The organism is Actinotalea endophytica (genome assembly GCF_025717005.1).
Lineage (GTDB): Bacteria > Actinomycetota > Actinomycetes > Actinomycetales > Cellulomonadaceae > Actinotalea.
In genome coordinates this window covers 1-57,215 of record NZ_JAOVZU010000009.1, presented here as the reverse complement: position 1 = coordinate 57,215, position 57,215 = coordinate 1, and the positions used below count along the sequence as shown (strand labels likewise).

At 71.9% G+C, this 57,215-nt stretch carries 51 protein-coding genes (1 of these 51 running past the window's edge); 14 read left to right on the top strand and 37 right to left on the bottom strand.

The genetic code is table 11. The features are described 5' to 3' along the window. On the bottom strand, nt 1–1,402 hold the 5' portion of the coding sequence (locus tag OEB99_RS15335) for a glycosyl hydrolase family 18 protein (RefSeq protein ID WP_263578160.1). It extends 254 nt beyond the left edge of the window; only the first 1,402 of its 1,656 coding nucleotides appear in the window; it begins with the start codon at nt 1,400–1,402; its stop codon lies beyond the left edge, outside the window. A gap of 476 nt (nt 1,403–1,878) precedes the next feature. Between OEB99_RS15335 and OEB99_RS15330 the strand changes: the two genes are divergently transcribed. After that, nucleotides 1,879–3,225: a ricin-type beta-trefoil lectin domain protein gene (locus tag OEB99_RS15330; RefSeq protein ID WP_263578159.1), complete on the top strand. Its 1,347-nt coding sequence runs from the start codon at nt 1,879–1,881 to the stop codon at nt 3,223–3,225. 92 nt (nt 3,226–3,317) lie between these two features. Here the strand turns inward: OEB99_RS15330 and OEB99_RS15325 are convergent, their stop codons facing one another. The 7 genes from OEB99_RS15325 to OEB99_RS15295 form a co-directional block, all read right to left on the bottom strand. After that, entirely contained in the window at nt 3,318–4,940 is a 1,623-nt protein-coding gene (locus OEB99_RS15325) for a beta-1,3-glucanase family protein (protein ID WP_263578158.1), read from the bottom strand. 207 nt (nt 4,941–5,147) lie between these two features. Further along, a complete protein-coding gene (locus OEB99_RS15320; protein ID WP_263578157.1) occupies nt 5,148–7,289 on the bottom strand; it encodes an alpha-galactosidase in 2,142 nt (713 codons plus the stop codon). Nucleotides 7,290–7,296: 7 nt separating this feature from the next. After that, nucleotides 7,297–8,856, bottom strand: coding sequence for a glycoside hydrolase family 31 protein (locus OEB99_RS15315; protein ID WP_263578156.1), 1,560 nt, complete (start codon nt 8,854–8,856; stop codon nt 7,297–7,299). A 115-nt stretch (nt 8,857–8,971) separates the two neighbouring features. After that, on the bottom strand, nt 8,972–10,327 hold the full coding sequence (locus OEB99_RS15310) for an ABC transporter substrate-binding protein (protein ID WP_263578155.1): 1,356 nt from the start codon (nt 10,325–10,327) through the stop codon (nt 8,972–8,974). 113 nt (nt 10,328–10,440) lie between these two features. Then, the gene (locus OEB99_RS15305) at nt 10,441–11,355 is read right to left on the bottom strand and encodes a carbohydrate ABC transporter permease (RefSeq protein ID WP_411910700.1); all 915 of its coding nucleotides are present in this window, start codon (nt 11,353–11,355) and stop codon (nt 10,441–10,443) included. 12 nt (nt 11,356–11,367) lie between these two features. Further along, nucleotides 11,368–12,303 (bottom strand): carbohydrate ABC transporter permease, encoded by a 936-nt coding sequence (locus tag OEB99_RS15300; protein WP_263578154.1) that lies wholly within the window; start codon nt 12,301–12,303, stop codon nt 11,368–11,370. Nucleotides 12,304–12,525: 222 nt separating this feature from the next. Next, the gene (locus OEB99_RS15295) at nt 12,526–13,539 is read right to left on the bottom strand and encodes a LacI family DNA-binding transcriptional regulator (RefSeq protein WP_263578153.1); all 1,014 of its coding nucleotides are present in this window, start codon (nt 13,537–13,539) and stop codon (nt 12,526–12,528) included. A gap of 308 nt (nt 13,540–13,847) precedes the next feature. Here OEB99_RS15295 and OEB99_RS15290 point away from each other — a divergent pair, with 308 nt between their 5' ends. Next, nucleotides 13,848–14,639, top strand: a complete 792-nt coding sequence (locus OEB99_RS15290; RefSeq protein WP_263578152.1) for an IclR family transcriptional regulator — start codon at nt 13,848–13,850, stop codon at nt 14,637–14,639. 163 nt (nt 14,640–14,802) lie between these two features. Continuing rightward, nucleotides 14,803–15,216 carry a hypothetical protein gene (locus OEB99_RS15285; protein WP_263578151.1) on the top strand — a complete coding sequence of 138 codons (414 nt, stop codon included), beginning with the start codon at nt 14,803–14,805 and terminating at the stop codon, nt 15,214–15,216. Between the two features lie 117 nt (nt 15,217–15,333). Here OEB99_RS15285 and menC read toward each other — a convergent pair whose 3' ends face one another. From menC to OEB99_RS15250, 7 genes are all read right to left on the bottom strand, one after another. Then, nucleotides 15,334–16,440 (bottom strand): o-succinylbenzoate synthase, encoded by a 1,107-nt coding sequence (gene menC / locus OEB99_RS15280; protein ID WP_263578150.1) that lies wholly within the window; start codon nt 16,438–16,440, stop codon nt 15,334–15,336. Then, complete coding sequence (locus tag OEB99_RS15275) at nt 16,437–17,261, bottom strand: GNAT family N-acetyltransferase (RefSeq protein ID WP_263578149.1); 825 nt, start codon at nt 17,259–17,261, stop codon at nt 16,437–16,439. Before OEB99_RS15275 ends, menC begins: the two co-directional genes overlap by 4 nt. Further along, the gene (locus OEB99_RS15270) at nt 17,258–18,352 is read right to left on the bottom strand and encodes a M20/M25/M40 family metallo-hydrolase (RefSeq protein WP_263578148.1); all 1,095 of its coding nucleotides are present in this window, start codon (nt 18,350–18,352) and stop codon (nt 17,258–17,260) included. Before OEB99_RS15270 ends, OEB99_RS15275 begins: the two co-directional genes overlap by 4 nt. A gap of 92 nt (nt 18,353–18,444) precedes the next feature. Then, nucleotides 18,445–19,572 (bottom strand): SLAC1 family transporter, encoded by a 1,128-nt coding sequence (locus OEB99_RS15265; RefSeq protein WP_263578147.1) that lies wholly within the window; start codon nt 19,570–19,572, stop codon nt 18,445–18,447. Nucleotides 19,573–19,594: 22 nt separating this feature from the next. Further along, nucleotides 19,595–19,837, bottom strand: coding sequence for a thioredoxin family protein (locus tag OEB99_RS15260; protein ID WP_263578146.1), 243 nt, complete (start codon nt 19,835–19,837; stop codon nt 19,595–19,597). A 33-nt stretch (nt 19,838–19,870) separates the two neighbouring features. Then, nucleotides 19,871–20,923, bottom strand: a complete 1,053-nt coding sequence (locus OEB99_RS15255; RefSeq protein WP_263578145.1) for a permease — start codon at nt 20,921–20,923, stop codon at nt 19,871–19,873. Then, a complete protein-coding gene (locus OEB99_RS15250) occupies nt 20,920–21,255 on the bottom strand; it encodes an ArsR/SmtB family transcription factor (protein ID WP_263578144.1) in 336 nt (111 codons plus the stop codon). The genes OEB99_RS15255 and OEB99_RS15250 overlap by 4 nt, the downstream gene beginning before the upstream one ends. A 111-nt stretch (nt 21,256–21,366) precedes the next feature. Here OEB99_RS15250 and OEB99_RS15245 point away from each other — a divergent pair, with 111 nt between their 5' ends. Continuing rightward, entirely contained in the window at nt 21,367–23,049 is a 1,683-nt protein-coding gene (locus tag OEB99_RS15245) for a GGDEF domain-containing protein (protein WP_263578143.1), read from the top strand. Nucleotides 23,050–23,182: 133 nt separating this feature from the next. Continuing rightward, complete coding sequence (locus OEB99_RS15240) at nt 23,183–23,818, top strand: hypothetical protein (RefSeq protein ID WP_263578142.1); 636 nt, start codon at nt 23,183–23,185, stop codon at nt 23,816–23,818. Nucleotides 23,819–23,849: 31 nt separating this feature from the next. Here the strand turns inward: OEB99_RS15240 and OEB99_RS15235 are convergent, their stop codons facing one another. Together OEB99_RS15235 and OEB99_RS15230 are read right to left on the bottom strand one after the other, a co-directional pair. Further along, entirely contained in the window at nt 23,850–24,782 is a 933-nt protein-coding gene (locus OEB99_RS15235; RefSeq protein WP_263578141.1) for an aldo/keto reductase, read from the bottom strand. Nucleotides 24,783–24,818: 36 nt separating this feature from the next. Further along, nucleotides 24,819–25,679 (bottom strand): aldo/keto reductase, encoded by an 861-nt coding sequence (locus OEB99_RS15230; RefSeq protein WP_263578140.1) that lies wholly within the window; start codon nt 25,677–25,679, stop codon nt 24,819–24,821. 116 nt (nt 25,680–25,795) lie between these two features. On the opposite strand from OEB99_RS15230, the gene OEB99_RS15225 reads away from it, so the two are divergent. The 3 genes from OEB99_RS15225 to OEB99_RS15215 all read left to right on the top strand — a co-directional run bounded on the left by OEB99_RS15225 (nt 25,796) and on the right by OEB99_RS15215 (nt 28,809). Further along, nucleotides 25,796–26,734, top strand: a complete 939-nt coding sequence (locus tag OEB99_RS15225; RefSeq protein WP_263578139.1) for a LysR family transcriptional regulator — start codon at nt 25,796–25,798, stop codon at nt 26,732–26,734. Nucleotides 26,735–26,822: 88 nt separating this feature from the next. Then, on the top strand, nt 26,823–28,118 hold the full coding sequence (locus OEB99_RS15220) for a sugar phosphate isomerase/epimerase (RefSeq protein ID WP_263578138.1): 1,296 nt from the start codon (nt 26,823–26,825) through the stop codon (nt 28,116–28,118). A 49-nt stretch (nt 28,119–28,167) separates the two neighbouring features. Next, nucleotides 28,168–28,809 (top strand): DUF308 domain-containing protein, encoded by a 642-nt coding sequence (locus OEB99_RS15215; RefSeq protein WP_263578137.1) that lies wholly within the window; start codon nt 28,168–28,170, stop codon nt 28,807–28,809. Between the two features lie 73 nt (nt 28,810–28,882). On the opposite strand, the gene OEB99_RS15210 is transcribed toward OEB99_RS15215, so the two are convergent. Then, entirely contained in the window at nt 28,883–30,244 is a 1,362-nt protein-coding gene (locus OEB99_RS15210; RefSeq protein WP_263578136.1) for a hypothetical protein, read from the bottom strand. A gap of 327 nt (nt 30,245–30,571) precedes the next feature. On the opposite strand from OEB99_RS15210, the gene OEB99_RS15205 reads away from it, so the two are divergent. The 3 genes from OEB99_RS15205 to OEB99_RS15195 all read left to right on the top strand — a co-directional run bounded on the left by OEB99_RS15205 (nt 30,572) and on the right by OEB99_RS15195 (nt 35,400). Next, nucleotides 30,572–33,775, top strand: coding sequence for a DUF3892 domain-containing protein (locus OEB99_RS15205; protein WP_263578135.1), 3,204 nt, complete (start codon nt 30,572–30,574; stop codon nt 33,773–33,775). Nucleotides 33,776–33,833: 58 nt separating this feature from the next. Next, nucleotides 33,834–34,085, top strand: a complete 252-nt coding sequence (locus tag OEB99_RS15200) for a hypothetical protein (protein WP_263578134.1) — start codon at nt 33,834–33,836, stop codon at nt 34,083–34,085. A 100-nt stretch (nt 34,086–34,185) separates the two neighbouring features. Next, nucleotides 34,186–35,400, top strand: a complete 1,215-nt coding sequence (locus OEB99_RS15195) for a serine hydrolase domain-containing protein (protein ID WP_263578133.1) — start codon at nt 34,186–34,188, stop codon at nt 35,398–35,400. Between the two features lie 15 nt (nt 35,401–35,415). Here OEB99_RS15195 and OEB99_RS15190 read toward each other — a convergent pair whose 3' ends face one another. The 13 genes from OEB99_RS15190 to OEB99_RS15130 all read right to left on the bottom strand — a co-directional run bounded on the left by OEB99_RS15190 (nt 35,416) and on the right by OEB99_RS15130 (nt 47,064). After that, nucleotides 35,416–36,354, bottom strand: coding sequence for a transketolase family protein (locus tag OEB99_RS15190; protein WP_263578132.1), 939 nt, complete (start codon nt 36,352–36,354; stop codon nt 35,416–35,418). Then, nucleotides 36,351–37,217 carry a transketolase gene (locus OEB99_RS15185; protein WP_263578131.1) on the bottom strand — a complete coding sequence of 289 codons (867 nt, stop codon included), beginning with the start codon at nt 37,215–37,217 and terminating at the stop codon, nt 36,351–36,353. Before OEB99_RS15185 ends, OEB99_RS15190 begins: the two co-directional genes overlap by 4 nt. Next, a complete protein-coding gene (locus OEB99_RS15180) occupies nt 37,214–37,657 on the bottom strand; it encodes an RpiB/LacA/LacB family sugar-phosphate isomerase (RefSeq protein WP_263578130.1) in 444 nt (147 codons plus the stop codon). The genes OEB99_RS15185 and OEB99_RS15180 overlap by 4 nt, the downstream gene beginning before the upstream one ends. A gap of 10 nt (nt 37,658–37,667) precedes the next feature. Beyond that, a complete protein-coding gene (locus tag OEB99_RS15175; RefSeq protein WP_263578129.1) occupies nt 37,668–39,017 on the bottom strand; it encodes a beta/alpha barrel domain-containing protein in 1,350 nt (449 codons plus the stop codon). 98 nt (nt 39,018–39,115) lie between these two features. After that, on the bottom strand, nt 39,116–39,889 hold the full coding sequence (locus tag OEB99_RS15170; protein ID WP_263578128.1) for an HAD-IA family hydrolase: 774 nt from the start codon (nt 39,887–39,889) through the stop codon (nt 39,116–39,118). Beyond that, nucleotides 39,886–40,755, bottom strand: a complete 870-nt coding sequence (locus OEB99_RS15165; RefSeq protein WP_263578127.1) for a class II fructose-bisphosphate aldolase — start codon at nt 40,753–40,755, stop codon at nt 39,886–39,888. The genes OEB99_RS15170 and OEB99_RS15165 overlap by 4 nt, the downstream gene beginning before the upstream one ends. Nucleotides 40,756–40,802: 47 nt before the next feature. Further along, entirely contained in the window at nt 40,803–42,329 is a 1,527-nt protein-coding gene (locus tag OEB99_RS15160; RefSeq protein ID WP_263578126.1) for a xylulokinase, read from the bottom strand. Between the two features lie 20 nt (nt 42,330–42,349). Further along, the gene (deoC, locus tag OEB99_RS15155; protein WP_263578125.1) at nt 42,350–43,057 is read right to left on the bottom strand and encodes a deoxyribose-phosphate aldolase; all 708 of its coding nucleotides are present in this window, start codon (nt 43,055–43,057) and stop codon (nt 42,350–42,352) included. A 57-nt stretch (nt 43,058–43,114) separates the two neighbouring features. Further along, nucleotides 43,115–43,837 (bottom strand): deoxyribose-phosphate aldolase, encoded by a 723-nt coding sequence (gene deoC, locus OEB99_RS15150; protein ID WP_263578124.1) that lies wholly within the window; start codon nt 43,835–43,837, stop codon nt 43,115–43,117. Nucleotides 43,838–43,980: 143 nt separating this feature from the next. Beyond that, entirely contained in the window at nt 43,981–44,739 is a 759-nt protein-coding gene (locus tag OEB99_RS15145) for a GntR family transcriptional regulator (protein WP_263578123.1), read from the bottom strand. Between the two features lie 108 nt (nt 44,740–44,847). Next, nucleotides 44,848–45,321, bottom strand: coding sequence for a DUF1097 domain-containing protein (locus tag OEB99_RS15140; RefSeq protein ID WP_263578122.1), 474 nt, complete (start codon nt 45,319–45,321; stop codon nt 44,848–44,850). A 228-nt stretch (nt 45,322–45,549) separates the two neighbouring features. Next, nucleotides 45,550–46,455, bottom strand: a complete 906-nt coding sequence (locus OEB99_RS15135) for an alpha/beta fold hydrolase (RefSeq protein ID WP_263578121.1) — start codon at nt 46,453–46,455, stop codon at nt 45,550–45,552. A gap of 165 nt (nt 46,456–46,620) precedes the next feature. After that, nucleotides 46,621–47,064 carry a DUF2809 domain-containing protein gene (locus OEB99_RS15130; protein ID WP_263578120.1) on the bottom strand — a complete coding sequence of 148 codons (444 nt, stop codon included), beginning with the start codon at nt 47,062–47,064 and terminating at the stop codon, nt 46,621–46,623. Nucleotides 47,065–47,291: 227 nt separating this feature from the next. Between OEB99_RS15130 and OEB99_RS15125 the strand changes: the two genes are divergently transcribed. After that, the gene (locus OEB99_RS15125) at nt 47,292–48,419 is read left to right on the top strand and encodes a serine hydrolase domain-containing protein (RefSeq protein ID WP_263578119.1); all 1,128 of its coding nucleotides are present in this window, start codon (nt 47,292–47,294) and stop codon (nt 48,417–48,419) included. Here the strand turns inward: OEB99_RS15125 and OEB99_RS15120 are convergent. The 5 genes from OEB99_RS15120 to OEB99_RS15100 all read right to left on the bottom strand — a co-directional run bounded on the left by OEB99_RS15120 (nt 48,394) and on the right by OEB99_RS15100 (nt 55,552). After that, nucleotides 48,394–50,142, bottom strand: a complete 1,749-nt coding sequence (locus tag OEB99_RS15120; protein WP_263578118.1) for a glycoside hydrolase family 2 protein — start codon at nt 50,140–50,142, stop codon at nt 48,394–48,396. The genes OEB99_RS15125 and OEB99_RS15120 overlap by 26 nt on opposite strands. Continuing rightward, on the bottom strand, nt 50,142–52,232 hold the full coding sequence (locus tag OEB99_RS15115; RefSeq protein ID WP_263578117.1) for a glycoside hydrolase family 2 protein: 2,091 nt from the start codon (nt 52,230–52,232) through the stop codon (nt 50,142–50,144). The genes OEB99_RS15120 and OEB99_RS15115 overlap by 1 nt, the downstream gene beginning before the upstream one ends. A 50-nt stretch (nt 52,233–52,282) precedes the next feature. Further along, nucleotides 52,283–53,203, bottom strand: coding sequence for a carbohydrate ABC transporter permease (locus OEB99_RS15110; protein WP_263578116.1), 921 nt, complete (start codon nt 53,201–53,203; stop codon nt 52,283–52,285). A 2-nt stretch (nt 53,204–53,205) separates the two neighbouring features. Continuing rightward, nucleotides 53,206–54,036 carry a carbohydrate ABC transporter permease gene (locus OEB99_RS15105; RefSeq protein ID WP_263578115.1) on the bottom strand — a complete coding sequence of 277 codons (831 nt, stop codon included), beginning with the start codon at nt 54,034–54,036 and terminating at the stop codon, nt 53,206–53,208. A gap of 103 nt (nt 54,037–54,139) precedes the next feature. After that, nucleotides 54,140–55,552 (bottom strand): ABC transporter substrate-binding protein, encoded by a 1,413-nt coding sequence (locus OEB99_RS15100; protein ID WP_263578114.1) that lies wholly within the window; start codon nt 55,550–55,552, stop codon nt 54,140–54,142. A 151-nt stretch (nt 55,553–55,703) separates the two neighbouring features. Between OEB99_RS15100 and OEB99_RS15095 the strand changes: the two genes are divergently transcribed. Beyond that, nucleotides 55,704–56,711 carry a LacI family DNA-binding transcriptional regulator gene (locus OEB99_RS15095; RefSeq protein WP_263578113.1) on the top strand — a complete coding sequence of 336 codons (1,008 nt, stop codon included), beginning with the start codon at nt 55,704–55,706 and terminating at the stop codon, nt 56,709–56,711. A gap of 67 nt (nt 56,712–56,778) precedes the next feature. Then, a complete protein-coding gene (locus OEB99_RS15090; RefSeq protein WP_263578112.1) occupies nt 56,779–57,087 on the top strand; it encodes a Dabb family protein in 309 nt (102 codons plus the stop codon). Here OEB99_RS15090 and OEB99_RS15085 read toward each other — a convergent pair. Beyond that, the coding region (locus tag OEB99_RS15085) for an integrase core domain-containing protein (RefSeq protein ID WP_263578290.1) at nt 57,084–57,215 on the bottom strand (132 nt) is incomplete at its 5' end. The genes OEB99_RS15090 and OEB99_RS15085 overlap by 4 nt on opposite strands.

Genomic DNA, 57,215 nt, shown 5'->3' with positions numbered 1-57,215 from the left:
CCGCACCCGTCGCGGTGCCGCCCGCGGTCGACTGCGTGACGCCGGTCCAGCCGCGGCCGTAGAACCCGATGCCCAGCAGGAGCTTGTCCGACGGGATGCCCAACGAGCTGAGCTTGTCGATCGTCGCGGTCGAGTTGAAGCCCGCGATCGGCTCGTTCGGGTACGACGTCAGCGGCGAGTGCGGCCCGGTCGGACCGGTCGGGTTGAACGCTCCGTTGAAGTCGTACGTCATCGGCATGAAGAAGTCGACGTACTGGGCTGCGCCCGCGTAGTCCGCCGCATCGATCTTGCCGCCCGAGGTCCCGTCGGCGGTGATGGCCGAGGTCACCAGGTCGGAGCCGAACTCCTCCCGCAGCGCACGCATCAGGTTCGGGTAGGCCTCGTAGCCGCTCGAGTCGCACGAGTTGCCACAGCTGTTCGGGTACTCCCAGTCGATGTCGATCCCGTCGAACACGTCGGCCCAACGCGGGTCCTCGACGAGGTCGTGGCAGGACTCGGCGAAGGCCTGCGGGTCGGCCGCGGCCTGGGTGAAGCCACCCGACCAGGTCCACCCGCCGAACGACCAGAGGACCTTCAGGTCGGGGTGCATGGCCTTGAGCTTGCGCAGCTGGTTGAAGTTGCCGCGCAGGCTGCCGTCCCAGGTGTCCGCGACGCCGTCGACGCTCTGGTCCGCGGTGAACGCCTTGTCGTAGTCGGCGTACGAGTCGCCGATGGTGCACCGGCCGTTCTGGACGTTGCCGAACGCGTACACGATGTGCGTGAGCCGGTCCGCGGAGCCCGAGGTCTCGATGTTCTTCACCTGGTAGTTGCGCCCGTAGATGCCCCACTCGGTGAAGTAGCCGACGACGCGGCCGGAGCCGTCACCCGTGCCGGGCGGGTCCGTCGGGTCGGTGGGGTCGGTCGGATCCGTCGGATCAGTCGGATCCGTGGGATCGGTGGAGCCGGTACAGGTCCCCTGGTCCGCCCAGACGCCGCTGCCGCCGGTGCTCGGCGCCTCGCCGAGCGTCCACCAGTTCGCCTTCCAGGTGTGGTCCTCGTAGGACACCAGGTCACCGCCCGTGTACACGGTCGCGGCGTCCCACGTCGCTGCGGCGCACGCGGCGGGATCGGTCGGGTCCGTCGGGTCGGTCGGGTCCGTCGGGTCACCCGAGCAGGTCCCCTGGTCCCGCCAGACGCCCCACTCGCCCGTGGTCCCGGGCTCCTCGCCCTGGGTCCACCAGGCGGCCGACCAGCTGTGGCCGTCGTGGGTGACGACGTCGCCGCCCGTGTAGACCGCGGTCGCGCTCCACTGCGCACCGGTGCACGCCACCGTCGCCGTCGCCGCCGGGCCCTGGGCCTGTGCCCCCGTCGCCACCGCGACCGGGGCGATGGCCACGAACGCGAGTGCGAGCGCACTGAGCATCGATCTACTTCTTCTCACCACTGTCGTACTCCCCCTGCTTGTCCGCCGGGCTCCCCCTGGGGCCCGGATCGTGCTGCGCCGGCGCCGTGGCCGACCGCCGTCCCATGATCGACGACGACCGCGAGGACGTCAGCGGAGCCCGCCGACATCCTGTGCAGATCCTGTGCACATCCGGCCGAATGCCCCGAGCGACCTGATCATGCGGTGCCACGATCCGGGGATGCCGCCCAGCACCGTGGAGGATCCCCTCCCGCGCGCCACCGCCCGCCGAACCCGGCGTAGCGGTGCGCCTCGCGGGCACTCCACCGGACCGTCCCGCCGCACGCACCCCTGGGGTACGCGCGGCAGGGCGCCCCTCGCACCGACGTCGGTCGCGTGGGGCCGACCGGGACTGCACGGTCCCGGTTCCTCCGGAAGATCGGATCCGACAGATGCACCTCAGCTCCCGTTCCCGACCGAGACGCACGAGCGCGGTCGTGGCCACGCTCGCGGCGGTCACGATCGCGACGCTCGGCGCGGGCACCGCGGCCCAGGCCGCGGTCCCGGAAGCGCCGACCGCGCCACGGGCCGTCCCCGCCGCCGTCCCGACGCCGCCGAGCGGCTTCACGACCGTGTGGAGCGACGACTTCGGCGGCGCGGCGGGCTCGGGCCTCGACCGCTCCCAGTGGCTGTACGACATCGGCCACGGCTATGACGGCGGCGCGTGGAACTGGGGCACCGGTGAGATCGAGTACATGACGGACAGCACCGCGAACGTCTACCAGGACGGGAGCGGGCACCTGGCGATCAAGCCGATCCGGGACGCCGCCGGCGGGTGGACGTCCGGCCGCATCGAGACGCAGGACACGAGCTTCGCGGCACCCGCAGGGGGGGTGCTGCGGGTCGAGGCCTCGATCAAGCAGCCGGACGTCACCACCGCCGACGGCGCGGGGTACTGGCCGGCGTTCTGGATGCTGGGGGCCTCGGCCCGCGGCACCGGAGCGGCCGGCTGGCCCTCGCTCGGCGAGATCGACATCCTCGAGAACATCAACGGGCGCAGCAGCCACTTCGCCGCCCTGCACTGCGGGACCAACCCCGGCGGACCGTGCAACGAGACCACCGGCCTCACCTCCGGTGAGCGGACCTGCGCGACCTGCGGCACGAGCTTCCACACCTACGGGGTGGAGGTCGACCGGAGCGTGAGCCCGGAGCAGATCCGCTACTACCGCGACGGCACGAACTTCTTCACCGTGAGCGCCGACCAGGTCGACGCGACCACGTGGGACAACGCCGTGCACCACGGCTTCTTCATCATCCTCAACGTCGCCGTCGGGGGCGGGTTCCCCGACGCGTTCGGTGGCGGCCCGTACGCGTCGACCGTGTCCGGGAGGCCGATGCTGGTCGACTACGTGACGGTCGCGACCAAGACGCCCGGGAGCACCCCCACCACCGGCACCGGCCCGGTCCTCTCGGGCATCGCGAACAAGTGCCTCGACGTGGCCGGCGCCGACAGCGCCAACGGCACCGCGGTGCAGCTGTGGGACTGCAACGGAACGGTCGCCCAGAAGTGGACCCTGGTCGACAACTCCCTGCGCGCCATGGGCAAGTGCCTCGACGCCACCGAGTGGGGCACCGCCAACCGGACGCCGCTGCAGATCTGGGACTGCAACCCCGGCCAGCCCAACCAGGTGTGGGAGCCGTACAACGGCGGGTACCGCAACCCCGCGTCCGGGCGCTGCATCGACGACCCGGGCTCGTCGACCGCGAACGGCGCACGCATCCAGCTGTGGGACTGCAACGGCACGAACGCGCAGAAGTGGTCACTGCCGGGCGGCGCCCTCTAGCGAGAGAAGGATCCGGGCGAGATCCACGCCTGACAACATCTCGGGCCCCGCGGTCACGACCGCGGGGCCCGAGGCTTCTCATGATCGACAGATCAGCCGAGGTGCCACTTCTGGTTGGCGGTGCCCGCGCACTCCCACAGCTGCAGCACGGCGCCGTCGGCCGGGTTCCAGTCGGCGAGGTCGACGCACTTGTTCGCCTGCGGGTTCACCAGGTCGCCGGCGTCGCTGAGGACGAACTGCTGCGCCGGGTTGCCGCTGCAGGTCGCGATCTGAACTGCTGCGCCGTTCGCCGTCGAGCCCCAGGCGACGTCGAGGCACATGTCCGCCTGGGTCCGGATGGTCCCGTCGACGAACGTCCAGTCCTGGTTCGCCGAGCCGTCGCAGGTCCACACGTGGATCCGCTGCCCGTCGGCGAAGTTGCCCGCCGGCACGTCGACGCACTTGCCGTTCCAGTCGCTGACGATGCTCACCGTCGAGCCGTCCACGGACCCGCCGTCGTCCGAGCCGTCGTCCGAGCCGCCGTCGGAGCCGCCGGTGAACGACCCGAGCCGGATCGAGGCCGCGCTCGGGTCGGCCTCGTGCACGAGCGACTCGAACCCGCCGACGTCGTCGAACGCGAACGCATAGGCGCGCCCGTCGGCCATGGCGGCGTGCACGGCGGCGGCGTACTCGTTGGTCGGGCTCGACCGGTAGAACGCGTTCGTGTCCGACGTGGGCTGGACGTCTAGCGTGCCGAGCGTGCCGCGGTTGAGCGCTGCGCACAGCGTCCGGGCGATCGGCCCGACGACCGCGTCGTTCGGCGCGAACAGGTTGCCGTCGCACCCCCACACGTCGGCGCTGCTGGGCTTGGTGAACGTCGCGACGACCGTGCCGGAGGTGTTCGTGAACCGCATGACGTCACCGATGGTCCGGCCATAGAACCGCACGCCCGGACTGTCCGTGAACGGCGCGATCGTCAGGTCCCGCCCGACGTACTGCTGCCAGGCCCAGGAGATGTAGCCGTCGAGGTAGCCGTCGGCGAGCAGCCCGGCCGCGGCGGCCTTGCCCGGCGCCAGCACGCGCAGCACGGTGCCGTCGTCACGCGTGACCACGGTGTTCGCCCAAGCGGGGTTGGCGCGCATCGCGTCGATCACCTGGTCGCGACCGCCCGCGACCAACGCCCCGATCGTCCGGGTGGTGCCGTCCGGCGCGGTGACGCCGACCTCGTGGGGCACCGCGAACATGTCCACCTGGGAGCTGTTGAACCACAGACCGGACGCGTCGTAGGTGAGCTCGCTCCAGTCGAAGAGGATGTCGTGGCTCGGGTCGTCGGCAACCCACGGGGCGGGCTGCACCAGGCCGTCCGGCGTCAGCGAGAACGGCAGCTTCTCGCCGAACGAGAAGTACACGCGGCCGGAGAAGCCGCGCGGGATGTGGACGGTCGTCGAGCCGCCCTGGCCCGGTCCGGCGATCGCGACGTCGGGTGCCGGAGAGGGCGGCAGGCTCCCGGCCGGCCACGCGGTGAAGGTGCCCGCGGCGTCGACCCAGCCGAGCCGTCCCGAGGCGAGGTCGGTGCCGAGCACGTACAGGTAGACGGCCTCGCCGCGGCCGGAGTCGTTGGTCACGGTCAGCGGCAGCCTGTCCGGTGCCGCGACGGCGGCCGGCGCCGTCACGAGGCCGACGGCCCCCAGCGCTACGGCCAGAGCGGTGACGAGCATGCGTCTGAGATGTCCCACGGGTCCTCCCGGGTCGATGGACACCGGTCCTCGAGGAGGCGCGCATGATCGACCGCATGCCGGACCGTGTGTGCCCCCTGCCCACCGGCGCTTGCGATCAAGGACGCTAGCGGGGATCGACGGCGACCGGGGCGACCACGGTGCCGGAGCCGTCCTGATCGTGTGAGAGCCCTGTGAAGGCGGCGCCGGTGGTCGCGGGCCGCGCCGTCAGACCGCCGTCACGCGCAGCAGCACCAGCTCGTCGGGCCTCAGCGACGGCGCCTGGACGCCGACCTCGGCGAGCACCCGGCCGGGCAGCACGACGCCCTCGGCCGCCCAGGGTGGCGCCCCGGAGCGACGAGCCGGCAGGTCGCCGGGTGCGGCGGCGGTGACGCGGTAGGCGCGGTCCGGGTCCAGGCCGGGGAGCCTGACCCGGCCCAAGGGCCAGGTCAGGTCGTGGTCGAGCGCCGACAGCCGGAACAGGGCGTCGGACCGGTCCGCGGCGACGACGCCGTCGAGCTGCAGCGCAGGGTCCGGCAGGTCGGCGCGGACCACGTCACCGGTGTGCAGCAGGCCACGCACGCTCTTGTGGAACGCGACCCAGGCCCGCAGGGCCTCCAGGTCGGAGTCCGACGCCCGCGCGAGGTCCCACTCGATGCCCATGTGGCCCCAGACGGCCGTCCCGGCACGGAAGTCCAGGCCGAGCATCCGGCCGGTCGTGTGGTCCGCGCCGGACCCGACGTGGGTGCCCATGAGCTCGGGAGGCAGGGTGAGCCCGGTCCACCGGACCAGGCGGTGCCGCTCGTGCGCGTCGATGCAGTCGCTGACCCAGACCCGGTCGGCCAGCGCCATGACGCCCAGGTCGATGCGTCCGCCGCCGCTCGCGCAGGACTCGATCTCCAGGCCGGGGTGGCGCGACTTGAGCTCGGCCATCATCCGGTAGACGGCGAGCGTCTGCGCGTGCACGGCCGGCTCCCGGCCCGCTCCGCTCCCGGCGTCGACCAGGGGCCGGTTGTGGTCCCACTTCAGGTAGCCGATCCCGTACCGGGCGACCAGCGTGCTGATCGCCTCGAGGATGTGCCCGTACGAGTCCGCGCGAGTCAGGTCGAGGACGTGCTGGTGCCGTGAGGCCGGCCCGGGACCGTGCGCCGTGCCGAGCACCCAGTCCGGGTGGGACCGCGCCAGCTCGGAGTCGAGATTGACCATCTCCGGCTCGAACCACAGGCCGAACTCCATGCCGAGTCCGTGCACCCGGTCCACCAGCGGACCCAGGCCGTCCGGCCACACCGCCGGGTCGACCACCCAGTCCCCCAGGCCACGGGTGTCGTCCCGACGTCCGAGGAACCAGCCGTCGTCGAGCACGAACCGCTCCACGCCGAGCGCGGCGGCCCGGTCGGCGAGGTCCAGGAGCCGCGGCAGGTCATGGTCGAAGTACACCGCCTCCCAGACGTTCAGCAGCACCGGTCGGGGGCGCCCGGGGTGCTCGGGGCGTGCCCGCAGGAATCGGTGGTAGCGCGCGGACAGCTCGTCGAGGCCCTCGCCCCACGACGCGGTCAGCCAGGGCGAGACGTACTCCTCGCCGGTCGCGAGCAGCATCTCGCCCGGCAGCAGCAGCTCGCCGCCGCCCAGCACCCGCCACCCGGTGGAGGTGCGCTCGGCCGCCACCACCTGGTTGCCGGACCAGGCCAGGTGCACGCCCCAGACCCGGCCCGACCGGAACCCGAAGCCGTGCTCGCCGGCGGCGAGGAACGTGGCGCTGTCGAGGCCGGGCCGCCCACCCCAGGCCTCGCGCAACCAGGTGCCCTGGTCGAACGGCCGACGCTGCGGCGTGCGCTCCCGGCCCCAGCGTCCGGCCATGTCGAGCAGCTCGGCCGCGTCGGCCGGGACCGGCAGCGCGGGCTGGACGAGCTGGACGGCGTAGTCGGGGTCGCCGACGTTGCGCACCGCGGCGCGTACCCGAAGCAGCCCCGACGGGTGCAGCTCGAGCTCGGTCCGGACCTCGAGTCCGCCGGCCGGGTCGGTGCCGACGCTGACCAGGCGCGCGACCTGCGCCGAGTCCGCGCCGTCGACCACCTCGTGCCGCACCGAGTCGAACGCCACCGACCAGTCCCGCCCGTCCCGCGACCCGAGCAGCCCGGGGCGCCCGAGCCAGCCGGCCGAGTGCATCGGCAGCAGCGAGACCCGCGGCGGCGCGGTGAGCTGCGAGTCGACGTACGGCGGGCGCGACGCGTGCAGCAGACCGCGCAGGTCGGCCTGGCCGACCTCGCCCAGGTCCGGGCCCCAGTGCACGACGCAGGGCAGCTCGTGGTCGCCGAGCTCGAGCACGACGCTCGTCCCACCGCGGCGCAGGTGCAGGGTCTTCTCGGCCATCGTCATCTCACTCTTGGGTATCGTCCGGCAGCCGCCGGAACACGGGGAGGGTGTGCAGGTCGACCTCGAGGAGGACCTCGCCGGGCCCGGTGTGCGGTGCGCCGGCGGCGTCCAGCCACGTACCGGGCGGGAGGATGACCGGCCGACTCGTCGCGCCGGGCTCCAGCACGGGGGCGACCAGGACGTCCTCGCCGAGCAGGAACTCGTCGGCGACGTGCTCGAAACCGGGGTGGTGGTACGCGAGAGCGCGCAGCACGGGCTCGCCGGTGCGCGAGGCCGAGCGCACCAGGTCGAGGATCACCGGCAGGTGCGCGTCACGCACGGCGACCGCGCTCGCGACGGCCGCGCGGTGCTCGGCGTCCAGGACGCGGGCCGGGGACAGCGAGAACTGCATCATCGGCGCGAGCGCCGCGACCTGGGCGTAGCGGACGTAGAGCTCCTGGTCGACGGTCTCCGGCGTGGTCACCCCGGTCATCAGCCCGCCACCGATCATGTCCGGGCAGGTGTAGGGGTGCCCGATGAGCCCCTGGGCGACGAGCTCGGGGATGAGCGACCCGAGGCCGTCGCTCCCCCACGACGAGGGCTTGTCGTGCAGGCGTTGCGCCAGGGGCCGGCCACCGAGCTTCCAGCATGCGCGCATCTCGTTGAACGCGTACTCGCTGCCGAGCGCCGCCCATGCCTCGCACAGGTCGGTCCTGGGGCGCGGCGCGTCGTGCGCGACGTCGTCGTCGGCGTAGTAGCGCAGGTCCGCGCCGTCGAGCTTGAAACCGTCGACGCCGATCGCGGTCAGCGGTGCCCACTGCTCGCGCAGCCAGCCCAGCGCGTCCGGGTGGGACAGGTCGAGCATCGCCGAGTAGCCGTTCCACCAGCGGCGCACCACCGGCTCGCCGTCCGGACGCCGCAGCAGCAGCCCTCGGCCCTCGAGCTCGCGGAACTCCGCCGAGTCGGGGCTGACGTACGGGACGACCCACAGCATCACGGGGCACCCCCACTCGTGCAGGGTCGCGACCATGGCTGCCGGGTCCGGGAACCGTCCCTCGTCGAACCGCCAGGCCCCGTAGTCCTGCGACCAGCGGTCGTCGATCATCACGACGCCGGGCGGGAGCCCCTGGCCGAGGATCCGCGAGACGTAGTCGAGCACCCCCTCCTGCGTGGGCAGGAACGGGTTCTCCATCCAGGTGTTGTACTGCGGCGCGGAGAACATCCGTTCGTCGGGGGTCGTACCGCTCGCGGGGAAGTGCTGCCGTGACGCCGTCGTGAAGGCGTCCCGCAGCGTCGCCCCTCCGCTGCCGACCGTCACGTCGTCCCCGGACACCGTCAGCGACCCGTCCGCGAACGTGAAGGCGAACGGGTTCTCGGACCACACGTAGCGGCCGTGGCTGGAGACCAGCAGCGGCGCACTCTGGTTCGCCCCGTCGTGCTCGGCGTCGGCGAAGCCCGCGTTGCGGGCGAGGTCGCGGTGGTGCGGTGCCCGGCCGAACGGCATGGCGGCGCCGTCGGCGACCGCACCGCCCCACCACAGCTCACCGGGGGCCAGGGGCAGCTCGAGCTCGTCCGTGGTCGGCACGGGACCTCCTCAGGTCGTGGATCGGCCGGAGCGCGGCGGCCGCGTGCCGTCGCTCCGGGGGCACCATCCTCGGACCCGCCCGGGGCCGGCGTGCACCGGCCCCGGGCGCGGTCGCTCAGTTGAACAGGGCGTTGACCTCGTCGTTCGCCTCGGTGAGCGAGCTCACGTCGGCCGTGCCGCCCATCACCGCGTCCATGGCCGGCTGCATGATCGCATTCACGTCCGCGGCGTGGTCGGTGATCGGGAACAGGAAGGTCGTGCCGTCCTGCACCTGGACCATGAACGGGTCGACGTCGATGCCGCGGTCGGCGAAGGACGTCTTGGCCAGCTCGGCCGAGCTCGGGATGGCCGGGAAGACCACTCCGGCCTGGCCGACCAGGTCCTGGCACGCGGTCGAGCCGAGGAACTCGACCCACTTGGCGGCCTCGTCCGGGTGCTTGGTGCCCGCCCAGATCGAGTCGGCGAGACCGTTGAACATCGAGGCGCGCTCACCGCTCGGGCCGACCGGGGTCGGGGCGAGGCCCACGTTGATCCCGTCGTAGCCGTAGTAGCTGTTGATCATCCAGGAGCCGTTGACGTTCAGCGCGTACTTGCCGGCGCCGAAGTCGTCGTTCATCGAGGCGCCCACCGTGGTCTCCGGCGGCGGCATGTAGCCCTTCTCGATCAGCGAGTACCACCACGCGATCGTCGACTGGAAGCGCTCGTCGTCGTAGTTGTAGTGCGTGCCCCACGGGTTGACGTCCGTGTGGGTCCAGCCGGTGGTCCCGGTGTACATGCTCCACTCGGTCTGCCCGTTGGCGCCGCCGGAGCCCGGCAGGCCGAGCCCGTAGACCGCGACGTCGTTCTTGTCGAAGCCGGCCTCGTCGCCGCGCACACCGTTCTTGTCGACGGTCAGGTGCGCGATGAGCTGCTCGTAGGTGCCGCCGTCGTCCGGGTTCCAGGTGAGGTTCGCCAGGTCCTCGGGCGCGTAGCCGGCGTCGGCGACCATGTCCGCGTTGTAGAAGATCGCGACCGTGTCCCAGTCCTTCGGCAGGCCGTAGCGGTGGCCGTCCTGGCCGACCCAGAGGTCGGCCAGACCCTCGGAGTACTGCGAGAGGTCCACGCCGTCGGCCGCGACGTAGTCGTCCAGCGGGAGGAGCTGGCCCTGCGTGACGAACTCCGGGTACTTCGACAGGTGGTCGGTGAACACGTCGGGAGCCGTCTCGGAGACGAAGCCGGTGCTCACGCCCGACCAGTAGTCGTCCCACCCGTTCTGGGTGATCTCGACGGTGATGTCGGGGTTGGCCTCGTGGAAGGCGTCGGCGCACTGCTGGTATGCGGGCTGCTGGTTGGCGTCCCACAGCCAGTAGCTGAGGGTCGTCCCGCCGCCGCTCTCGCCGCCGGCGTCGGAGCCTCCGCCCCCGCCGCAGGCGGCGAGGACGAGGGGAAGGGCCGCGAGCGGGGCCACGCGCCGTAGCGTGGTCGACTTCATGGTTGATCTCCTTTGCTGGGTTGAGCAGTGCCGTGCAGATGGAGGTGCAGATGAAGGTGCAGATGAAGGTGCAGATGAAGGTGCGGACGAGGCGGTCCGGGTAGGACGAGGCCTCACTTGATCCCGGAGAAGCCGATCGAGTTCACGACCCGCTTCCCGAAGGCGATGAACAGCAGCACGATCGGGAGTGCCGCGATGAGGGAGGCGGCCATCAGGCCGGCCCAGTCGGGGGATCCCTGAGGTGTCTGGGAGCGGAACACGCCGAGCGCGACGGTCAGCACGCGCGACCCGTCGGTGCGGCCGACGAGCAGCGGCCAGAAGTAGTCGTTCCAGACCGTGATGAACGTGAGCAGCCCGAGCGTGGTCACCGGCGCCGCCGACATCGGCAGGATGATCCGGAAGAAGATCCGGAAGGGCCGCGCGCCGTCGATCATGGCGGCCTCGTCGATCTCACGTGGGATCCCGAGGAAGAACTGCCGCATGAAGAACACCGCGAAGGGCGTCATGAACAGCGTCGGCAGCATGATGCCCGGCAGCGTGTTGAGCAGACCGAGCGACTTGACCGTCAGGAAGTTCGGCAGCGAGGTGAAGATCGGCGGCACCATGAGCGCGGAGAGGAACACGAAGAACACGACGTCACGCCCGCGCCACCGCAGCCGCGAGAACGCGTACGCGGCCATCGAGGAGAAGATGAGCTGCCCGGTCGTCACACCGAGCGCGACGATCGTCGAGTTGCGCAGGTAGAGCCAGAAGTTGAGCGAGGCTCCGGACCCGCCCTCGGCGAGCGCCTCCTCGGGTGTCGCGAGGCCGAGGACCCGCTTGAACGGCCCGAGCGTGAAGTCCGCCGGGAGCAGCGAGAACGAGTTCGCGGCGAGCGCCCGGTTGTTCGACAGGGCGGTCCGCAGCATCCACAGGAACGGCAGGACCGTCACGAGGATCATGAGGACCAGCAGCGCCCAGGCTGCGATGCGGCCGACCTTGACCCGAGACCTCGGGCGCCGGAGCTGAACGTCCATCGTCGTTGCCATGCGTGCCACCCCTCAGTCCAGGTCCGACTCGCCGGCGCGCATGAGTCGCATCTGTGCGAACGCGACGCCGATGAGGATCACGAAGAGCACGACCGACAGCGCCGACGCGTACCCGAAGTGGGAGCGTCCGAACGCCTGGTCGAAGATGTAGAGCTGCAGCACGCGCGACGCGTTCCCGGGCCCGCCGTTGGTGGTCACCGCGACGGTGTCGAAGACCTGGAACGAGCCGGTGACCGTGATCACCAGGACGAGCACGAGGATGGGCCGCAGCAGCGGCATCGTGATCTTCCAGAACATCCGCCACTCGCTCGCGCCGTCGACGGCCGCGGCCTCGTAGACGCTCTTCGGGATGGTCTGCATGCCGGCGAAGATCAGCAGGGCCGTGTAGCCCATGTGGCGCCAGGTGTTCACCAGTGCGATCGTCGGGATCGCCCACGTGCTGCTGCCGAAGAAGGCCACCTTGGTCAGGCCGAGCGAGTCCAGCGCCGCGTTGACGATCCCGATGTGGTAGTCGAGCAGCCAGAACCACAGCAGCGCGACGACGACGTTCGCGATCAGGTACGGCAGCAGGAGGCTGCCCCGGATCAGCGCGGACTTGGTCAGGCGGTGCATGAGCACCCCGAGCCCGATCGCGAGCACCGTCTGGGAGACGATGTTGATCAGGACGTAGAGGATCGTCACCCGCAGCGAGGTCCAGAACACCTCGTCGTGCGCGATCGCCTGGAAGTTCTCCGTCCCGACGTAGGTCGGGCTGCCGAGCAGCGAGTACTCGGTCAGGGAGAGGTAGAAGCCGCGGATCGTCGGGTAGAGGTAGAACACGAGGAAGCCGAGACCCGCGGGGGCGATCATCGCCAGCGCGAACCACAGCTCCGAACGGCGCCGCCTGCCTCGTCGCGGGGCCCGCTGGGCCACCGACCTCGGCAGCTCGACCGTCGCCTGAGCGCTCATCGGGGTTTTCTCCTTCACCACGTCGTGCAGGTTCGATCTCTGATGTAACGATCAATCACGAGAAGGCCGGATGCCCTGACGGCTTGGTCTGGGTGGTGACGCCGGGGCCGGGCATCCTGCGGTCGGATCGTGATGTAACGATCAACCACGCGAGCACTACGGTCGCACGCGCCCTACGGATGCGTCAACCCCCGGACTCGACGACGTGGCCGATCCGTGACCTCAGGTGCTCCCGCCGACGGCCAACCGGGTGGGCAGGAAGGTGCCCGCGGTCGGCGCCGCAGCACCGTCGACCTCGTCGAGCACCTGCCGCACCACGGCGTCCGCCACCTCACGGACCGGGATCGCGACCGAGGTCAGGCTCGGCTCGAGCTCGAACCGCATCGGCACCGCGTCGAAGCCCGTGATCGCGACGTCCCGGCCCGGTAGCAGGCCCTGCCTGGTCGCCATCACGTGGACGATCTCGGCCAGCGCGTCCGACTCGCAGATGATCGCCTCCGGCCGGTCCGGGCCGAGCAGCACCGGCGCGACGTTCTCCCGGATCTCGGCCTCGGTCCCGCGCAGCAACCAGCGGGGGTCGATCGCGAGGCCGTGGTGCGCGAGCCGGGCCGTGGCGCCCTCCCACCGCTCCTGGGTCCAGTACGCGTCGTCGTCGTAGGTGACGTAGCCGAACGTCCGGTAGCCCCGCTCCACCAGATGGTCGACCAGCGGCGTCATCGCCGCGGCGTTGTCGATGTCGATCCACCCCTGGATGTCCGGGTCCAGCGCGCGCCCGAAGAGCGCGTACGGCACCCCGGCGTCCACGAGCACGCGAGGCCGCGGGTCGTCCAGACCGACGTTGAACAGGACGTAGCCGTCCACGCCGGGAGCCAGCAGCTCGGCGTCGAGGTCCGGCGAGTCCACCGGCGTGGTCAGCACGACGAGCTGGTGGTCGACCCGGCGCACCGCCTCGATCACCTCGCGCACGAAGGCGATCGAGAAGGTGTTGCTCACGCTCAGCTGCGCGGCCGGCAGGTGCAGGCCGATCAGCCGCGAGCGCCGGGTCCGCAGCTGCCTGGCCGCACGGTTCGGCCGGTACCCGGTGCGCTCCACCGAGGCGAGCACCCGGGCCCGGGTCTCCTCGGTGAACCGGCCCTGGTCGTTGAGCACGTTCGAGACCGTCTGCGGCGAGACGCCCGCGTCCTGCGCGACGTCGCGGATCCGGACCACCGGCCGCTGAGCGCGCCGCGCGGTCACGGCTCGACCTGGTCGCGACGCTCCGGCTGCATGGTCGGAGGCTAGCGGACCCGATGCCGTCGGCCCCGGGCGGAAGCCGGCGCGGGTGGCGGACCCAGGTCGGCACGGCCGTCGAGGCGACGACCCTGGCGACTGCGCGCCGCACTCGCTCCGAGAACCGTCGTCATTGCGCCGAGCGCAACGCACGGCTTCCCCGATACGCCTGGGTTGCTCTTGGCGCAACGATCGGCACCTCGATCCTTGGCCCGGGGACCAGCTCCCCCGTAGCGTCACAGCCGTAGACGACCGACCGGCGGAGCGAGGCAGTGATGGCGGAGCGCGGGGCAGGGCGGGACTCCCTGCAGCGTGGCCTCACGATCATCCGGCTGCTGATCGAGGTCGAGTCCGACCCTGCGCTGCGCCACAAGGGGCTCGCCGTGAACGAGGTCGCGTACGAGCTGGGCGTGCACAAGTCGACCGCGTCGCGTCTGCTGCGCACGCTCGCGGACAACGGCTTCGCCGTGCTCCCGGCAGGGACGCGCCGGGGCTACCGCCTGGGCCCGGCGCTGCGCTCGCGGTTCGGCCTGACCGAGGCCCAGCAGCGCTTCCGCGAGCTCGCCTCGCCGTACCTGCAGAAGCTCGTCGAGCTGACCGGCGAGTGCGCGCACGTCGCGGTCGCCTCCGGCGACTCGGCACTGGTGATCGACGCCTACGAGACCGCGCAGTCGCTGCGAGTCGTCCTCGAGAAGGGCCGGCACCTGCCGCTGCACTCGACGTCCGTCGGCAAATGCCTGCTCGCCTGGGAGCTCGCACCCGTCCCGGAGGTGCTGCCGGCCCGCACCGAGCGGACCATCACCGACCCCGAGGCGCTGCGCGCGCACCTGGCCGCGGTCCGCGAGCAGGGCTACGCCGTGGACGACGAGGAGAACCACACCGGCGGGTACGGCATCTCGGCCCCGGTGTTCGAGGGGCACGGCGGCGATGCCGTCGGCTGCCTCGGGATCGGCCTGCCGGTCCAGCGGGCGCTCGGCGCAACCGCCGAGCTCGCCGCGCAGGTCGTCAGTACTGCGGACCGACTATCGGCCGCCCTGGGCGAGACGAGCGCCGGCGAGACCGGCTGAACCTCGCCCGGCCTCCCGACGGCGGCCCCGGCCGCAGTGCGCACCACCCACCGCCCTCGCGGCTCCGCCGCGCCCGAACCCGACCACCCGCACGGCTCCGCCGCGCCCGCACCCCGACCACCCACCAGCACGGCTCCGCCGCGCCCGCACCACGGAGGACACCATGAACAGGACGCTCGTCGCGACCGCACTCGGAGCAGTGCTGCTCACCGGGGGCGCGACCGGCGCAGGGGCCGCGCTCGACCCCTCGGCGGCGACGGTCCCGCACCGGATCGGCGTCGTGCTGCCGGCCCAGAGCGAGGGCGCCGCCGAGTACGCCGCCGCGCTGCAGGCCGCGGCGCTGGACGACGGGCTCCAGGTGGTCACGCTGCCCGCCGACACCCAGGTCGACCAGCAGCGGCAGGCCTGGTCCTTGATGGCCCTCGGCGTCTCGGGGATCGTCGTGCTGCCGGTGACCGGCGACGGCACCGACATCACCGACGTGGCCACCGAGGCCGGCACACCCGCCGTCGTCGCAGGTCAGGACGCCGAGGCCGACCTCACGGTGCTGCTCGAAACAGTGGCGGCCACCGCCTGACCCGGCAGGCGGTGCACGGCCCGCCGCGTGGCGTGCCGCGAGCGTTGACCCTGGTGGACGAGGCTCACCTTCCGGGTGGCGCCGAAGGGACCGCGAGCACCCGGCAACCGCCCCGGATCAGGCCGGCAGCACCTCGGCGACGTCGACCGTGAACGCCTCCAGGGCGTCGGGGACCACCTCGACGCCGAAGCCGGGCCCGGCCGGGATCGCGATGTGCCCGTCCTGGAGCCGCAGCGGCTCGGTGATGTCCCGCGCGTAGAACCGGTCGGACGCCGAGATGTCGCCGACCAGGCTGAAACCCGGCAGGCCCGCGAGTGCCGCGTTCGCCGCGCGGCCCACGCCGGTCTCGAGCATCCCGCCGCACCACACCGGGACGCCGTGGGCCCGCGCGAGGTCGTGGATCCGGACGGCCTCGAGGTACCCGCCGACCCGGCCCGGCTTGATGTTGATCACCTCGGCCGCGCCGAGCGCGATCGCGTCGGCCGCGGCCTGCGCCGACACCACGGACTCGTCCAGGCACACCGGGGTCGCGATCCGTCGGGCCAGCTCGGCGTGCTGGCGCAGGTCCTCCTCGCCGAGCGGCTGCTCGATGAGCAGCAGGTCGAACTCGTCGAGCCTGGCCAGGTGCGCGGCGTCGCCGAGCGTGTACGCGGTGTTCGCATCGACCTGGAGCGGGATGTCGCCGTACGCCTCGCGCACCGCGCGCACCGGTTCGAGGTCCCAGCCCGGCTTGATCTTGAGCTTGATCCGCACGTAGCCCTGCTCGAGGTAGTCCCCGACGACCTCGACCAGCTCGGGCACCGAGTCCACGATGCCGACCGAGACGCCCGACGGGACCCGGTCGACCTGCACCCCGAGGTGCTCGGCGAACGACCGGCCCTGGGCGCGCAGCTCGGCGTCCAGCACCGCCATCTCGAGGGCACCTTTCGCCATCCGGTGCCCCACGACGTGCTCGAGCGCGGGGGCGACGTCCCGCGCCGTGCGCACCTCGGCGGAGAGCAGCATCGGCCCCAGCCATCGCCGGATGACCTCGCGGGCGCCCGCCGTGTACTCCGGGGAGTAGATCGGCTCGGCGAGCGTGACGCACTCGCCCCACCCGTCCACGTCAGGCCCCTGGACGTGGACCATCATCACCTCACGCACGGTCTGCGTCCCGAACGACGTGGTGAACGGCGTGACGATCGGCAGGTTCAGCGTCCGCAGCTCGATCCGGTCGATCCTCATCCGGCGTCCTCCCGGTGCCTGAGCAGGTAGCGCCCGGCGTCGTCGACGCCGATCGTGTGGGTCCCGGCCATCACGGCCGCCCCCAACGTCTCGCGCACCGCCGGGCGCCAGGCCCGGGCGATGTCGGGCTCGGTGGCACGCAGCTCCTCGATGTCCGCGGGCACCGCGACCGTCGCCGACCGGTCCGCGGCGGGCGCGCCGAGCACGATCGGCCGGCCGTCGGAGCTCTCCTCGAGAATCTCGTCGACCGGCCCGCCAGGCTCCCCGTCCGGCTGAGACACCGGGAGCGGCGCGGTCAGGTCCCAGTGCACGAGCACCCGGTCGGAGCCGAAGTCGCGGTTCCGGCCGTCGCTCATCTGCCCGTAGAAGTCCACCAGGTAGTCCGCGACCCGGCCGCCGAGCCGGCGCAGGTTGAACCACGCGTTGCGGCGGACCAGCGGGTCGTAGGTCCACTCGATCGCGGTCACCCCGCGGTCCAGCGCCCACGCGCGCTGGTCCAGCTTCATCGCGTAGCCCACTCCGCGCAGCGCCGACCCGGGCAGGACCGCCGCGATGTGCGAGTGGAGGTGGACGTCGGGCGGGCTGGAGAAGAAGCCCAGGCACACCCCGACCGGTTCGCCCTCGGCCTCGGCGAGTGCGACGTAGCTGCCCGAGTGCTGAAGTGCCCGGAGCAGGTTCGGGTCCACCAGGCTGCCGCTGTCCAGCGGCCAGATCTCGTCGATGATCGCGGTCGCCGTCCGGCACGCCTCGGGGCTGTCCGCGTGCCGGATCACCACGCCGGCGCGCGTCGCGGCGGCCTGCGCCTCCTCGTGGGCGGTCATCCGGCCACCAGCCGTTCGAGCAGCCCGCGGACCAGCAGGGTGCGTGGCACGAGCTGGGTGGTGTCGATCCACTCCCCGGCCGCATGCGCGCCGCCCCCGACGCCGCCGAGCCCGTCGAGCACGCGCGCGCCGACCGCGGCCGCGAGGTTCCCGTCCGAGGCGCCGGCGACCGTCGCGGTCGAGAGCTCGGCGAGCCCGAGCTCCGCGGCGACCTCGCGCGCGAGGGCGAGCAGCTCCGCGGTGGCCGCGGCCTCCAGCGGCGGGCTGTTCACCGAGCGCCGCACGCTGACGCCGGCCTCCGGCAGCACGGCCCGGAGACCGGCGAACGCCGCCTCGACCGCCGCATCCGCCACGAGCGTGCGCACCCGCACGTCGACGGTGAGGGAGGCCGAGGCGGGCACGGTGTTCCCCGCGGTCCCGGCCTGCACGACGGTCGGCGTGATCTGCGCGTCCGGGATGTCGAGCCCGGCCACGGCGAGGAGCTGGTGCGCGAGCTCGACGCCCGCGTTCACGCCCTTCTCCGGCTCCAGGCCCGCGTGGGCGGCCCGCCCCTCGACGTCGACGTGGAACCTCGCGACACCCGCCCGTGCGACCTTGACGGCGCCGCCGTCGGCGCTCGGCTCGAGCACGAGGACCGACCCGCACGCCGCCGCCCGCTCCTGGACGATCGCGCGTCCGGTCGGGCTGCCGACCTCCTCGTCGGACGTCACCAGCAGCTCGACCCCGGACCGGTCGGCCAGGCCGCCGACCGCGTGCAGCGCCATGACCAGCCCGGCCTTCATGTCGAACACGCCGGGCCCGCTGGCCCGCCCGTCCTCGAGCGCCCAGAGCCGCTCCCAGGACCCGGTGGGCCACACCGTGTCGTGATGGGCGAGCACGAGGACCCGCGGCTCGCCGCCGAACCGCCAGAGCAGGTGGTGGCCGGGGCCGTGGACCCGCTCGGGAGCCACCCCCAGCCGCCGTTCCCCCAGCTCGGCCACGACCTCGGCCGATCGCGCGAGGGCCGCGTCGTCGTCCGACGACGCCTCGGTCTCGACGAGCGCCCGCAGGTCGCCCAGCATCACCTCAAGATCGGGAGAGGTCTCGGGCACGGCTCCTCCGGGATCCGTCGGTGGGGGCTCGTCGAGCCTAGGGCGTGCAGAGCCCTGCCCGCCGAGGTGTCCGCGACGTGAGGCCGACGCCGTCAGCGCCGCCAGACCTGCCCCGACCGGATCGAGGCGACCGTCCTCGTGGCCGCGACGACCCACGCGGCGACCAGACCGAGGTACAGCAGCGCGCCGAACCCGTCGACCGCGGGCAGCTGCCAGACGCGAGCCAGGGTGATGGTGGCCACGGTGAACGCGCCCAGCGGGAACACGAAGCCCCACCAGCCGATGTGGAACGGCACCGGGCCGGTGCGCAGGTAGCGCACGAGCAGCGCGACGACGATCGCCAACCACCACAGGCCGAAGCCCCAGATCGCCGTGGCGAAGATCTGGCTCACCGTGATCACGGCCCCGGCGTTGTCGCCGAAGACCATCTGTCCCGCTCGGGCCAGGTTCATCGGCACCAGAGCACTGACCCCGATCGGGCCGAGTGCGATCCACAGCGAGGGTGCCAGCTGGGCCGGTGGCAGCGGGTGCAGGACCAGCCGGTCGTGCAGCATCCCGAGCACCAGCAGGAAGAGCATGAAGCCCAGGCCGAGGCACGCGTACCCGATGAACAGCAGCAGCGGCGCCGCCCCGGGGCTCACGTGAGTCATCAGCGGGGTCAGCGCCATCGGCACGATGACCGTCACGACGGGCGGGATGAACCACCCGCCGTTGACCGCTCCCGCGGGGGCGTCACCGGTGAACAGCGAGTAGCCGAACGCGACACCGAAGACCAACGCCAGGGTCGTGCCCACCACCGCGAGCACCGCGACGACCGCCGTGACCGTACCGGCAGGCATCAGCCGCTCGCCCAGGGCCGCGGTCATCACGGCCAGCACGAGGATCGCGCCGGGCAGCGTCGCGTGCAGTCCGCCGAGCACCGGGTGCCGCAGGTCCGCCAGGGCTGCCGGGGTGTGCCGGACCCAACGGGCGGCGTACGCGATCAGCAGCATCGCTCCGATGGCGTACGCGGCCACCGCGAGCACGGCGCCGACGGCGTGCGCGGCCGGGGCGAGGCCTGCGACACCACCCGGGTTGGCGTCGGTGGCCACGGCGAGGATCGCCGTGCCCATCGCCGCGGCGAGCCAGCCGGGGTGCAGGTCCCGCAGCCGCGAGGCCGCGAGTGCTGGTGACGGCTCGACGGAGCCGGACGGTCGTTCGATGTCGACGTGCTCGGACACGGCGTCCTCGACTCTGATCGGTTCAGCCGGCGAGCGGCGCGAGGAGCTCCTTGACCTGCGCAGCGGTCGGCACCCGGCCGGACAGCACCACCTGCTCGTCGACCACGAGGCCCGGGGTGCGCATCACGCCGTAGGCCGCGATGTCGCCGTAGTCGGTGACCTTCTCGAACTCGGCGTCCAGGCCCAGCTCGGCGGCAGCCTCTCGGGCGGCGCGCTCGAGGTTGACGCAGTTGGCGCAGCCGGAGCCGAGGATCTTGATGTTCACGGGTGTCTCTCCTTGGTGGGTGGTGCGGGTAGGTCAGGCCAGGACGGCGTTGAACAGGTAGCCGACGGCGAGGATGCCGGCGGCGACGACTCCGATGAAGGTGGCGATCAGGCGGGGCTTCAGGACCCGGCGCAGCAGGATCATCTCGGGCAGCGACAGCGCGACGACGGCCATCATGAAGGCGAGCAGGGTGCCCATCGGCAGGCCCTTGTCGTGCAGGGCCTCGACCAGCGGCAGGACGCCGGCGGCGTTGGAGTACAGCGGCACCCCGATGAGCACCGCGACCGGGACCGCCAGCGGGTTGCCCGCGCCGGCGTACCGCGCGAACAGGTCCTCGGGCGCCCACCCGTGGATGACCGCGCCGAGGCCGATGCCGACCAGCAGGTACGGCCAGATCTTGCGCAGGATCGTGACGACCTCCTCGCGCCCCATCTGGAGCCGGTCGTCCCAGGTCAGGCCGATCGCGGGGTCGATCACCTTGCCGCGCAGCCGGGTCTCGAACACGAACGGCTCGACCCAGCGCTCGGCGTGCAGCCGGCCGAGGACCATGCCCCCGACGATCGCGACGGTCAGGCCCGCACCGATGTACAGCAGGGTCGGGCCGAGCCCGAACAGACCGAGCAGCAGGGCGATCGCGACCTCGTTGACCATCGGCGAGGCGATCAGGAAGCTCATGGTCACGCCGATCGGCACCCCGGCGGCGACGAAGCCGATGAATGCCGGGACGGCCGAGCACGAGCAGAACGGTGTCACGACGCCGAGCCCGGCGGCGACGACGTTGCCGACGCCCTCGCGCTTGCCACCGAGGATTGTGCGGGTGCGCTCGACCGACATGAACGAGCGCAGGACCGTGACCGCGAAGATGATCCCGGTGAGCAGCAGGCCGATCTTGACGGTGTCGTAGAAGAAGAAGTGGACGCCCGAGCCGAGCCGGGAGTCGGGGTCGAGGGCGAGGACGTCGAAGAGCAGCCAGTCCCACAGGTACGGGTTGGCCCAGTAGGCGGCGACCCAGACCACGGCCGCACCGACCACCCAGGACCACCGCCGCAGGCCGGGGTGCGCCGCGACCCGTTCGGTCACGCTCACGAGGCCACCTCGACGCGGATCGCCCCGACGGTGGGCAGGGCCGCGGTGAGCCGCTCCTGGGCGTCCGGGGCGAGCGTGTAGTCCACCCAGCGCCCACGACGGGCCGTGGTCACCAGGCCCGCGTCCCGCAGCACCTTCAGGTGGTAGCTCAGGAGGTTGGCCGCCACCGGGACCTGGGCGCGCAGGTCGCACACGCACCGCGTCCCGTCGCCGAGCCGTTCGAGGACGGCCCACCGGACCGGGTCGGCCACCGCGGTGAGGAGCTCGAGCGCCGCCTCCTGGGTCGCCGACCGCCGCTCCGGGCTCGATTCAAGCCTGATTGATTCAGCCACGATCGAAACGTTAGCCCCGATCGGCCCGCTGCGCCGCGGGACCTATGTCACTCCTCGGACGCAGATGAGGTAACCCTCATGTCACCCGTTCGGAGTGCCGATGGACGGCACGTGACAGTCGCGCTCCGAGCCCTGCGTACCGCCGCCGCGGGGTTCGTCGTGCTCGCCACGCTCTGGACCGCGGCCGGGACCGCCGTCGCCGCTCCCGCAGCCGGCACCGACCAGGACCAGGTCGTCACGGACCTCGAGGACGCGATCGTCGCGCTGCAGAGCGAGGTGCTCGTGCTCGTCGAGGTCGACGCCTTCGCCGTGGTCCCACCCCGGCTCGCGAGAATCCACGACGAGTACGCCTCCTACCTCGACGGGCTCGACACCGCCGGGCTGCACGCGTGGCTCCAGGCCGCGGACAAGCAGGGCGCGGAGGCGCTGCGGCGACTGCGTGCGGACGGCGTCGCGCTCGGCGACCAGACCGCGCGGGCCCTGTCCCCCCTGCCCCAGGCGACGCTCGACGCCGTCGCGGCCGGCGAGACGATCGCCCTGGCCGCGCCGGACTGGGTCGGCGCGCTCGACGACCTCGAGACGCTCGCCGCCGCCGACCCGCTCGCTCCGGACCCGGGCATCCTCTCGCCCGAGGCGGTCGACACCGGCCCGGCACCGAGCCCCGACGTGCGGCCGAACGCCACGGCCACCGACCTCCCGGGGAGGGTGCCGCTGGCCGGCGCACCGGACGCGTCGCCCGGCCCGCTGGCGACGGCGCTGATCGGCGGGGCCGCCGGGCTGGCCCTCGCGCTGGCCGGGGGCGCCGTCGTCCTGCTCCGGCGCCGGCGCTCCGCCACGGCCGACGCCGAGTCGGCGCTCGACGCGGGCCGTCGCCTGGCCGGGGTCACCGACCGGGACCAGCTCTGCGCGGTCGTCCTCGCCGAGGTGTGCCGGCTCACCGGCGCCGACCGCGCCGCGTGGCTCGGCGGCCCGGGCCAGGATCACGTCACCGACACGGCGCCGTCCGAGGTGCCGCTGACGGCCCGGGCCACCGCCCTGCTCGAGCAGGTGACCGACACCGCCCAGAGCCGCACCACCACAGCCCCGTGGCGCGAGGGTGAGCCTCCGTCGGCCCTGCTGGCCGTCGCGGTGACCGGCGGCGGGCAGGTCTCCGGCGTGCTGGTCGCGCGTCGCGACGCCGGCAGGTCGTTCGACGCCCCTGCGCGCACCCGGCTCGAGCGGCTCGCACCCATCGTCGCCGCGACGCGTTCGACGGTCGAGCACCACCACGAGCTCGCCGAGCTGTCCCTGACCGACGGTCTGACCGAGCTCGCGAACCGCCGCCGGCTGGATCGCGACGTCGCCGCGGCGAGCCAGGACGGGACGCACAGCTCGGTCGGCTTCCTGATGCTCGACGTGGACCACTTCAAGGCGTACAACGACACGCACGGCCACGTGGCGGGCGACGCGCTGCTGCGCCGGCTGGCGATCCTGCTCACCGACTGCGTACGCCGCGAGGACGTCGTCTACCGCTACGGCGGCGAGGAGTTCGCGGTTCTGCTGCCCGGAGCGGACCGGACACGGGCCCACGACGCCGCGGAGCGGATCCGCGCGACGGTCGCCGCCAGCGACCTGGCCGGGACGTCCGGCGGGCCCGGTGGCCGGATCACCGTGTCGGTCGGCGTGGCCGTCGGGCCGAGCGCGGACGCCGACCTGCTGCATGCGCAGGCCGACGCCTCGCTCTACGAGGCCAAGCGCCGCGGCCGCAACCTGGTGGTCGCGGCCGACGAGCAGCGCAGCCCGACCCGCGCCTGAGGCGACCCGACCGCGGCGTGCCGCCCGGCACGCCGCGGGCTTCATGAAAGCTTCACGGTCGACGCGGCACCGCCCTCATCCGAGGTCGTGAGGCTGGAACCACACAGTCGGACGAGAACCACGGAGGAACACGATGAGGGCGCGAACCAAGATCGGCGCGGGCCTGGCGGCCGGCGCGGTCGTCATCGCCGGCGTGCTGGGCACCGCGAGCGCCGCCGCGGCGGACACCACCGCCGACGACGACACCACGGCGTGGTGCGGAGCGAGCCTCGGCGCCGGCGTCGGGGCAGGCATGCGGGGCGGCTGGGCGTCGGCCGACGGCACGACCGGCCGGTACGGCGCGAGCGCGGTGGCCGACTACCTCGCCGAGAAGCTCGGCGTCGCCGCCGACGACGTGACCGCGGCCCTGGTCGCGTTCCACGCCGAGAACCCGGTGACCGTGCGTGGCCGGGACCTGACCGACGACGCCCTGGCCGAGCGCCAGGCCGCAGAGGCCGCCTCCCTGGCCGACGCGCTCGGCGTCGACGAGGCCGACGTCCTCGCGGCGCTGCAGTCGTTCGACGACGACCGCCAGGCCGAGCGGACCGCAGCGCTGGAGGACCTCCTGGCGGAGCGGGTCGCGGCGGGCACCCTGACCCAGTCCGAGGCCGACGCGATCCTCGCCGCCCACCAGGCCGGCGACCCGATCGGCCTGGGCGGTCAGCGGATGGGCGGCATGCGGGGCACGGGCGGGTTCGGCGGTGGCCACGGCCGCGGGACGATGCCCTGACGATCCCGGCCCGGGTGCCGTGGCCCCACTGTCACGGCACCCGGTACCCCGCGGCGCGGAACAGCTCGTACCACTCGGCCTTGGTCAGCTCGACGTCGGACCCGGCCGCGGCGTCGGCGACGCGCTGCGGGGTCGTCGTGCCGAGGACCACCTGCATCCGGGCCGGATGGCGGGTGATCCAGGCGACCGCGATCGCGAGCGGCGTCACGTCGTACGCAGCGGCCAACCGGTCGATGACCTCGTTGAGCTCCGGGTGGTCCGGGGAACCGAGGAACGTCCCGGTGAAGAAGCCCGCCTGGAGGGGTGACCACGCCTGGACCGTGAGGTCGTGCAGGCGGCAGTAGTCGAGCGTGCCGTTGTCCCGGCTGACCGACTGGTCGAGCGCGTCCATGTTCGCCGCGACGCCGTGCGCGACCAGCGGGGCGTGCGTGATCGACAGCTGGAGCTGGTTCGCCACGAGCGGCTGGCGCACGTACTTGCGCAGCAGGTCGATCTGGCCGGGCGTGTGGTTGGAGACACCGAACGCCCGGACCTTGCCGGCGGCGTGCAGCTCGTCGAACGCCTCGGCGACCTCCTCCGGCTCGACCAGGGCGTCGGGCCGGTGCAGCAGCAGGATGTCCAGGTAGTCGGTGCCGAGCGCAGCGAGCGAGCCGTCGACCGCCTCCTTGAGGTGCTCGGCCGAGAAGTCGAAGTACGGGCCGTCGGGAACGATGCCCGCCTTCGACTGCAGGACGACCTGCTCGCGCTGGGCGGGGGTCCAGCGCATCGCCTCGGCGAACCGCCGCTCGCAGCCGTGCAGCGACGAGCCGTACACGTCGGCGTGGTCGAAGAAGTCGATCCCGTGGTCCAGGGCGGTGCCGACCAGGGTCTGCACCTCCCGGTCCGACATCTCCTGGATGCGCATCAGACCGAGGACGACGTTGGGGACGGTCACCCCGGTGGTGGACAGTGGCACGCGACGCATGGGTGGTGCTCCTCGAGAGTTGGTCGGACGGTCGGTTCAGGCCTGGGACAGCAGGGCGATCTCGTCGGCGGACAGCGCGAGGTCGGCCGCGCCGAGCGAGTCGCGGACCGACTCGGGACGGCTGGCCCCGGGGATCGGGATCACCACGGGCGCGAGCGCGAGCTCCCAGGCCAACGTGACCTGGTAGACGCTCACGCCGTGGGCCTCGGCCACCCGGGCGAACGCCTCGTGGTTGGCGGCGAGCTCGCCCGACCGCGCGATGCCGCCGAGCGGGCTCCACGGCAGGAAGGCGATGCCCTTGCTCGCGCAGTGCTCGAGCTCGCCGAGACTCGAGCGGAACCGCGGGGAGAACTGGTTCTGCACCGAGACCAGGCGCCCGTCGAGCAGCCGGTCGGCGAGGTCGATCTGCTCGACGTTCGCGTTGGAGATCCCCGCCCGCACGATGACGCCCTCCTCGAGCAGCTCCACCAGCGCACCGATCGAGTCGGCGTACGGCACCCGCGGGTCGGGCCGGTGGAACTGGTAGAGGCCGATCGCCTCGACGCCGAGCCGGGTGGCCGACTCCTTCGCGGCCTGCTTGAGGTAGGCCGGGTCGCCGTTCTGGGTCCAGGTGCCGTCTCCGGGGCGCAGGTGGCCGCCCTTCGTCGCGACGAGCACCTCGGAGGCGTCCGCGCCGTAGCTGCGCAGCGCGCGGGCGATCAGCTCCTCGTTGTGGCCGACCTCGCCCGCGAGCAGGTGGTACGCGTCCGCGGTGTCGATCAGGGTCACCCCGGCGTCGAGCGCCGCGTGGATGGTCGCGATCGATCGGTCCTCGTCCGGCCGTCCCTCGATCGACATCGGCATGCCGCCGAGGCCGATCGCCGACACGGTCCGGTCGCCCAGGCGGCGCTGCAGCATCGTTGCCCTCTCATCGGTGTCGGACCCGGGTCCCCGGGTTCCGCGGCGAGCCTAGGCAGCGGTAATCTATAAGTCCAACAACTGTTTCCGATAAGACACAGAAGCAGAGGCGATCAATGGACCTGCGGCAGATGGAGTACCTGGTCGCGCTCTCCGAGGAGCGGCACTTCACCCGGGCCGCAGCCCTCGCCGGCGTCTCCCAGTCCGGTCTGTCCGCTGCCATCCGGAGCCTCGAGAGCGAGCTGGGCACCTCGCTGTTCACCCGGACCACCCGGCACGTCGAGCCGACCGAGGCCGGGCGGGCACTGCTCCCGCACGCCCGCGCGATGCTCGAGCAGGCCACCGCCGCACGCGACGCCGTGGTGCAGGCGTCACGCGAGCTGTCCGGGACGCTGCGGATCGGTGCCGAGCAGTGCCTGGGCGTCGTCGACGTCGGCGCCCTGCTCGAGCGCTTCCGGCGCCGGTTCCCGCAGGTCGCGATCGAGTTCACCCAGGACGGCTCGCACACGCTGGTGAGCCTGGTGCGGAGCAACGACCTGGACGTCGCCCTGGTCGCGACCAAGGACCATCTCGGTGGCCTGATCACGACCGAGCTCGGCCGCGAGCCGCTCGTCGCGTTCCTGCCACCCGAGCACCCGCTGGCCGAGCGGTCCCGGCTCGGCCTGCGCGACCTGGCGAGCGAGACGTTCATCGACTTCCACGACTCCTGGGCCCTACGGCCGCTCAACGACGCGGCGTTCGCCGCTGCCGGGGTCCACCGGCACGTGGGAATGAGCGTCAACGACGTGCACACGCTGCTCGAGCTCGTGGACCGCGGCCTCGGCATCGCAGTGGCGCCCCGACACGTCTCCTGGAAGCCTCAGGCGACCCGGCTCGTCACGGTCCCCCTGCCCGACCAGGGTGCGCCCGAGTGGCTCGTCTCGGCGGTCGCCGCCCCCTGGGACCGGAGCGGTTCCCCCGCGCCATACCTCCTCGAGCTGCTCGCCGACCCGCCGACCTGCGGGGGCGCGGGCCCGACCCGTCTCGACCTGGACGCGGCGACCGCGCGCAGCTGAGTACGAACTGTCGAATCCGTGCGCTTCACCCCGCTCCTTATGGCATTTCTTGCCGTAAGGTGATCTCCGTCCGGGGGAAGGAAGCGCCATGCTGAACAGGGACATCATCCAGAACCGCGGGTTCACCAACACGGTCAGCGACGGCCTGGTCACCGGCTTCGAGCTGCTCGTCCGCAACCCCAACTACCGGGGGCTGTCGGGCTCGCTGGTCGACGGCGTCGCCGTCGCCGTCGACGGGCGGACCTGGGACCACGAGCAGACCAGCGTCGTCCTGCAGGGCCGCGAGATGACGCTCACCGAGCTGCGCACGTCGACCGACGTCCGATGGGCCCTCGACGAGCCCATGGTCGTCAAGGTCCCGCTGACCGGAGGCCTGGCGCCGGGCGTGCACGCCGTGGCGGTCGACATCCGCCTCCGCGCGCCCTACATCCCGATCGAGTTCCAGCCGGGCGTCTTCCACGCGGAACGCAGCCTGACCCTCCTCGGACCCGCGACGTCGTCGCCGCTCCGCCACGGCGTCTCGCTCTACAGCTTCACGGGCGACATGGGCACGCTGCTCACGCTCGAGGACGCCATGGCCGAGATCCACGACCTCGGCGCGACCGGCATCGAGATCCTCGGCGAGGGCAACATCCCCGGCTACCCGAACCCGTCGGCGGCGTGGATCGACACCTGGAAGGCCCTGCTCGAGAAGTACTCCCTCACGCCGACGAACTACGGCTCGTGGATCGACAGCCGGATGTGGCTGCACCGCGACCTCACCGCCCAGGAGGGCCATGAGGCGCTCGCCCGGGACGTCCGGCTGGCCGCCGAGCTGGGCTTCTCGTTCGTCCGGCCCAAGATCGGCGTCGTCTCGCAGGACCTGGTCCCGCACCCGATCTGGGACGAGGCGGTCGAGCGCACCCTCGACCTGGCCGCCGAGAAGAACATCGTCATCTGCCCGGAGATCCACGCACCGACACCGATCAGGCACCCGGTGGTCGACGACTACCTCGCCTTCATCGAGCGGACCGGCACGAAGAACTTCGGGCTGCTGATCGACACCGGGATCTTCATGACGAGACCCGCGATCCAGGAGCTCGACTCACGGCTCGGCGACGACGAGGAGGACATCCCGGTCCCGCTCCGCGCGCTCAAGGTCCCGCCGAGCGACCTGATCGACATCCTCGAGCACGTCGTGTTCATCCAGGCGAAGTTCTACGACGTCGACGAGAACCTGGTCGACCAGAACATCCCGTGGCCCGAGGTGCTCCGGGTGCTCACCGAGCACGGCTACACGGGCTATCTCTCGAGCGAGTACGAGGGCCCGCGCGACCCGTACCGGGGGATCGTCCAGGTGCGCCGCCAGCACGCGATGTTCCGTGAGCTGGAGAAGCACCTCTGAGCAGGTGACCGTCCGGGCGCGGGCGGGCAACCGCGCCTAGGCTCGACGCGTGACCTCTGACGCCGCCGCACTGCGCTCCGCCGCAGCGATCACCTGGCTGCCGCTCATCGTGGTCGGCGTGCTCGTCGCCGGCACGGGCGGACTGGTGCTCGCCGCCCCCGACGCGACCGTCACGCTGCTGACCGTCGTCCTCGCGCTGTGGCTGCTGATCACCGGCATCGCCCGGCTGGGCCTGGGCCTGGCGATGTCCGTCTGGACGGCCCGGCGCCGAGCCCTCACCGTGCTCACCGGGGCCGCGCTCGCCGTCGCGGGCATCGCCGCGCTCGCCAACGTCTCGGGCTCCACCTCCGTGCTCGGCTGGGCCATCGGGATCGGCCTGCTGATCGGCGCCGCGGGGGACGCCGCCGTCCTCGTCTCGGGCCGCACGCAGCGCAGCCGAGGTGCGCTGGTGGTGCTCGCGCTCGCCCAGCTCGTGCTCGGCGTGGTGTTCCTGCTGGAGCCGGCGGCGGGACTCGCCGGGATCGCCGTCGTGCTCGGTGCCGCCCTGCTCGCCATCGGCGTGATCGCCGTCGTCGGAGGCTTCGTCGTACGCAGCCGGGTCAACCGGTTCGTGAACCAGATGACCACCCCGGGCGGCCGACCCGGCGGGGATGACGGCGGTCCGGACGTGATCGAGGGCCGGGTCCTCTAGCTGTACTGACCCGGCAGGTTGGTCAATCGGGTGACGGGCGTTGAGCTCGTGCGCGGTGCTGCGGCGTCACCGGTCACCCCAGCACGCCCAGGACGAGGCGGTACGTGAGCATGGCGGCGCTCGCGAGCACCACCACGGCCGTCGACAGGACCAGGGTCGATCGCAGCCCACCCTCGGCCCTCCGGACCCGCAGGCTCTCCAGCTCGGCGTAGAGCATCGTCCGGAACCGGCGCCTGCCCCGCAGGCCGGCCGTGTAGGTGAGGATCTCCCGCCCGTCGAGGAGCTCGCGCATCCGGCCCAGGTTCAGCGCCGAAGCCGGGTCGAGCGGCGCCGGCGAGGTCGGGGTCGCGAGGGTGGCCACGCTGTCGCGGCGCCCGACGAGGACGACCGACTGCTTCGGCGCCGTGAGCGCCTGGTGGACCTCCCAGAGCAGGTTCTCGGTGATCACGGACACGTCGATGAGCACGGCGTCGGCGCGGCGCGCGAGCTGCGTGACGGTCTCCCGCCACACGGAGTCCTTCACCGTCAGGACGCTCAGCTCGGGTGCGAGCGCGTGCCGGCTCGTCGTCGCGGCCGACGCCGCTGCGGCCACGGCATCGTCGACCGAGTCGACGGAGCGGGTCTTGGCGGACTCGGCCTTCGAGAGGCTCTCGCCGAAGGCGTCGGCCGACATGAGCACGGTGCTCAACGGAAGGATCAGGGTGATCACGGCGGCAACGACACCGGCGGCGACCAGCAGGGCGGCGAGCACGCGGAAGGCCACCCAGATGAGACGCGCCGCGAGGCCGCTCGGGAAGCTGGGGCCGAACGCCTCCTCGGCGAGGTTCCCGAGCCCGTCGACCCCCTCCGTGTACCAGACCCACCCGACGGCGGCCGTGAGCACCCAGGGAGCGATCCTCCCGAGCACCTCGAGGAGACCGAGGAGCGCCCTGCCGACGAGACCGACCGCACGGCCGACCCGTGCGGCAACGGTCAGCGTCACGTTCGCGGCACGCAGTCCGCCGGTGAGGCCGACCGGCTCCGTCGACGCGTCGTCGAGCGTCACCACCCGCCAGGTCGGTCCGATCGTCGCGAGCGCCGAGGCGACAGCCCCGGTGGCGTCGCGGTGCCGGAAGCGGCGCAACCACAGCACCATCCCGCGCGGCGTACGGGACAGCCGCCGTCCGACGATCCGTGCCGAGACCAGGAGTGCGAGCGACAGGAGCCACCCCTCGAGCAGCGGCCCCCACTCGAGCGCACCCCACTCCGGCTCGCCCTCCGAGCCGGCGACCCGCTCCCCGAGGGCCGCCAGGAACCACAACGTGAGCACCGCGGCGGGCGCCGAGACCACGACCGCCAGGACCTGGAGGGCGGCCCCCGTTCCGACCCGGAGCGCGCGCACCGCCCGGCGACCGGCGAAGGACCGCGTCGCCCGCTCGCGAACCACGATCGTCATGGGACTCCATCCCGCGACGCGCCGAGCACTCGATCGGTCGCATCGTCGCACCGTTCGGAGCGATCGCACAGTCCTTTGTCCCGCCGATCGCCGGGCTTTGCTCGACAGGCATCCGCGGGATCGTGCACGGCGCCCGCCAAGGCGCCGAGCGGGCTGTGACAAGGGTTGACGGTCACTCATGACGGTGGAACTGTGACGATGCGGGACGGGACAAAGGAGTCCGGCACCCTGCACCACGCCCCGGGCTCCCCCACGCCTGCGCCGCGCGCAACGCACGCCGCTCGACACCACCCATGAGGTACGCGAGCCCCACCCGGGAGGCACGTGATGGCCGAGATCCAGGTTCCCGAAGGCGTCGAGGGCTGGGAGGACATGGGCCGCAAGGCCGAGTGGTTCCTCGGGTCGGGCGCGACAGCGGACGCCGCGACGATCGAGGAGATGACCCGGCTCCGGTCGGCCGCCCTGGAGCACGCCGAGGGTCTGCGGCGCCGGGTACGGGAGCCGCACGACCCCGGCGGCGCGGTCCCCCGCGGGGTCGCGTCCCTGGTCGGTGCCGGACGCGGTGGCCGGGCGACCGAGACCGACCTCCCCGGCGACGAGCCCGCGTCATCCTTCCTGACCGCCGCCGTGCGGGTAAGCCTGCCCGCCGACGCAGCGGACGCCGTCGTCAAGATCGTCCCGCGGTCCGGCACCGACCTCGACCCGGCCACGGCGCGCCTGGCACGGTTCGACGACGAGACCGGCCAGTGGCAGCTGGTCCCCGGCTCGGCCTGGAGCGATCGCGGCTACCTGCACGGCGCGGTCGACGAGGACGGCATCTACGCCGCCGTCGCGCTGCCGAAGGACCCGGCTGCGCTGGAGAAGGTCGCCCTCGCCGGGTTCGCAGCCCGCGCGGTGGGCCGGGCCGCGGCCGAGGGGATCTTCACCCGCCCCGACGACCTGCGCGACAAGCGCCTGTTCGCGTCCTGGTTCGAGAACACCCCGAGCGCCGTGGCCGGGATGACGAACCTCAGGGCCGCCGAGCGGGCACGCGCCCGGGCGGTCCGGGTGCTCGGCCGCCGGCTCGAGGTCCCGACCCGACCCAGCCCGCAGTGGTCACTGATCGACCTGATCCTCACCTCGAGCATCGACTCGTTCGTCGACCACGCCGGGCTGATCGGCAGCATCGGCACATGGTGGCCGCTGATCGACCAGGTCAACGACGTGGTGGGCCCGTGGTTCCCGTTCGGCCCCGGCTCGATCAACGGGCGGGTCAAGTCCCTCGCCGGGCACCCCACGAACGGCAACATCATCTACGCCGGCGCCGCGAACGGCGGCGTGTGGAAGACCACCGACGGCGGTGCGACGTGGCGCACCAGCTGGGTCTTCGAGGAGAGCCTCGCGATCGGCGCGGTGGCTGTCGCACCGAGCGCACCGAACGTGGTCTACGCGGCCACCGGTGAGGACACGCCGAGCTACGGACCGGCCTACGGCGGTGCCGGCGTCTACCGGTCCACCGACTCGGGCACCACCTGGACCCAGCGCGCACCGGCGGCGTCCGTCGGGATGGCGTGCTCGCGGCTCGTCGTGGACCCGAGCAACCACAACCGGCTCTTCGTCGCGAGCACGACCGGTGTGCACCGCTCGACCGACGGGGGCGCGACGTGGACCACCGTGCTCGGCGGGCACGCCACCGACATCGTCATCGCGCACGACCACCCGAACCGGCTGGTGGCCGGGATCTGGAACGACAAGGTCTACCGCTCGTCGGACGGCGGGACGACGTGGACTCCGGTGGGCGGCGACCTGGTGACGATCGCGATCATCGTCAACTTCAGCGAGCCCTTCCCGACCGGCAACGACCTCGGCTGGGTCCGCCTCGCCATCGGCCGCGAGGGCCCGGCCGGCTCGAACCTGATCGTCGCGAAGTTCGGGCCCGACTCCGCTCGCACCGCGGTCTCCGAGGACGGCGGCGAGAACTGGCTCGCGCTCGCCGGCAGCGAGGGCGTCAGCTACGACGAGTGGACGAGCTTCGTCGCCGTGCACCCGCGCGACCACCGGCGGATGTTCATCGGCGGCCTGCACCTGCAGCGCAGCATCAACGGCTTCTCGTTCAGCCCCACGTCGGGCACGCACTCCGACCACCACCAGATGGTCTTCCACCCGACCGACGACGCCGTCGCCTTCGTGGCCACCGACGGTGGCGTCTACCGGACGACCGACGGAGGCGGCACGTGGCAGCTGCGGGCCGGCGCCACCCAGGCCGCTCAGCTGATGAGCATCGGCGTGGGTGAGCAGAACGGCACGATGGTCGGCTGCGCCACGCAGGACCAGGGCATCGTGGCGGCCGACGCCGCGTTCCACTGGCGCGACACCCACGGCGGCAACGAGTGGGGCATGTTCGTCGTCGACCCCAACGACAACGACCGGTGCTTCATCAACCCGGGCAGCGGCCAGCTACGCCGGTCGACCGACGGCGCCCAGACCTGGAGCAACCCGAGCAACGGCCTGACCGAGTGGTGGGCCGCGATGAACCGCGCGACCGTCGCCGCCAGGTTCCGCGAGGTCGCGGTGCGCCCGGGCAACTCGAACGTGGTGATCGGGGCCGCCACGGTCACCGAGAAGGCGAAGAACTCCGCGGGCACCGAGCTCACGTACGGACCGCGGCACGGCCTGTTCTACAGCACCGACGCCGGCGTGAACTGGAGCCGCTCGGCGACCCTGAGCCAGCTTCCGGTCCGCGTCACCATCGCGCCGTCGAGCACCAGCCGGGTGTACGCCGTCACCGAGAACGGCGAGGTCTGGCGGCACACCGGCGGTGGGACGTCGACCAGCTGGTCCAAGCCCTACACCGCACCGAACGCCCCACCGGCGCAGGCCGCGACGTGCCTCGCGGTCGACCCGTACGACGCGGACGTCGTCTACGTCGGCTACGCCAACGGCGCGAACCGGCTGTGGCGGTCCTTCGACGGCGGCGCGACCTGGGCTGCCTGTGTCGGCGCCGGGACCGGGGCGCTCCCGGTGATCCCGCTGCGGGACCTCTGGATCGACCCGGAGAACCGGCGCTGCCTGTGGGTCGCGACCGACATCGGGGTCTTCCGCAGCAACAACCGGGGCGCGTCCTGGTACCCGGCCAACGACGGCATCGGCGGCCACGACCTGCCGCGCGTGCCGGTGAGCGGCTTCGGCTACCACCCGCAGACCCGGCGGCTCTTCGTCAGCACGGTCGGCCGCGGCTGCTACATCACGAACCCGACCGGCCTCGTCCGGCTCCGGGCGGTCGCCCGCAGCATGGTCTTCCACGGCATCCGGCGACCCGGCATCGTCCGGCTCCGCCTGGTCGAGGGCTCGCGCACGTACGACTTCACCAGGCAGGAGGTCATCCGGCGGATCCAGGCCGGCACGGAGGTCTTCGTGCGGGCGTCGAACGGCCGGATGGCCGAGGTCCGGGTGCACCAGCCCGACCCCGTGCACCCGCAGGAGTACGTGGCGACCGTCGCCGACGACACCGAGGTCAACAACCTGCTCTCGCTCCCGGAGTACTTCAGCTGAGCCGCCCTCAGCCACGTCGTACTCCGAGCCGACCGTCTCCCGAAGAGAGGACGCCGACATGTCCGCTCGTGCACGCAGCCTGATCGAGGCGGCCCTCGCGGCCGTCGCCTCGGTGCTCGCGGTCCTCACTGTCCTGGTACCGGACTGGTTCGAGGTGCTGTTCGAGGCCTCGCCGGACGGCGGCGGCGGGAGCGCCGAACGCTGGTTCGCCGTCGTCTGGGTGCTCGCGGCGATCGCCTTCGCGCTGCTCTCCCGACGCGACCTGCTCCGGGCTCGGGCCGAGGGTTCGCCCGAGCCCTCCGCGGGGTAGCTCGCACCTCGGGGACGATCGTCCCCTTCGGTCGGGCACCCGCGTGCGACGGTAGGGATCTGCCGCCGGCGGACGGGCCCGATCGCGAGGAGGCGATCCCATGACCCCCACGGCGCGTCGGCGCGCCCGGATCGGCCGGCCGGGGTCCCGGCGGCGCCCGCCCCGACCGCTCGCGGCCCGGAGGCTCCGCGCGATCGCCGCGACGCTCGCCTGCGCGCTGCCTGCCACGGTGGCCCTGGCGGCCTGCGGCGGCGAACCCGACCCGACGCCCGAACAGCTCGCCGCGGTCGACTACGCCCCCGGACCCGACGTCGAGGGCTGGCAGGTCTCGACCCCCGAGGCCCAGGGCCTCGACCCCGACCTGGTCGCCGACCTCTACTGGCGCGCCGCCAACCTGGAGACGATCTACAGCCTGCTCGTGATCAAGAACGGCTACCTCGTCGCGGAGGAGTACTACCGGACAGGCAGCCCGACCCAGCACAGCGCCGTGGCGTCGGTGACCAAGAGCTACACCGGGGCGCTGGTGGGGATCGCGCTCGACGAAGGCTGCCTCCCGAGCCTCGACGAGCCGATGATCACGTACTTCCCCGAGCTCGAGGCCCAGCTCGACGACCCGCGCAAGACCGAGATCACGATCCGCCAGCTGCTCCAGATGCGGGCCGGGTACCCCTGGGAGGAAGCCACCGCGGAGGGCATGGAGCTGCTTTACAGCCGCTTCACGCCGGCAAGCCTCGTCGACGTCCCGCTGAAGCGTGACCCCGGCAGCGGCTGGGACTACTCGAACCTGTCCTCGCACCTGCTGGCGATCATCGTCGCCCGGGCGTGCGAGGACCTGATGGACTTCGCCACCGAGCACCTGTTCGACCCGCTCGGCATCGAGCCCGAGCAGTGGATGGCCGACCGGGCCGGCTACCGGCACGGCCACGCCGACCTGTCGCTGTCCGCGCGCGAGATGGCCCGGTTCGGCCAGACCTACCTCGACGGCGGGGTCCACGACGGACGCCAGGTGATCCCCACCGACTGGATCGAGCAGTCCTGGCAGAAGTACACCGAGGACGCCTGGTACTACGCCGTCGGCCCGAACTGGCACTCCTCCTACGGCTACCAGTGGTGGCTGATCGACGCCGGCCCCTGGACCTACGACCTCGCCTGGGGCCACGGCGGCCAGCAGATCGCCGTCCTGCCCGAGGAGGACCTCGTCGTCGTGCTCAAGGCCGATCCGCTCTGGGACGAGCACGGCGACGGCCCCTGGGGGATCGAGAAGGCCAACCTCAACCTCGTGGCGAACTTCGTCGCCGGGATCCCGGAGGGCTGACGGGCACGGTGGTGGCTACCGCCCGCCGTGTGCGATCTCCCGGATCCGGCTGGTCAGCCCCGGGGCGTCGAGGCCGGCCGCCGCGAGCAGCTCGACGTACCGGCCGGTCGAGACGTACCCGTGGCGGACGCCGATCCGGTGCACCTGCACACCGGGCACCTCCGCGAGCAGCTCGCTGACCGCACCGCCGAGGCCCCCACGGACGTAGTGCTCCTCGACGGTGACGACGACGCCGGTCCGCAGGGCCGAGGCAAGGATCGCCTCCTGGTCGAGCGGCTCGACGGTTCCGAGCCCGAGCAGGTCCGCGGCGATGCCTTCGGACGCGAGTCCGTCGACCGCCTCCAGCACCGCCGGCGTGACGTACCCGGTCGACACGACCGTGAGGTCCTCGCCGGTCCGCAGGTGCCGCGCCCGCCCGATCTCGAAGTCGTCGTCCGCGAAGAGGGACGGCACCGCAGGGCCGCCGATGCGCATGTACACCGGACCGTCGTGCTCGAGCATCGCGCGCACCGCACCGCGGATCTCGCCGGCGTCCTGCGGCGCGAGCACGACCATCCCGGGGATCATCCGCATCAGCGCGTAGTCCTCGAGCGAATGGTGCGTGGGCCCGAGGTCGGCGTACGTCAGGCCGCCGTTGCGGCCGACCACCTTGACGTTCTGCCGCATGTAGCCGAGGTCGTTCCGCACGGCCTCGAAGTTGCGGCAGGTCACGAAGGGCGCGATCGCGCAGAACACCGGGACCGCGCCGGTGGTGGCGAGCCCGGCGGCCACGCCGGTCGCGCCCTGCTCGAGGATCCCGACCTCCAGGTACCGCTCGGGGTAGAGCCGCGCGAAGTCGCCGAAGCCCGACGACCCGCCGCTGTCGGTGGAGACCACAGCCACTCGCGGGTCGTGCGCAGCGACCTCGGTCACGGCAGCGCCGAACGTCGCGCGCGGGTCCACCAGCACCGTCACGACGCGACCTCCCGCTCGAGCGACGTGACGGCCGCGTCGGCCTCGCGGACGGCGTCGGCGAGCTCGGCCGCCGACGGCTTCCAGTAGTGCGAGCCGACGGTGCCCTCGATCGCCGTGATCCCCTTCCCCTTGCAGGTGGTGGCGATGATCGCGCTCGGAGCGTCGGGAGCGAACGGCAGGCGGTCGAGGACGTCGAGGATCCCGTCGAGGTCGTGGCCGTCGACCTCGGTCACGACCCAGCCGAACGCGCGGAACTTCTCGGCGATCGGCTCCATGCCCATCACCTGAGCCGTCGGCCCGCCGATCTGCAGACCGTTGACGTCCACGATCGCCACGAGGTTCGACAGCCTGTGGTGGGATGCGACGGCTGCGCCCTCCCAGTTGGACCCTTCGGCGAGCTCACCGTCACCGAGCAGGACGACGACGCGGCTGCCCGACTGCGATCGCCTCAGGCCGAGGGCCATGCCGACCGCGAGCGGGAGCCCGTGGCCGAGCGCACCGGTGTTGGCCTCGATGCCCGGGAGCTTGGCCATGTCCGGGTGCCCGCCCAGGGCGCTGCCGGTCGCCCCGTAGGTGTCGAGCAGGTCCGGCGGGAAGAAGCCGGTCAGCGCGAGCACCGCGTACTGCGCGAGCGCCTTGTGGCCGGCCGAGAGCAGGAACCGGTCCCGCCCCGGCGCGCGCGGGTCGTCGGGGTCGACCCGCAGGGCCCTCGTGTAGAGGGCGGTCACCAGGTCGATCGCCGACAGCGCCCCGCCGACGTGCCCGGCCGGCGAGGCCTCGAGCATGCGCAGGACGAACCTTCGCGCCCGTGCGGCCGCGAGCGCGAGGTCCGCGACCGGTCGACGCTCCTGGACGGCACTCACGCGGTGGCCCGGCTCTCGTAGCTGCGGATCGCGTCGACCTTGACCGCGCTCCTCGAGCCCGGGTCGAACTCGTGGCTCAGGTACTCCTCGAGCAGGACCTTCGCCAGCTCGGGGCCCGTGACGAGGGCACCGACGGCGATCAGGTTCGCGTTGTTGCTGAGCTGGGCGCGACGCGCCTGGTAGCTGTCGGCCACCAGGGCGCAGTAGGCGCCGTCGACCTTGTTCGCGGCGATCGACATCCCGATGCCGGTACCGCAGAGCAGCACCCCGCGATCGAGTCGGCCCGCCACGACCTCCTCCGCCACGCGCACCGCGGTGTGGGCGTACACGGGGTCGTCCGAGCCGAGGTCCACGACGTGGTGCCCGAGGGCGACCGCATGGCCCATCAGTGCCGCCCGCAGGTCGGACGCGTTCGGGTCGGAGCCGAATCCGATGATCATCGCGGCCTCCTCACACGTGCACGCTGGTCGCGGCGGCGGCCATGAAGCGGCGCTGGTAGGACACGACGTGGCTCGCCGACGCGAACCGCGCCAGGTAGGCCGGCTCGGCCGTGATGATGAGGCGGTCGATCACGTCGGCGAACTCGGGGTCGACGGTGAGCTTGTCGATGTCCGGGTAGTTCCGCGGTCCCTCCATCGAGCACACGATGATCCGGGTGTCGTCGAGGTGGCACTGCTTGAGCAGCCGCAGGCTGTGCCGCAGGCTGTCCAGGCCGTCCGCGCCCTCCGCGTCCCCGAGGCGGCGGTAGTCGAGGAGGTCCTCGGCGTACTCCAGGACGTCCACCAGGTCCCGTACCGGGCTCTCCTCGCTGAGGTGGTCCACGCCCACCAGGTAGGTGCGCAGGGCCTCCAGGTGACGACGGTCGTGGGTGCGGTGGTACAGCTCGACGAGCTCCCGGATGCGCATGCTCTGGCCCAGCCGGTGGCGCACGAAGGCGTTGATGAAGTAGGGCTTCGCCTGCAGCGCGAGCGCCGCCTGGTAGGGCTCGAACATCAGCGTGTAGTTGATCCGGTACCCGTGCTCGCGCAGCCGGAGCGCGAGGTTGTGGGACCGGAACGAGTCCTCGGTGCGCGCGTCGGCGTACCAGTCCGGGAGTCGGCCGTCGCCGGTGAGGAGCCGGGAGACGTTGCCCGCGTTCACCGGCCCGGTGTGCGGCACCTTCACCACGAGCCGGTACCGCGAGAGCAGCCGCTCGTAGGGTTCGATCTCGGCGAGGATGCGGTCGAAGTCGTCCTCGAACGGGTTCTCGAGCTCGACGCTGACGTCGGCACCCGGCCCGAGGACCGACCCGAGCTCGCCCATCACTTCCTCGAGCGTCGTGAACTGGTGGCCGATGTTGGCGTCCGGGTTGTTGATGAAGAGGTCGTAGACGATGCCGGGGTTGCAGGTGAGGTTCCCGAGCAGGCCCGCGACCGGCGCGACCTCGTAGGGGTTCGCCGAGTCGGCCGAGAAGATGACGCCGGTCGGCCTGCGCTCACCGTTGCGGCCGTAGCCGATGTCCCGGACGAGGTCGACCTCGAGCAGCCCGTCGGCGAGCAGTGCGGCCTCGATGCGGAACCCCGGGGGTGTCTCCCCCGCCGGGGTGGGGAACGTGCGGAGCACGTCGTGGAACCGGTCGCTGCCGGCCACGGCGCGCGCGTGCTCCCGCATCAGGGCGACCTGCCCGGGGTCGACCTCGAGGCGTCCGACCCGGGAGAGAACCTCCTCGTGGCCCCGGGCCGGGGCGAGGTCGAGCGCGGCGAACGTGGTCCGCAGCCCGAGCTGGCCGTCGCCGGTGGTGTGCTGGTTGACGGTCAACATCAGGCCTCCATCGCGTCCGAGCGCTTCATGCGCTGTTGCTGAATATACTTGTCTATACCACGATGGTCCAGCGAGATCGCCCGATCGGGCTGCTGCCCCTACCCGGCGCCGGCCGCGATGACCTCGCGCAGCAGCGCGACGTCGACGGCCCCGGGCTTCAGGTCGAGCGGGTCGTCCAGCACCCGGCCCGGCGCCCCCGGCTCGCCGAGATCGCTCAGCACGAGCGACGCGCCCGTGACGTCGTCGTCGACGGTGTAGGACGAGACGGTCACCACGACCGGGAGCCCCGCCGCGCGCGCGGCCGCGAGGCCGATCCCGCTGTCCTCGACCACCACCGCATCGCCGGGCGACCCGCCGAGCTCGGCGAGCGCGTGCAGGTAGATGTCCGGCGACGGCTTCTTGCGCGGCACCACGTCACCCGCGAACACCCGCACCTCGGCCGCGAGGGCGGGGCCGACAGCATGCTCGAGCACCGCGAGCACGGAGCCCGGCGCCGACGTCGAGGCGACCGCCACCTGCCACCCCGCCGCGACGGCCTCGGCGACGAGACGGCGCACCCCCGGTCGCGCCGGCACCGCCCCGGAGGCGACGAGCTCGCGGTAGAGGTCGCTCTTGCGCCGGTGCCAGCCGGCGATCGCCCGCGCCACGGCGTCGGCGTTGCGAAGACCCAGTCGCTCGGCGACCTCGGGCGTCATCGCCGCGGCCAGGCGCTCCTTCCCGCCACCGATCCGGACGAGCCGCGCATACTCCTCGTCGGACCACCGCAACGGGACGCCCAGCTCGGCGAACATGCGGTTGAAGGCGACCAGGTGGCCGTCGCGCTCGGTGTCCGCGAGCACGCCGTCGCAGTCGAAGAGCAGGCAGGTCGTCACGACTGCACCCCGGGTGAGCGCCCCGCCGAACCGAAGATGTCGAAGTGCCGCAGGGCCACCGCACGGATCTCCCCCGCGATGCTCCGGAACAGCGACGGCGGGTCCCACTCGTCCTTCGCCCGGGCCTTCTTCAGGAAGTGGTAGGCCGAGTCCATGTAGGCGTGCTTGACGGCGGTCGAGATGTTGATCTTCGAGACGCCGGCCGCGATGAGCGACCGGAACTCGGCCTCGGTCAGACCGGTGCCGCCGTGCAGGACCACCGGGCAGTCGACCAGCTCGCGCAGCTCGCGCACCCGGTGCGGCAGCAGGGTCGGGCGCCCGTGGTACGCACCGTGCGCGGTGCCCAGCTGCGGCGCGATGAGGTCGGCGCCGGTCGTCCGGATCGCGTCGGCCAGCTGCTCGACGGAGTAGCTGTGCACGATCACGTCCGAGCCCACGCCGTCCTCGACGCCGACGATGTTCTCGATCTCCGACTCCACGTCCACCCCCGCGGCGTGCGCGAGCCCGACCACCGCCGAGGTCTCGGCGACCGCCTGACCGAGGTCGCGGTCCGACGCGTCGAAGAGCACCGACGACCACCGGGCCGCCACGACCCGCTCGATCATCGACAGGTCCGGGCAGTGGTCGAGGTGGAGTGCCGTGTCGACCCGGCAGCGAGCGGTCGCGGCGTCGAACATCTCGGTGAGCAGCTCGACGCCGATCGATCGCGCGGTCTTGAGCGAGGCCTGGATGATCACGGGTGAGCCGGCCTCCTCCGCGGCATCGACCACCGCGCGGAGGCTCAGGTCGTCCACCACGTTGAACGCCGGCACGGCGTACCCGTTGTCGTGCGCGTCGCGGACCATGGCCAGTGTCGAGCGCCTCATCTGCTCTCCTCCTTCGTTCGCGCGCCGGGGCGCTCGGCAATCGCCCGTCAGGACGCGCCGAACACCGTGCCGTCGAGCGCCTCGTAGATGCGGACGAAGCGACCGAACGCCTCGTCGTAGACGGCGGCCCGCGACGGGTCCGGGTGGTAGACCGCCGTGGTCGTCACCGCTCGGTCGACCGCGTCGTGCGGGCCCGCGTAGATGCCGGCGCCGATCCCCGCGTAGAGCGCCGCCCCGAGGCAGCCGGTCTCCGTGGTCTGGAGCAACTCGATCGGCTTGCCGAACACGTCGGCCATCAGCTGGCACCAGAACGGCGACTTCGCCGCGCCGCCGGTCAGGCGGATGGTCTCCACGGTGATCCCGGCCTTCGCCTCGGCCTCGAGCACGTCGCGCATCTCGAAGGTGATGCCCTCGAGCACGGCCCGGGCCATCTGGGCCTTCGTGGTCCCCAAGGACATCCCGACGAAGCACCCGCGTGCGTCGGCGTTGAGGCGGGCTCCCGCCGCGCCCTGGAGGTACGGCAGGAACGTGACTCCCCCGGCACCGGGCTCGGCGTGCTCGGCCTCGGCGCAGATCAGCTCGTAGGGGTCGACGCCGACGGTCCTCGCCGCAGCGGACTCGAGGTCACCGAACACGTCCCGGTACCACCGGAACGAGGACGCCGAGGCGTTCGAGAAGCCCTCGATCGTCCAGTTCCCCACGCCATGGTTGCCCTTGACCACAAGCTTGCCGTCGGGGTCGCGGACGGGCTTGTCGGTCACCACGAAGCAGGAGCCGAAGGTGCCCACCACCATCACGGCGGTCCCGTCGCGCACCGCACCGGCACCGAACGTCGACGCGTTCTGGTCGTGCGCACCGATGCACAGCAGCGTGCCCTCGGCCAGGCCGGTCTGGGCGGCGACGTGCGCCGGGAGCGTGCCGACGACCTTGCCCGGCTCGAGCGCGATCTTCGCGCGCTTGCTCAGCGGGATGCCGAGCACGTCGTGCACGCGCTGGGACCACTCGTGGTTGTCCACGTCGAACATGCCCTCGCGGCTCGCCGAGGAGATGTCGGTCCAGTACTCCTGCGCTCCGAACTGGCGCATGAAGTAGTCCATGTGGGTCGAGAACAGCGCGGTGCGCGCCCAGTTCTCCGGCTCGTGCTCGCGCAGCCAGGCGAGCTTCGTGGTCGAGAACACGAACCCGAGCGGGTCGCCGGTGATCGCGTAGTACTCCGGGACGGGGATCCGATCCGTGATCTGGTCGACCGACTCCTCACCCCTGAGGTCCTGCCACCCCACGAAGGGCCTGATCAGCTCGCCGTCCTCGTCCAGCAGACCGATCACGGCCCCTTGGGTCGCCAGGGCGAGCGCGACGATGTCCGCCGGGTCGACGCCCGACCGCTCGACCGCCGCCTTGCACGACGCGAAGAGCGCCGGGGTGATCTCCTCGGGCACCTGCTCGACCCACCCCGGGCGCGGGTAGTGGCACGGGTACTCGCGGTAGTCCTGTCCCAGCACGTTGCCGTCGACGTCGAAGACGCACGTCTTGCAGCCGGTCGTGCCTTCATCGATCCCCACCAGGTACTTCGGCATTGAAGTGCCCTCCAGCGTTCTCAGTCGTGCACAGTGGATGTGGTCAGGCGAGCGAGGTGCTCGCGGTACTCGTCGACGAGCCGCGGCGCAGAGCGGGTGCCGATGAGCGTGACGCCCATGTCGAGCATCCAGAGGCACGCGGCCAGGGTGAACTGCCGCGGCACCCCGGAGAGCTTGAGCTGCGTCGTGCTGCCGACCAGCCCCTCCTTCATCACCTCGAGGTGGTGCGCGTCCGGCAGTCCCTGGGAGCCCGTCGAGGTCTTGATCCAGTCGACGCCCTCCTCGACGCAGATGCCGGTGAGGGTGCGGATCTCGTCGTCGCTGAGGAAGCAGACCTCGTAGATCACCTTCGCCAGGGCGCGCCCGCGGCACAGCTCGACCAGCCCGCGTACCTCGTCGCGCACCAGGGCGAGGTTGCCGTCCTTGAGCGCGCCGATGTTGATCACCATGTCCAGCGCCGTGCCCCCCGCGGCGAGCGCCTCCTCGGCCTCGGCCAGCTTCGTGCGCAGGGTCGTGGTGCCGTACGGGAACCCGAGCGCGACTCCGGTGCGGACGCCGGAGCCGGCGAGCTCGTCGGCTACGACCGGCGTCCAGCACGGGTTGGTGTAGAGCGCAGCGACGTCGACGTCCTTCGCCTGCGCGCACGCCGCGCGGATCGCGGCCTCTCGGGTGTCAGGCGCCAGGACGGCCATGTCGAAGACCTTGGCGAACAGCTCTGGGGTCAGCATCGATGCCTCTCGGGTGACGAAGGGCCGGGATCTCCGGCCGAGGTGGGACGGGAGCCGTCAGCGCCGGGCCGGGACCAGGCCGATCGCACGCATGCTCTGCAGCGCGTCGATGATCTCGGGGACGGCGCGCGTCCCGATCAGGTCCGCGCCGGCGAGCAGGAACGCGTAGGCGTTCTGCGGGCGGGGGAACTTCACGCCGGCGACCTTGAGCTTCACAGGCGTGCCCTCGAGCGTCGCCTTCATCAGCAGGAGGTGCTCCATCGACGGGCCCTCGAACTGGCCGGACGACGTCTTGGCGTAGTCGATGCCCGCGTCGGCGATCAGCTTGCAGCCGGTGGCGATCTCGTCGGGGCTCAGGAACGCGGTCTCCAGGATCACCTTCGTGAGGGCCCCGCCGGCGGCGTCCTTGAAGTCCCGCAGCTCGGCCGCGACGTCCGAGGTCCGCCCGCTCTTGAGTGCGCCGATGTTCATCACGACGTCGACGGCGGTGCAGCCGAGGGCCACGGCCTCGTCGGTCTCACGTGCCTTCATCGCTGCGGTCGCCGACCCGAACGGGAAGGCGACGGCGGCGGCCGGACGGACGTCGGTCCCGGCCAGCTCCTCGCACACGACGGGCGTCCAGTACGGCGAGGACGAGTAGAACGCCGCGCAGTTGTACGCCTTCGCCTCACGGCAGCCCTGGCGGATCTTCTCCTCGGTGGTGTCCTTCGGGAGGACCGAGTGGTCGAACGCCTTGCCGAGCTCCCACGCGTCCACGGCAGCGAGATCGACCATTGCCATCACTCCTCTGTGATTCCGCCGGCCCCTCATCCCGACGTCACCGTCGGCTGAAGGTCGTAGTCATGAACTAACCTGTACATACAAGTACACGCATTAAAGCGGGGAGTCAAGCGACCGAACCTGTTCGCCGGGCGCTGTCGCGGCTAGAAGCTGTAGTCGAAGCTCAACCGCACCTTGTCGCCCCGGAAGACGATGCGCGAGAACTCGAACGGCCGGTCGTTGCCGTCGGCGATGAGGTCCTGGAGGAGCAGGACCGGCGTCCCGGTGCGGACCTTCAGGTCGCGCGCGTGGTCGCGCGAGGCCGAGATCGCCTCGAGCTCCTCGTGGACCCGACGCATCTGCAGCCCGTAGGACTCGTCCAGGACCACGCAGAGCTGCTCGGTGACGACGTCCCGGTCGGGCAGCCCGGGCGCGAGCGCCGCGGGGACGAACGAGTGGTGGGAGCTGATCGGCTCCCCTTGGACCGAACGCACCCGATGGATGTGGAAGACGTCGTCGTCCGGACCCACCTTGAGTCGCGACCGGACGGACTCGGGCACGTCACCGATGCCGATCTCGACGAGCTCCGTGGTGGTCTCGTACCCCATCGCCTCGAGCTGCTCGCGCACTCCGCGATAAGCGGGCGACACGGTGTTGATCTTGGGGGGTGCGACGTAGGTGCCCTTCCCCTGGACGCGGAACAGCAGGCCCTCGTTGACCAGCGTCGTCAGCACGCCACGGGCGGTCATCCTGCTCAACCCGTAGATCCGGTTGAGCTCGTTCTCCGAGGGGATCCGGCGGTTCGGGGCCCACTCCCCCGAGGCGATCTTCGCCCGGAGGATGGCCTCGAGCTGCGCATACAGCGGCACCGACGAGTCGCGCTGCAGCACGTCCTCCACGTCGTCCCCCTTCGCACTTGTCATGTCTAGACAAGGACTCTAGACCCCGCGGACGGTGCGAAGCGAGCCGCCACGACGGGGGCGGCGAACCCGGGTGGCGGCGCGCAGCACTCCACCCGGGCTCGCCTGATCTCAGGCCGCCGGCTCGGCCTCGGCCCGGCGGCGGCCAAGGCCCTGCAGCCACGTCGCCGCAGCCTCGGACAACCAGCCGGCGAGCGCGCCCACCACGAGGCAGATCACGGTCTCGCGCCACTGCAGGCCGCTGCCGAAGTACGACGCCGCACCCGCGAAGGCACCCGGCACGAAGGCCAGCACCGACCACTTGGCCTGGACGACCATGAGGACGGCCAGGACGGCGATGGCGATGGCGAGCCCGACCGTTCCGCCGATCAGGCCGCCGAGCTGGACCATCAGGAAGCCCCACAGGACGCCGGACAGCGTCGTCGGGAGGACCTTGAGGAGGCCCTGCGTCTTGCCCCCTGCGGCGTAGAAGGCCGCCCACGAGATGAAGGCGATCCAGGTCGGCAGCGCGAGCAGGGCGCTGACCTGCGTCCAGACCCCGGCGAGCACGCCGATGCCGATTCCGATCGAGAGAAGAGGATCCACGATTGCTCCAAGTGGCTCATGCCCCGTCGAGGGGCGTGCGCCGCACCGTTGCGGCGACACGTCGGCGGCACAGCCGCCCGCTTGACGGCGGGCAGCCCCGTTGCGCCCGCACCGTCGTGGCTCGCGGGTGCGGGCCCCGCGCCGCTCGGCACCCTGAGCGGCGCGAGGACGGCACCCCGCGAGTGTTCTCAGCCCGCCGGCCGCTCGGACCGGCCAGGCGTGCGTCGGTCAGCCGACCGGCGCCGTGCGCTTCAGCCAGTCCATCACCGTGGCGTTCACCGCGGCCGGCTGCTCGACCAGCATGAAGTGGCCGACACCGTCGACCCAGGACGCCTCCGAGCCCGGGCCCGCGTAGTCGCAGATGTAGTCGAGCTGCGCGTCGGTGACCATGTGGCACCCGTCCTGCGTGCCGTGCAGGTAGAGCACCGGCTGCGGGACCTTGCCCGCCCACGACGCCTCCTGCTCGCCGGCCCACGCGGCCGACCCGAACTGCTCCGGGTGGAAGTTGGCCGAGTAGTAGCTGATCGCGGTCTGGATGTGCTCGGGCGTCGGCAGCGCCTCGCGCACGTGCACGAGCTCTTCGGTCGCGTCGAAGCCCGGCGACCACTCGCCCCACAGGTCCTTGATCAGCTCGAAGTCGTTGTGCTGGATCTTGTCGATGATCATCCGGTTGTTCTGCAGGAACCAGAAGTAGAAGGCGCGCTTGATCTGCGCGAACTTCGCGACGTTCTCGCCGAAGACCTCGAACGGCGGGATGTTGATGATCACCGAGCGACCCCACAGCTCGGGAGCCCTGCTCAGCGCGCCCCACGCCGCCACGGCCGACCAGTCGTGCGCGACGAGGACGGCGTCCTTGTCACCACCGAGCGCGCGGCCGAGCGCGATCGCGTCGGCGACCATGACGCTGCTGTGCACGTGGCTGCGCAGCGGCGGCAGCTCGGTCGGGGCGTAGCCCCGGATGAACGGTGCGACCGCGTGGAAGCCCGCCTCGGCGAGCTCCGTGAGCAGGTGGCGGTACGTGAACGGCGTGTCCGGGAACCCGTGGAGGCACAGGGCCAGGGGGCCCTCACCAGCCTGCAGGTACTCGAAGCTCAGGCCGTTCGCGTCCACCTTCCCGCGCGTGATCTCCGGCATCTCCCAACCTCCTCGTCGTGTCCAAGCCGGTCCGGCACGTGCGTGCCGAACCCGTCTCCGCGCGAGGTTGCTGATGCCGCCTCGGCGGTGAGGCGCGGCGCGGGAGTCCCGCGCCGTCGAGCAGGGCTGACATTATCAAGGGTAGACCACTCTGTACAAGTACGTTCAAGTGGTGATCGTGATGGCTTCTCGCCGCCGCACGCGGGCCAGTCCGCGCGAGGCGGCCCACGCCAGCACCCCGCCCAGGGCGTACATCAGCACGTCCACGGCGCTCGCGGTGCTGCCCAGCACGATCGCGGCGAGGCTGCCGGGTGCGAGGCCCAGCAGGTCACCGAGCCGAGCCCACTGCGCGGCCTCCACGGCGAGACCGACCGCGACGGCGGCAGCCGCGACTCCGGCGCTGCGCCGACGCCACGGGTCGGGCAGCGCCGCGGTGAATACGAAGAAGACGCCCATCACGGCCAGCACGTCGCCCAGCTCGTTGCGGACCCACGAGACGTCCCGCAGGACCGTTGCGATGACGACCTCGACGGCGAGGACCACCGCCGCGGCGACCGCGCTCGCCCGTCGCGACAGCACCCGACGTTCCGGCGAGGACGGCTCACGCATCGCGCGAGCCTAGCCGCGCCCGCGGGCCGTTCGTCCCTGGGCAGCGGCCGCCTGGGTGCCACGGTGGGAGTCTGCCGCCGGCGGACGGGCCCGATCGCGAGGAGGCGATCCCGATGACCCCACCGACCACGGCCGCACCGCGCGCTCGGACCGGGCGGTCACCGACGCGCCGACTCCCGCCCCGGAGGCTCTCGCCCGGCGGGCTTCCGGCCAGGAGTCTCCGCGCGATGGTCGCGACGCTCGCCTGCGCGCTGCCTGCCACGGTGGCCCTGGCGGCCTGCGGCGGCGAACCCGACCCGACGCCCGAACAGCTCGCCGCGGTCGACTACGCCCCCGGACCCGACGTCGAGGGCTGGCAGGTCTCGACCCCCGAGGCCCAGGACCTCGACCCCGACCTGGTCGCCGACCTCTACTGGCGCGCCGCCCACCTGGAGACGATCTACAGCCTGCTCGTGATCAAGAACGGCTACCTCGTCGCGGAGGAGTACTACCGCGTGGGCAGCCCGCAGCAGAGCACGAACGTCCAGTCGGTGACCAAGAGCTACACCGGGGCGCTGGTCGGCCTGGCACTCGAGGACGGGTGCCTGCCCAGCCTCGACGAGCCGATGATGACCTACTTCCCGGAGCTCGAGGCCCGCCTCGACGACCCCCGCAAGGACGAGATCACCGTCCGCGACCTGCTCCAGATGAGAGCCGGCTACCCGTGGCTCGAGGCCTCGGCCGAGGGCATGGAGCTGCTCTACCACGGCTTCGAGCCGGCCAACCTGGTCGACGTCCCGCTGAAGCGTGACCCCGGCAGCGGCTGGGACTACTCGAACCTGTCCTCGCACCTGCTGGCGATCATCGTGGCCCGGGCGTGTGACTCCGAGGACTTGATGGGCTTCGCCACCGAGCACCTCTTCGACCCGCTGGACACCACGCCCGGTCGTTGGCAGGTGGACTGGGCCGGGTACCGGCTGGGCTACACGGAGCTCACCCTGTCCGCGCGCGAGATGGCCCGGTTCGGCCAGACCTACCTCGACGGCGGGGTCTACGACGGACGCCAGGTGATCCCCGCCGACTGGATCGAGCAGTCCTGGCAGAAGTACACCGAGGACGCCTGGTACTACGCCGTCGGCCCCAACTGGCACTCCTCCTACGGCTACCAGTGGTGGCTGATCGACGCCGGCCCCTGGACCTACGACCTCGCCTGGGGCCACGGCGGCCAGCAGATCGCCGTCCTGCCCGAGCAGGACCTCGTCGTCGTGCTCACCGCCGACCCGCTCTACGCGCAGAACGGCGACGGCCCCTGGGCGATCGAGAAGGCCAACCTCAACCTCGTGGCGAACTTCATCGCGGGGCTGCCGGAGCCCTGACCGACCGCCGGATGATCTCCGCGATCGCGTCGGGGTCGGCCTTCGGCACCCGGTCCTCGGTGAGCAGACCGTTGGTCTCCTGGCGCGTGTCGGTGAGCTGGGTGTAGCAGAAGCCCGCGAGCCCCTCGACCGCGACCACGGCGTCGACCAGCGCGGCCAGCTCGGCCAGCAGCTCGTTCCCCGACCCGACGGCACCGTAGGCGTCCCACGCACGCTCGTCGGCCGAGAGCGTGAACCCGCCGAACTCCGACAGCACCACGGGCGTCGCGGCATCCACCGGCCGGATCGCGATCGGCCGGTCACTGACCCGGCCGGTGCGCACCGCCTCCGGGAGGTTCGCGTACCGGTCGGCGAACGCGGTGGGGTCGTGGCCGTAGTCGTGGATGCCGACGACATCCCCGACCGTGTACTCCCAGCCGTCGTTGCCGAGCACCGGGCGCGTGCCGTCGAGCGCCCGCAGCAGCTGGTAGCCGGCCTCGACGGCGGCCTGCTGACGCGGGTCGGTCGCCACGTGCTCCACACCCCAGCTCTCGTTGAACGGGACCCAGGCGCAGACCGACGGGTGGTTGACGTCCCGCTGGACCATCTCCGCCAGCTGGGCGAGCGTCATGGTCAGTGCGCGCGCCGAGTAGGCGAAGGCCGACGGCGACTCGTCCCACACCAGGAGCCCGATCCGGTCGCACCAGGCGAGGAAGCGCGGGTCGGCCGTCGTCTGGTGCATGCGCAGCCCGTTGAAGCCGAGGGCCTTCACCAGCTCTGCCTCGTGGCGGTGCGCCTCGTCGTCCGGCTGCGCGAGGTGCGAGTCGGGCCAGTAGCCCTGCGCGAGCACGAGCCGCAGGTAGTAGGGCTCGCCGTTGAGCAGGAAGGCGCCGTCACCCGTGCCGACCGAGCGCAGTCCCAGGTAGGAGCCGACCTCGTCGAGCACGGCGTCCACCCCGCGCAGCCGGACCGTCGCGTCGAGGAGGACCGGCGTCTCCGGGGTCCACCGCAGCGAGGCGACGTCCCCGGGCAGCTCGGCGGTGAGCCGGGCCGTGCCCTTCTGGACGTTCCCCGTGACCGTGACGAGCTCGTCCGCGCCGACCGCGAGCACGCACTCGGCCACCAGACCCTCGCGGGCCGGACCCACGACCGTGACCTCGAGGCCGACCGTGCCCGAGGCCGGGTCAGGCAGCCAGCGGAGCGTGTCGATCCGGGTCGCCGGCACCTGCTCCCACCACACGTCCCGCCACAGGCCGCTGGTCCGCTCGTACCAGATCTCGTGCGGCTCCTTCTGCCAGTCCTGCTTGCCGCGCGGCTGCTCGAGGTCCGTCCGCTCGTCGCGGGCGCGGACCGTCACCACCTGCGGGCCGTCCTCGACGAGCGCGTCGGTGACGTCGGCCCGGATCGGGGTGAAGCCGCCGACGTGGTGCGCGACGTGGATGCCGTTGACCCACACGTCCGCCTCGAAGTCCACCGCTTCCAGGTGCAGCAGGACCCGTCCGTCACCGCGCGGTGCGATCTCGCACTCGCGCCGGTACCAGTGCACCGACGGGCCGTCGACACCCACCCCGGACAGCGGCGACTCCGGCGGGTACGGCACCGCGATGCGACCCGCCGGCCGGCGCGACGGGTCCGACCACCCCCGGCCGACCCCGACGTCCATCGGGTCGGCCTCGTACTCCCACTGCCCGTCGAGCAGCTCCCACTGCTCCCGGACCAGCTGGGGGCGCGGGTAGCCGGCCATCAGGCGCCCCTCGTGGCCGACAGGCCGACCGGGGGCTCGACGACACCGACGTCGAGGAAGCCGCGCGCCACCGCGTTCGACGCCCCGGGTTCCACCAACCAGAAGCCGAGCCGCGACCACGGCCCGAGCGGGCTCGACGACACCTTGACGGTCACCGGGTCGCTCACCCGGTACGGCTCGGCCACGACGTCGGCCTTCGCGGCGGCGACCGGTGGCAGCTCACCGAGCGGTGCGTGCGCGGGGAGCCATGCGACCACCAGCTCGCCCGACACCGCCTGCGTCCCGTGGTGGGACACCCGGACCTCCACCGTGCGGCCGGCAGGGTCTGCCTCGACGTCGACCCCCGGCTTCACCGGCTCGACGTCGAAGACGAGCGTCGTGGGCGCGTGGACGTCGGCGAGCCGCAGGCCCGCGTGGTCCTTGAGCAGCCGGTCGAAATAGTAGATGCCGGCGGTCTCGTGCTCGATGTCGGTCAGCTCGCAGTAGATGTACCCGGCGATCCGGTCGTGGCGGCGCATCTCCTGGGTCTGCCACCGGGTCTGCCAGGCCCGCTCGTAGTTCGTGTACCCGGTCGCATACTCCGAGTTGATCAACGGCGTGTCCGCAGCGAGCGTGACACCGGGGACCACGAGCGGCTTGTCCACCCGCCAGTCCGGGCCGAGCGGCATCGACAGGGCCGAACGCTCCCCGTTCGCGAGCTCGGCCACCCAGCGGCTCCAGGTGGCGATGTCGTCGACGTACAGGTGCCAGTCGAGCAGGTCCGTGTCGACGTGCGACCAGCCCGAGTTGTCCACCACGAGGCGCGAGGTGTCCAGGGCGTCCAGACGGGCGCGGGTCGCGCGGATCGCGTCCTGCATGACGGGCTGCTGGTCGACCGCCCAGTCGAAGCCCCACTCCTCGTTGTAGAGACCCCAGATCACGATCGACGGGTGGTTACCGTCCCGATCGACCATCACCGGCAGCTGGTCGCCGATGACGTCCACGATCGACTCGTCGTACCGGCTCGTGCAGGGCGGCTCCTCCCAGACCAGCATCCCCATCCGGTCGGCGTGGTGCAGCCAGCGCGGCTCCTCGAGCTTGATGTGCTTGCGCACGAGGTTGAAGCCGCAGTCGAACGCGAGCCGCAGGTCCTCGACGAGTGCCTCGTCCGAGGGCGCGGTGATGCCGGTGCCCGGCCAGTACCCCTGGTCGAGGACGCCGCGCAGGTAGACCGGCTCGCCGTTGAGCTCGACGTACCCGGCGCGCCGCGCCACCCGCCGCAGGCCGACCCACGAGACGACCTGGTCGCGACCGTCCGGGCCGTCGACCGTCACCGTGACCTGGTACAGATGCGGGTCCGCCGGCGACCACAGGCGGGGCGACGCGAGCGGCAGCGACGTGCTCGCGGTGCCGTCCTCCCCGGTGACGACGCTTGCCTCGGGCCCGTCCGAGACGGCGATCCGCACGCTCGCACCGGCGCGGTGCGGCCCGACCAGCCGGACCTGCGCGTCGATCGCCTCGAGGCTGTCGCCGCGCAGCGCGACCAGGTCCGCGAACGTGGCGGCGCGGGGCTCCAGCCACACCGTCTGCCAGATCCCCGAGCTCGGCGTGAACTGCACGCCGTCGAAGTCGTCCGGCGGCAGCGAACGCTGCTTGCCGTGCGCGATCAGCCGCTGGTCGTTCGGCGCCCAGACGCGCACGACCACCGGCACGCTCCCGCCGAACCGGACGTGATCGGTCACGTCGACCTCGAACGGCGCGTGCCCTCCGACGTGGGTGGCGACCAGCGCGCCCGCCACCCAGACGCGCGCCTCGTGGTGCACCGCACCGAAGCAGAGGAACACCCGACGGTCGCGCCACTCGGCCGGCACGTCGAGGTCGCGCCGGTACCAGGCGGTCTCGAGCCAGGTGCGCTCGACACCGGACGCCGGCGTCTCCCACGCGAACGGCACGACGACGTGCTCGGTCGTCGCCACCGTCGACGCCTCGTCGTAGCCGAGCGTGCCGATCGGGTCGGCGACGAAGTCCCACCGGCCGTTGAGGGTGCGCCAGTCGTGGGAACGATCGCGGTCCGGGCGTGGGTACTCGGGCCGGGGAACGGTGGTGCTCACATCTCTCCCTGAGTGCTCGTGGTGCGAGGACTGGTTGCTCGCGGGCCCGGTCATCCCTTGACCGAGCCGGCGAGGATGCCGTTGACGAAGTGCTTCTGGAGCACGAGGAACGCGATGAGCAGGGGCACCATCGCCACGGCGCTCGCCGCGAGGAGCTCGCCCCAGACGGTGGCGAAGTCCGCCGTGATGGTCTGGCCGGTGATGTTCGCCGCGAGCGAGGACAGCACCACCTGGAGGGTCTGCATCCGTTCGGAGCTCGTGACGATGACCGGCCAGACGAAGTCGTTGTAGATGTTCATCGTGGTCAGCACAGCCAGCCCCGCGAGGCCGGGCCGGATGACCGGCACGACGATGCGCCAGAAGATCCCGAACTCCCCGCAGCCGTCGATGCGCGCGGCGTCGAGCAGCTCGTCGGGGACGGCGGCGATGGTCTGCCGCATCCAGAAGATCGCGAACGCGTCGATCGCGCCGGGCAGGATCAGCCCCCAGTAGGTGTTGACCCAGCCGAGGATCTTCATCTCCAGCAGCAGCGGGATGATCAGCACGACGATCGGCAGCATGAGCGTCGCGAGGACGGCGCCGAACAGGAAGTTCTTGCCGGGGAACTCGTACTTCGCGAACGCGTAGCCGGCGAGCGGCGCGAAGAACATCGTCAGGCCGCCCTTGACGACCAGGACGATCGCGGTGTTGCCGAACCCGGTCCAGATCGGCACGTCCCGGAACATCTTGGCGAAGTTCTCGGTGGTCGCCTGGCTCAGGTCGAAGCTCAGCGGCTGGCTGACGATCTGGCCGGCCGGCTTGAACGCGGAGAGCACTGCCCAGAGGACCGGGACGAGGAACGCCACGGTCAGGGCCGCGACGAAGGCCCAGGTCAGCCAGGACGGGGCGCGATCCACGCTGGTCGTGCGGCGTCGACGGCGAGGAGCCAGGGCCGGCCTGGCCGTCGGTGCGAGGAGAGTGTCGTTGGCCATGGTCAGTCCCTCGGTCGCACGAGTCGCACGGTGGCCACGGACATGGCGACGAGGATCACGACGAGCAGGAAGGAGTTCGCCGCACCGGTGCCGAGGTCGCTGACCTGGATGTGCTTGTAGAGGTAGAGCCCGGCGGTCGTCGTCGAGCTGTACGGACCGCCCTCGGTGACCACGAACGGCTCGGCGAACATCTGGAAGATCCCGAGCGTCTGCACGACCACGATGAACATCACCGTCCGGGCCATCAGGGGCACGGTCATCTGGACGAGCTGCCGGGTCCGGCCGGCGCCGTCGAGCGCGGCGGCCTCGTAGAGCTCGTGCGGGATCGACTGGAGCCCGGAGAGCATGATGATGATCACGAAGCCGGTGGTCTTCCAGAAGAACAGCAGGGCGATCGTCGGCTTGGCCCACGTGGTCGTGGTCAACCACCCGATGTCCGGCAGGCCGAGCACGCCGAGCGCGGCGTTCACGACCCCGTAGTCGCGGTCGAACGCGATGATCCAGACCTGGGCCATCGCCACGACGGGCGTGACGTACGGGATGAGCAGGGCCACCCGGAAGAAGCCCCGCCCGCGCATCTTCGCGTTGTCCAGCGCGACCGCGGTGACCAGGCCGAGCGCCAGCTGGGCCGGGACCACGAGCAGCCAGAGCACGGCCGAGTTGCCGAGCGACTGCCAGAACAGGGGGTTCTGCAGCAGGTAGACGTAGTTGTCCAGCCCGATCCACTGCGCGTCGGCCCCGCCGTGCCAGTTGGTGAAGCTGAGTCGCAGCGCGAAGAGCATCGGGTACACGCCGAAGGCCACGAACAGCAGGAGGAACGGCGCGACGAACACGTAGGGGGCGATGCGCCGCGGTTGCGGCCGCCGGAGCGACCGCAACCGCGGGGTCCCGCTTCCCCCACGGCGGGTGACCGCCTGGGTGAGTGACATCAGCAGATCAGTTCCGGTCGACGAGGTTGGTCTGGATCTGCTCGGTCGAGTCGGCGATGACCTCGTCCGGTGTCATCGTTCCGTCGAGGAGCCGCTGGAGGTTGTTGCCGAGGTAGTCCACGGCACTCGGCCACCACGAGGGCGTCGGGACGCTGCCGGGCATCTCGTCGGCGGCCGTCGTGGCGACCGCCCACAGGTCCTGGCCGCCGAGGGCGTCGATCGGCTCGTAGAGCGGGGTCCCGGGGTCGAGCGCCGGCTGGTAGCTCGGGATCGACGTGTTGAGGCCGCCGGGGTAGATGTCGTTCGGCCCGTAGACGGTGGTGTAGCCCTGCTCGTCGAAGACCAGGAACTCGTAGAAGAGCCAGGCCAGCTCAGGGTTCTCCGCGTCCTTCGGGATCGCGAAGCTCGAGCCGCCCATGGCGCCGCTCCGCGCCCCGCCCTCGCTCCAGGCCGGCAGGAGCATGGCGCGCCAGTCGCCCTGGGACGTGGTCAGGTTCTGCTGGGCGACGTAGTCCCACCAGATCGCCCACGGGACGAAGGCGAACGTGCCGTCGTCCAGCGACGCGATGTCGGTCGGCGACATGTACTCGACCTTCGCGCCGAGGTCCTCGGACACCACGGTCTGCAGGAAGCCCAGGATCTGCTCGTACTCGGGCGAGTCGAGACGGAGGTTGCCGTCGGCGTCGACCATGCTCGTGCCGTCCTGGTTGGCGAACATCTCCAGCCACATCTGGCCGAGGTAGGCACCCGACTCGAGCCGGATCGGCGTGCTGTCGGGGTTCTGCTCCTTGATCGCGCGTGCGGCGTCGAGGAGGTCGTCGTAGGTGGCGATGGAGTCCGGGTCGATGCCTGCGGCCTCGAGGATCGAGGCCCGGTAGTAGAGCAGGCCGGGGTCGAGGTCCCAGGGCACGCCGTAGAAGCGTCCGTCGTTGCTCGTGACGTCGAGCTTCTGGGAGACGATGTCCTCCTGGTACGGCGCGAGGACCTCGCTCAGGTCGTAGAGGTACTCCGACAGGCTCGACACCTTCGAGTCGTCGACGAACGTGCCGTCCGGCACATCCGTCCCGGAGATCAGGGTGTTCGAGAGCTTCGCGTCGATGTCGACCGCGACGTGGTTCACCGTGATGTTCGGGTACTTCTCGTTGAACCTGGCGATCACGGTGTCGAAGACCTGGAACAGGTCGCCGCTGCGGTCCCAGATGGTGATCTCACCCTCGGGAGCGAAGTCGGCCGGCACGGTGAGCACGCCCTCGGGCGCCTCCGTCGCGCTGGTCGTCCCGCTGCCGGGGTCCGCACTCGACTCGTCGCCGGCCGAGACCGAGGGTCCTCCGCAGGCCGCGAGCGCGACGACGCCGATCACGGCGCCGGAGACCAACGCAGCGCGCCTGCCACGGCGCTGCGTGCTGTGCACCCATCCCATGTCCACTCCTTCGTGTGCTGTACGGGACCGGTCGGTCGAATGCGATCGACCGGGAAGTTCAGGTGTCTTGCAACGTGGCAAAGAGGCTACTATGTCGATTGCAACGTGAGCAAGTCACGATTTTGCAACGTGGCAGTGCGAGGAGCTGATCATGGCTGCGACAGTGAAGGACGTGGCACGGCGGGCGGGCGTCTCACCCCGCACGGTGTCGAACGTCGTCACGGGTACCACGCGGGTCGCCGACGCGACTCGGGCGCGGGTCGAGCAGGCCATCGCCGAGCTCGGCTACCGGCCCAACGCCGCCGCCCGGAACCTTCGGCGCGGCCGCACCGGGATGATCGCGCTCGTCGTCCCCGAGCTCGACCAGCCGTACTTCGCCGAGCTCGCGCGCGCCACGATCGCCGCGGCCGAGCGGCACGACTACCGCGTCATGCTCGAGCAGACCGATGCCGCCGAGAGCGCCGAGCGCCGGGTGTTCGCCGCCGACCAGGACTCCACACTCTTCGACGGCATCATCTTCTCGGCGGTCGAGATCGGGCTCTCCGACGTCCGCAGCATCTCCCAGGCGCGCCCGGTGGTCCTCCTCGGCGAGCGCAGCTTCGAGAGCGCGTTCGACCACGTCGCGATCGACAACGTCGCCGCCGCACGGACCGCGGTCCAGCACCTGATCGACCTCGGGCGCACACGCATCGCCGCCATCGGGGCGCAGGACGACCACGACACCGCCCGCCTGCGCACCCTCGGCTACACCACGGCGCTGCGCGACGCGGGGCAGGCCGTCGACCCCGCACTGATCGAGAGCACGCGCCGCTTCCACCGCGCCGACGGCGCCGAGGCCATGGCCCGGCTGCTGGACCAGGGGGAACCGCCGGACGCGGTGTTCTGCTACTCGGACGTCCTCGCGCTCGGCGCGATGCACACGCTGCACACGCGCGGCCTGCGGATCCCCGAGGACGTCGCCGTGGTGGGCATCGACGACATCGAGGACGGCCGCTTCTCCCACCCGCCGCTGACCACCATCTCCCCCGACAAGGAGTACATCGCCCGGCAGGCGGTCGACCGGCTGATCGCCCGGATCGGCGACCGCGAGCTGGCCGCGGTCGACCTGGTCGCGCCCAGCGAGCTCGTCGTGCGGCAGTCGACCTCCGGGACGCCCTGACGAACCGCCCGCGCGGCCCACGCCGACCGGTATTGACTGGGCTCGCTGCCGATGTCGACGAGGAGTGGTGACTGTGGCGTCCGTGATGCACATGGTGCTGGTCGAGTGGGCCCTCGGAAGCCCCGAGGGCGTCGGCGACGAGGCGTCACGGCTGGTCGACACCCAGCTGCGACACCTCGACGGGGTGCTCTCGATCCACCGCGGTCCGAGCGTCAGCATCGAGGGCCTGGAGGGGCGCACCGACTGGGCCATGGCGATCCTGTTCGCCGGCCCCGAGTCGGTCGAGGCCTACCTCCCGCACCCGGACCACCGGGTGGTCGCGGACTTCCTCGGCGCGCACGCCGCGACGGTCACGGTCTTCGACGTCGCGGGCTAGATGTAGTTCCTCGTGAGGTTGTGAACGCGGTCTGAGGGGACGGCGCCGCCGATGCCGGTGTGGGGTCGGTGGTGGTTGTAGTGGTGTAGCCAGGCAGGGTAGGCCGCGGCGCGGGTCTCGTCGCTGGT

What these genes read in the sequence shown, in the direction of transcription:
- OEB99_RS15320 (WP_263578157.1), bottom strand. Translation starts at nt 7,289, where the DNA reads ATGGCCGAGAAGACCCTGCACCTGCGCCGCGGTGGGACGAGCGTCGTG.
- OEB99_RS15310 (WP_263578155.1), bottom strand. Translation starts at nt 10,327, where the DNA reads ATGAAGTCGACCACGCTACGGCGCGTGGCCCCGCTCGCGGCCCTTCCC.
- OEB99_RS15305 (WP_411910700.1), bottom strand. Translation starts at nt 11,355, where the DNA reads ATGGCAACGACGATGGACGTTCAGCTCCGGCGCCCGAGGTCTCGGGTC.
- OEB99_RS15300 (WP_263578154.1), bottom strand. Translation starts at nt 12,303, where the DNA reads ATGAGCGCTCAGGCGACGGTCGAGCTGCCGAGGTCGGTGGCCCAGCGG.
- OEB99_RS15290 (WP_263578152.1), top strand. Translation starts at nt 13,848, where the DNA reads ATGGCGGAGCGCGGGGCAGGGCGGGACTCCCTGCAGCGTGGCCTCACG.
- OEB99_RS15285 (WP_263578151.1), top strand. Translation starts at nt 14,803, where the DNA reads ATGAACAGGACGCTCGTCGCGACCGCACTCGGAGCAGTGCTGCTCACC.
- menC (WP_263578150.1), bottom strand. Translation starts at nt 16,440, where the DNA reads ATGAGGATCGACCGGATCGAGCTGCGGACGCTGAACCTGCCGATCGTC.
- OEB99_RS15275 (WP_263578149.1), bottom strand. Translation starts at nt 17,261, where the DNA reads ATGACCGCCCACGAGGAGGCGCAGGCCGCCGCGACGCGCGCCGGCGTG.
- OEB99_RS15240 (WP_263578142.1), top strand. Translation starts at nt 23,183, where the DNA reads ATGAGGGCGCGAACCAAGATCGGCGCGGGCCTGGCGGCCGGCGCGGTC.
- OEB99_RS15235 (WP_263578141.1), bottom strand. Translation starts at nt 24,782, where the DNA reads ATGCGTCGCGTGCCACTGTCCACCACCGGGGTGACCGTCCCCAACGTC.
- OEB99_RS15230 (WP_263578140.1), bottom strand. Translation starts at nt 25,679, where the DNA reads ATGCTGCAGCGCCGCCTGGGCGACCGGACCGTGTCGGCGATCGGCCTC.
- OEB99_RS15225 (WP_263578139.1), top strand. Translation starts at nt 25,796, where the DNA reads ATGGACCTGCGGCAGATGGAGTACCTGGTCGCGCTCTCCGAGGAGCGG.
- OEB99_RS15220 (WP_263578138.1), top strand. Translation starts at nt 26,823, where the DNA reads ATGCTGAACAGGGACATCATCCAGAACCGCGGGTTCACCAACACGGTC.
- OEB99_RS15210 (WP_263578136.1), bottom strand. Translation starts at nt 30,244, where the DNA reads ATGACGATCGTGGTTCGCGAGCGGGCGACGCGGTCCTTCGCCGGTCGC.
- OEB99_RS15205 (WP_263578135.1), top strand. Translation starts at nt 30,572, where the DNA reads ATGGCCGAGATCCAGGTTCCCGAAGGCGTCGAGGGCTGGGAGGACATG.
- OEB99_RS15200 (WP_263578134.1), top strand. Translation starts at nt 33,834, where the DNA reads ATGTCCGCTCGTGCACGCAGCCTGATCGAGGCGGCCCTCGCGGCCGTC.
- OEB99_RS15195 (WP_263578133.1), top strand. Translation starts at nt 34,186, where the DNA reads ATGACCCCCACGGCGCGTCGGCGCGCCCGGATCGGCCGGCCGGGGTCC.
- OEB99_RS15180 (WP_263578130.1), bottom strand. Translation starts at nt 37,657, where the DNA reads ATGATCATCGGATTCGGCTCCGACCCGAACGCGTCCGACCTGCGGGCG.
- OEB99_RS15175 (WP_263578129.1), bottom strand. Translation starts at nt 39,017, where the DNA reads ATGTTGACCGTCAACCAGCACACCACCGGCGACGGCCAGCTCGGGCTG.
- OEB99_RS15165 (WP_263578127.1), bottom strand. Translation starts at nt 40,755, where the DNA reads ATGAGGCGCTCGACACTGGCCATGGTCCGCGACGCGCACGACAACGGG.
- OEB99_RS15160 (WP_263578126.1), bottom strand. Translation starts at nt 42,329, where the DNA reads ATGCCGAAGTACCTGGTGGGGATCGATGAAGGCACGACCGGCTGCAAG.
- deoC (WP_263578125.1), bottom strand. Translation starts at nt 43,057, where the DNA reads ATGCTGACCCCAGAGCTGTTCGCCAAGGTCTTCGACATGGCCGTCCTG.
- deoC (WP_263578124.1), bottom strand. Translation starts at nt 43,837, where the DNA reads ATGGCAATGGTCGATCTCGCTGCCGTGGACGCGTGGGAGCTCGGCAAG.
- OEB99_RS15145 (WP_263578123.1), bottom strand. Translation starts at nt 44,739, where the DNA reads ATGACAAGTGCGAAGGGGGACGACGTGGAGGACGTGCTGCAGCGCGAC.
- OEB99_RS15135 (WP_263578121.1), bottom strand. Translation starts at nt 46,455, where the DNA reads ATGCCGGAGATCACGCGCGGGAAGGTGGACGCGAACGGCCTGAGCTTC.
- OEB99_RS15130 (WP_263578120.1), bottom strand. Translation starts at nt 47,064, where the DNA reads ATGCGTGAGCCGTCCTCGCCGGAACGTCGGGTGCTGTCGCGACGGGCG.
- OEB99_RS15125 (WP_263578119.1), top strand. Translation starts at nt 47,292, where the DNA reads ATGGTCGCGACGCTCGCCTGCGCGCTGCCTGCCACGGTGGCCCTGGCG.
- OEB99_RS15120 (WP_263578118.1), bottom strand. Translation starts at nt 50,142, where the DNA reads ATGGCCGGCTACCCGCGCCCCCAGCTGGTCCGGGAGCAGTGGGAGCTG.
- OEB99_RS15110 (WP_263578116.1), bottom strand. Translation starts at nt 53,203, where the DNA reads ATGGCCAACGACACTCTCCTCGCACCGACGGCCAGGCCGGCCCTGGCT.
- OEB99_RS15100 (WP_263578114.1), bottom strand. Translation starts at nt 55,552, where the DNA reads ATGGGATGGGTGCACAGCACGCAGCGCCGTGGCAGGCGCGCTGCGTTG.
- OEB99_RS15095 (WP_263578113.1), top strand. Translation starts at nt 55,704, where the DNA reads ATGGCTGCGACAGTGAAGGACGTGGCACGGCGGGCGGGCGTCTCACCC.